Consider the following 56,717-nt stretch of genomic DNA (forward strand, 5'->3'; position numbering starts at 1 on the left):
GCTGACCGGTGACGCCGACATCTCCACGTACCAGGGCATCGCGGGGGTGAAGAACGGCAACACCACCAACGCGGGCGCCACCTTCACCGGTGTCGCCGAGCGGAACGGCAAGGTGCTGCTGGTCACCGTGATGAACCCGGAGAAGGACGAGCACAACGAGGTCTACAAGGAGGCCGCGCGGCTGCTCGACTGGGGCTTCAGCGCGGCCGGCAAGGTCACACCGGTGGGTGAGCTGGTGCCGCCGAAGGGCGTCGACACCGGCGCGCAGGCGGGCGCGACCGCGTCCGCCGGGCCCAACACGCCGGTGTCGTCCGGAGACCGGGGAACCAAGGCCTCGTCGTCGCCGGTGGCCGCCTCCGCGGCGGCGAAGGACGGCACCAGCGGGATCGGGACCGCCCTGGCCATCACGGGTGGCCTGCTCGCCCTGGTCGCCGGCGCCGTCTTCCTCGTCAACCGCCGCTGGCCCCTCCCCGACCTGATGCGCCGCCGCCACTGACCTCCCCGAAGTCCCCGGGCTCCGCCGGCTCGTCGGCGTCGTCGGGGTCGTAGGGGGCGTCGTCGCGTTGCTTCGGGCCGGTGTCGGCATGTCCCGTGGCCGTCCAGGCGGCGCAGAACAGGACCAGTTTCGAGGTGAAGTTGATCCACAGCAGCAGCGCGACGGGCACGCCGAAGGCGCCGTACATGCTCTTCGACGCCACGCCCCGCATATAGCTGCTGAGCAGCAGCTTGAGCAGTTCGAAGCCGACGGCGCCCATCAGCGCGGCGACGACGAGCCGGTGGCGCGGCGGCTCGACGCCCGGCAGCAGGGTCAGGACGTACAGGAGCACCAGGAAGTCGGTGAGTACGGCGACGGCGAACGCGGCGGACTGCAGCAGCACGCTCCCCCAGTCGTGTTCGCCGATGCCGAGCTGCCGGGCCGTCAAGCCGACCAGCGAGGACGCGACGGTGGAGACGGCGATGGTGACGAGTACGGCACCGCCGAGTCCGACGAGGATCCCGGCGTCCAGGAGCTTGCGCAGGAGGGGGTTCTCCTCCCTGTCGGGCAGTTCCCAGACCGCGCGCAGACAGTCCCGCATGGAGCCGACCCAGCCGATGCCGGTGAACAGCAGGACGGTGCCCGCGATGAGCCCGATGGTGCCGGCGTTCTGCACCAGCGCGTTGATGTCGAGCTGGTCGGAGATGCCCGGCACCTGCTCGACGATCTTGTCCTGAAGCTCCTTCTGCCGCTGGCTGGTGAGGGTGGCGGCGGCGATCGCGGCACCGACGGTCAGCAGCGGGAAGAGCGCCACGAAGCTGATGAAGGTCATCGCGGCGGCGAGCCGCGTCCACTTCACCCGGTCCAGACGCTCGTACGACCGCCACCCGTGCGTGGCCATCAGGCGGGCGACCAACGGCCCCACGCCGGGGAGCTTTTTCAGCCAGTCCATGATCCGACTCTGCCCTCACCTCGGAAAACCCATGTCCGGGTACCCCAAAAACGCAGGACCGTGGCGAGTGCCATACCGATCCCCGCACCGGAGACCGTGTCGGCGCGTCGCGAGGTGAGCCCGAGGCCATAGTGGCTGACGGCGACGCACAGGAGCTGGACGAGGGCGCCCGCGAGGTTCACGGCGAGGAACACGAGGAAGTCGGGGCACCGCCGGGGCTCCCGCACGGGATGGTGCCGGTATGTGCCGAGCGCGTTGCCGGTGTACGCGACCGAGCAGCCCGCCACGAACGACAGCGCCTTGGCGGTGAGCGGGTCGAGGCCCAGCGGGCCGCGCAGCCACAGGAAGAGGGCGAGGTCGGCGGCGTAGGCGAGGACGCCGACGGTGGCGAAGCCCAGGAGCTCCCGGGTCAGGGGCCGCTGGGCGAGGCTCACCAGTTCACGACCGCGAGCCCGTACATCGCGAGCCACACCAGTCCGATCAGGGCGAGCGCGCGGTCGCGCAGGACGACGTCCTCGGGCTCGCCCGCCGCGCCCCGGTCGGCGAAGACGGCGTACCGCAGGACGGCCAGGATGAAGGCGACCATGGACAGCTGGCGCCAGGGCAGCACCCCGGCGCTGGGCACGCCGCCCTCCTCCAGGGCCCACAGGCAGTAGCCGAGCACGGCGACCCCGGCGGCCAGCTGCCAGACGAAACGCAGATAGCCGGTGGTGTACTCGGTGAGCAGCGCGCGGGTGGCACCGGCGTTCCCGGCCAGCTGGACGGCCTCGGAGTAGCGTTTCGCCGCCACCATGAAGAGCGCGCCGAAGCCCGTGGTGATCAGGAACCAGCGGGAGAGCGGGATACCGAGGGCGAGCCCGCCGATCATCGCCCGCATCAGGAACCCGGTCGTCACGACGGCGAGGTCGACGACCAGGACGTGCTTGAGGCTGACGCAGTACGCCAGTTGCATACCGAGGTAGGCGGTCAGCAGTGCCGCGGTGACCGGGGAGGACAGCAGGGCGGCGGCGGTCGGGGCGAGGACGGCGAGCACGCCTCCCGCCGCGTAGGCGAGGGGGACGGGGACCTGGCCCGTGGCGACCGGGCGGTGGCGCTTGACCGGGTGGGCGCGGTCGGCTTCGGCGTCCCGGGCGTCGTTGATCAGGTAGACGGCGGCGGCGCAGGCCGTGAACAGGACGAAGACGAGCGCGAGTTGGATCACCGCGTGCCGGGAGAAGAGCTGGCCCGCCGCCGCCGGGGCCGCCACGACCAGCAGGTTCTTCACCCACTGGCGGGGGCGGGTGGTCCTGAGGAGACCCCGGGCGAGGCCGGTGAGGGTCCGCACGGGAACCGGGGCGGTCGGCGTGGGGTCCAGGAGCACCGTGCGTTCAGCCATGGCCGGCCTCGATCCAGCGGGCGCCCAGACGGGCCGTCAGGGCGCCCAGGGCGGCGCCCGCGAGCACGTCCGAGGGGTAGTGGACGCCGGCCACCAGCCGGGAGAGGCACATCGCGGCGGCGAGCGGCAGCAGCGGGCGGCCTCCGAGCGCGCCGAAGGCGACCGCCGCGGCCGTCGCGGAGGCCGCGTGGGAGCTGGGGAACGAGTGACGTCCGGCCGTGCGCACCAGCGGAACGATGTGCGCGGGGCGTGGACGGCGCACGATCCGCTTCACGCCCATGCTGGCGAGGTGCGCGGTGGCGGTGAGCGCCGTGCCGCGCAGCCACGCGCCGTACCGCCCGCGGTCGACCACCGCGCCCGTGAGTCCGGCCGCGAGCCACAGCACGCCGTGCTCCCCGCTCCAGGACAGGGCGCGTGCGACGGCCGCCACGCGTGGATCCGTGCCGCGCTCGTGGAGGGCCGACAGCAGCCGACGGTCCAGGCCGTCCCACCGTCGGCGGTCCATGTCGTCAAGGTCGTCCATGTGATCTCACTCTTCTAGGGAGTGGCCGCAGAATTACGGAAATCTTGTACGACATCCCATTAATCACCCATTTCGGTGAGGAGCCGCGAAGACGGGAGAGGTGAGGGCTTTATGCACCTTTTTCGCCGATACGGTCACGGTCATGCCTGCCGACACCGCCTCCGACCCGGACGGATCCGCCTCCGACCCGGCCGAACCCGTCTCCGTCACGGGCTGGGGCCGCACCGCCCCGACCACCGCCCGTGTGGTCCGTCCGCGTACCTACGAGGAGGCGGCGGCGGCCGTCCGCGCCTGCGGGGTCCGCGGAGGCATCGCCCGGGGCCTGGGGCGGGCGTACGGGGACGCGGCGCAGAACGCGGGCGGGGCCGTGCTCGACATGACCGGCCTCGACCGTGTCCACGCGATCGACGTCGACGGCGGGACCGTGCTCTGCGACGCGGGCGTGAGCCTGCACCGGCTGATGGAGGTCCTGCTCCCGCTCGGCTGGTTCGTGCCGGTCACGCCCGGGACCCGCCAGGTGACCGTCGGCGGCGCGATCGGCGCGGACATCCACGGCAAGAACCACCATGTGTCCGGCTCGTTCGCCCGCCATGTCCTCTCCTTCGAGCTGCTGACCGCGGACGGCGCGATCCGCACGGTGGGCCGGGGCACCCCCCTCTTCGACGCCACCGCGGGCGGCATGGGCCTGACCGGGGTGATCCTCACGGCGACCGTCCGGCTCCAGCCCGTCGAGACCTCGCTGATGTCCGTCGACACCGAACGCACGGCGGACCTGGACGACCTGATGGCCCGTCTCACCGCCACGGACCACCGCTACCGCTACTCGGTCGCCTGGATCGACCTGCTCGCGCGCGGCCGCTCGACGGGACGCTCGGTGCTCACCCGCGGGGAACACGCCCCCCTGGACGCGCTCCCCCCACGCGCGCGCCGGCGCCCGCTGGCGTTCCGCCCACCGCGGTTCCCGTCCGCGCCCGCCTTCGTGCCGGAGGGGCTGCTCGGCCGCGGAACGGTGGGCCTCTTCAATGAGCTCTGGTACCGGAAGGCACCTCGCGCGCGTACCGGTGAGCTCCAGCGGATCCCGGCCTTCTTCCACCCGCTCGACGGGGTGCCGCACTGGAACCGGATCTACGGGCGCGGTGGGTTCGTGCAGTACCAGTTCGTCGTCGGGCACGGGCGGGAGGAGGCCCTGCGGCGCATCGTGCGGCGCATCGCCGAACGCCGGTGCCCGTCCTTCCTCGCCGTCCTGAAGCGTTTCGGCGAGGGCGATCCGGGCTGGCTCTCCTTCCCGATGCCGGGCTGGACCCTGGCCCTGGACATCCCCGCGAACCTGCCGCGCCTCGGCGCCTTCCTCGACGAGCTGGACGAGGAGGTGGCCGGGGCGGGCGGACGCGTGTACCTGGCGAAGGACGCGCGGCTGCGGCCGGAACTGCTGGCCGACATGTATCCACGGCTGACCGAATTCCGGGAACTGCGAGCCGAGTTGGACCCGCGCGGGGTGTTCACCTCCGACCTGTCCCGCCGCCTCGACCTCTAGAACCGGTCGACCGTCCCGCCGCCCCGGCCTCCAGAACCGGTCGACCGTCCCGCCTCCTCACCCCTCTAGGAGTTGTCATGAAGGACGCCTTCGGAGCCCCCCAGTCCCTGCTGATCCTGGGCGGCACGTCCGAGATCGCGCTGGCCACGGCGCGCCGTCTGATCGCCCGGCGCACCCGCACGGTGTGGCTCGCCGGACGGCCCTCGCCGGCCCTGGAGCGCGACGCCGAGCACCTGCGCGCACTGGGCGCGGACGTCCGTACCCTCGCCTTCGACGCGCTCGACCCCGAGTCCCACGAGACGGTCCTCGGCAAGGTCTTCACCGAGGGCGACCTCGACATGGTGCTGCTCGCCTTCGGGGTCCTCGGCGACCAGGCCCGGGACGAGCGGGAGCCGGTGGCCGCCGCCCGGATCGCGCAGACCAACTACACGGGCGCGGTGTCGGCCCTGCTGGTGTGCGCGCGGGCCCTCCAGACACAGGGGCACGGCTCCCTGGTGGTGCTCTCCTCGGTCGCGGGCGAGCGCGCCCGCCGCTCCAACTTCATCTACGGGTCGAGCAAGGCGGGCCTGGACGCCTTCGCCCAGGGTCTGGGCGACGCGCTGCACGGCACCGGCGTCCACGTGATGGTCGTACGCCCGGGGTTCGTCCGTACGAAGATGACCGCGGGGCGCGCGGAGGGACCCCTGGCCACCACGCCGGAGGCGGTCGCGACGGCGGTCGAGGTGGGGCTGCGACGGCGCTCGGAGACGGTGTGGGTGCCGGGGGCGCTGCGGCTGGTGATGGCGGTGCTGCGGCACGTACCGCGAGCGGTGTTCCGCCGCCTGCCGATCTAGCTCGACGGCGGCTGTCCGGTCTCTACCGGGGCTGTCCGGCTCTACCGAGGAGGCTGTCCGGCTCGACCGCTGCTAGCGGCTGGCGATGGTGCCGCGCTCCACGTCCACATGGCCCGCCTGCGGTGGCACCACGGATCCGCCGAAGGCGAACTCCCGGAGCTTGCGCCACACACTGTCGGGGCCCTGTTCGTAGAGCGCGAACCCCGTGCAGGGCCACTCGGCGTCGTAGTCGGCGAGTTCATGGAACGCGCGGTCCATCGCCGCGTCGTCGATGCCGTGCGCCACCGTGACGTGCGGGTGGTACGGGAACTGCAGTTCACGCGCCACGGGACCGGAGGCGTCACGGACCCGCTGCTGGAGCCAGGCGCAGGCCTCGGCGCCCTGGACGACCTTCACGAACACCACCGGTGACAGGGGCCGGAAGGTGCCGGTGCCCGACAGCCGCATCGGGAAGGGCCGGCCGGCCACGGCGACCGCGGTCAGGTGCGCCTCGACGGCCGGCAGGTCGGCGGCGTGGACCTCCGTCGGCGGCAGCAGGGTGACGTGCGTGGGGATGCCACAAGCCGCGGGGTCGCCGAAGCCCGCGCGCCGCTCCTGGAGCAGGCTGCCGTAAGGCTCCGGGACCGCGATCGACACGCCGATCGTTACGGTCCCCACGTCGTCTCCTGTCGTCGTGTCCGGTGCGTCGTCGGTCGCGTCACCGGTTGCGTTGTCCTTCGCGTCGCCGGGCGCGTTGTCTGGGTTCGTACTCAGCCGTCCGGCTATCGACTGTAAGGCCACGGCTGCGTTGTGGGCAGGCGCAGCCGTAGTGATGTGCAGCGCTCTGCCCCGTGGTACGTGTGTGCGGTCGTACGCCTCAGTGCTTGGCGGGCAGGAAGCCCACCCGGTCGTACGCCTGCGCGAGCGTCTCCGCGGCGACGGCGCGCGCCTTCTCGGCTCCCTTGGCCAGGATCGAGTCGAGCGTCTCCGGGTCGTCCAGGTACTGCTGGGTGCGCTCCCGGAACGGGGTCACGAAGTCGACCATGACCTCGGCGAGGTCCGTCTTGAGCGCACCGTAGCCCTTGCCCGCGTAGTTCTCCTCCAGTTCCGCGATACCGGTACCGGTGAGGGTCGAGTAGATGGTCAGCAGATTGCTGATACCCGGTTTGTGCTCGCTGTCATACCTGATGACGGTGTCCGTGTCGGTGACCGCGCTCTTGACCTTCTTGGCGGTGGTCTTCGGCTCGTCGAGCAGGTTGATGAGGCCCTTCGGCGTGGACGCCGACTTGCTCATCTTGATCGACGGGTCCTGGAGGTCGTAGATCTTCGCCGTTTCCTTGAGGATGTACGGCTTCGGGATCGTGAAGGTCTCGCCGAAGCGGCCGTTGAAGCGCTCGGCGAGGTCGCGGGTGAGCTCGACGTGCTGGCGCTGGTCCTCGCCGACCGGGACCTCGTTCGCCTGGTACAGCAGGATGTCGGCGACCTGGAGGATCGGGTACGTGAACAGGCCGACGGACGCACGGTCCGAGCCCTGCTTGGCGGACTTGTCCTTGAACTGGGTCATGCGGGAGGCCTCGCCGAAGCCGGTGAGGCAGTTCATGATCCAGGCGAGCTGGGCGTGCTCCGGGACATGGCTCTGCACGAAGAGCGTGCAGCGGTCCGCGTCGAGACCGGCGGCGAGCAGCTGCGCGGTGGCGAGCCGGGTGTTCGCGCGCAGGTCCGCCGGGTCCTGCGGAACGGTGATCGCGTGCAGGTCGACAACCATGTAGAAGGCGTCGTGGGACTCCTGCAGGGCCACCCACTGGCGGACGGCGCCGAGGTAGTTGCCGAGGTGGAACGAGCCTGCTGTGGGCTGGATTCCGGAGAGCACGCGGGGACGTTCAGAGGCCATGTTCACCATTCTCTCAGGTGCGCCCGGGAGCTCGGGAACAGGTGGGAACAGAGCTCTCCCCGGAAGGAGGACCCGGGCGGATACTCGAGGCACGTGCTGGGGGCGGACGGGGGACACGCATGGCGGGCCGAGGCGGACGGGTGAGATCGGGGATCGCGGTGTTCTCGGGTGTGGTGCTCGCCGTGCTGGCGGCGCACCCGGCGGGGGCTTTCGCACCGGCCGCGGGGCACAGGGGGCCGGACATGGCCCTGGTCATCGAGGGCGGCACGGGGCGCACGACCACGCTGCACTCCGGGGAGCGGGACTTCACACGGCTGTGGGACCTGATGTCTCCCACCTACATGGGGACGGTACGGGTGCCGGACGCGTGGACGGCGGGCGACTTCCCGCCGGTACGGGCCACCGTGATGTGGGGGCTGAGCGGGGTCGGGGGCTGGCCGCAGACCGACAGCGCGCCGGGGGGCGATGTCGCCATGGGGCGCCAGGACCAGCTGTTCCTGGCCGCGGACGGCACGCCCTGGGTGCGCACGGACCCCTCGCCCGACGTGGTGGACGACGACATCCGCTGGCACCGCGCGTCGCGCTCGGTGTACGAGCGGCTGGTCGAGCGGGGGAGGCTGCTCCACGCCGCGGCAAGCGCACCGGGCTCGAAACGGGGTGCCGAGGAGCGTGCGCGATGGGTACTGCCCGGGCTGGGCGCGGGTCTGCTCCTCGGGGCGGGCGGCGCCTTCCTCGTACGCCGCGCGACGGCCCGGCGAGATGGCGCCGGACCGCCGCGGGAACCACGACAGGAGCTGATCGACCTCTGAACCGGGAGGTGGGTCAGCCGAGGTCGATCTCCGGGTAGAGCGGGAACGGGGCCAGCAGGTCGGTGGCGCGGTGGGAGATCTCGTCGGAGATCTTCGGGTCCAGGACGTGCTGGGCCTTGGACGGAGCGCCCTTGGCGGTGGTGCCGGGCTCGGCGGCGGTGAGGACGCGGTCGATGAGACCGGCGATCTCGTCCATCTCGGTGGCGCCCAGACCACGGGTGGTCAGCGCGGGCGTGCCGATGCGGATGCCGGAGGTGTACCAGGCGCCGTTCGGGTCGGCGGGGATGGCGTTGCGGTTGGTGACGATGCCCGAGTCGAGCAGCGCGGACTCGGCCTGGCGGCCGGTGAGGCCGTAGGAGGACGCGACGTCGATCAGGTTGAGGTGGTTGTCCGTGCCGCCGGTGACCAGGGTGGCGCCGCGCCGCATCAGGCCCTCGGCGAGGGCGCGGGCGTTGTCGACGACGGCCTGGGCGTAGTCGCGGAACTCGGGGCGGCGGGCCTCGGCGAGCGCGACGGCCTTGGCGGCCATGACGTGCGGCAGGGGGCCGCCGAGGACCATCGGGCAGCCGCGGTCGACCTGCTCGGCGAGGCTCTCGTCGCACAGGACCATGCCGCCGCGCGGGCCGCGCAGCGACTTGTGCGTGGTGGTGGTGACGATCTGGGCGTGCGGGACGGGGTCGAAGTCGCCGGTGAGGACCTTGCCCGCGACCAGACCGGCGAAGTGCGCCATGTCGACCATCAGGGTCGCGCCGACCTCGTCGGCGATCTCCCGCATGATCCGGAAGTTCACCAGGCGGGGGTAGGCGGAGTAGCCGGCGACGATGATCAGCGGCTTGAACTCACGGGCCGACGTCCGCAGCGCCTCGTAGTCGATGAGGCCGGTGGCCGGGTCGGTGCCGTACGACCGCTGGTCGAACATCTTGCCGGAGATGTTCGGGCGGAAGCCGTGGGTGAGGTGGCCGCCCGCGTCCAGGGACATGCCGAGCATGCGCTGGTTGCCGAAGGCCTGGCGCAGCTCGGCCCAGTCGGCGTCGGAGAGGTCGTTGACATTGCGGACGCCGGCCTTCGCGAGGGCCGGGGCCTCGACGCGGGCGGCGAGGACGGCCCAGAAGGCGACCAGGTTGGCGTCGATGCCGGAGTGCGGCTGGGCGTAGGCGTGCTCGGCGCCGAAGAGCTCGCGGGCGTGCTCGGCGGCGAGGGCCTCGACGGTGTCGACGTTGCGGCAGCCGGCGTAGAAGCGGCGGCCGACGGTGCCCTCGGCGTACTTGTCGCTGAACCAGTTGCCCATGGCCAGCAGGGTGGCCGGGGAGGCGTAGTTCTCCGACGCGATCAGCTTGAGCATGTCGCGCTGGTCGGCGATTTCCTGACCGATGGCGTCGGCGACGCGGGGCTCCACGGCCCGGATCACGTCGAGGGCGCTGCGGAAGGCGGTGGACTCGGTGGAAAGGGGCTCGGGCATTGACGGCCTCCGGACGTGGCGTTCAGCGTTCACGGGTCGGCCCAGGCGCACGGCACACAGTTCGTGGGCCGCTCCCCGATGGTCGATCCCATCCCAGCGCGCCAGTCACGGCCCGTCGCCAGCCTACCGGGCGCGCCGGATCGCCGGGTTCCGTCGTCCACCATGCGAGCGACGATAAGAAGGGAGCCACGAGCCAGACCCCCGTGCGGCAGCGATCCCTGGGCTGCAGGAAACGGAGATTCCGTGACCACCACCGAACGACTCATCGCCTCGGCCGACGCGCACAGCGCGCACAACTACCACCCGCTGCCGGTCGTCGTGGCGACGGCGGACGGGGCCTGGATGACGGACGTCGAGGGCCGCCGTTTCCTCGACCTGCTGGCCGGCTACTCGGCGCTGAACTTCGGCCACGGCAACCGGCGGCTGCTCGACGCGGCGAAGGCGCAGCTGGAGCGGGTGACGCTGACCTCGCGGGCCTTCCACCACGACCGGTTCGCCGACTTCTGCGCTCAGCTCGCACAGCTGTGCGGCATGGAGATGGTGCTGCCGATGAACACGGGTGCGGAGGCGGTGGAGACCGCCGTGAAGACGGCCAGGAAGTGGGGCTACCGCGTCAAGGGGGTCCCCGACGGCCGGGCGAGGATCGTCGTGGCGAGCGACAACTTCCACGGCCGTACGACGACGCTCATCAGCTTCTCCACGGACGCGGAGGCGCGGACGGACTTCGGGCCGTTCACGCCGGGCTTCGACATCGTGCCGTACGGGGATCTGGCCGCGCTGCGGGCGGCGGTCACCGAGGAGACGGTCGCGGTGCTGCTGGAGCCGATCCAGGGCGAGGCGGGCGTGCTGGTGCCGCCGCCCGGCTACCTCGCCGGGGTGCGGGACCTGACGCGGGAGCGGAACGTCCTCTTCGTCGCGGACGAGATCCAGTCCGGGCTGGGTCGCACGGGCCGCACCTTCGCGTGCGAGCACGAGGGCGTGGTGCCGGACATGTACGTACTGGGCAAGGCGCTCGGGGGCGGGGTCGTGCCGGTGTCGGCGGTGGTGTCGAGCAGAGAGGTGCTCGGGGTGTTCCGGCCCGGTGAGCACGGGTCGACGTTCGGCGGGAACCCGCTGGCCTGCGCGGTGGCGCTCGAGGTGATCGCGATGCTGCGCTCGGGCGAGTACCAGCGGCGCGCCGCGGAACTGGGTGACCACCTGCACCGGGAGCTGGGGCTGCTGACGGGCACGGGGCATGTCACGGCGGTGCGCGGGCGGGGGCTGTGGGCGGGCGTCGACATCGCCCCCGCGTACGGCACGGGACGCGAGATCTCCGAGCGGCTGATGGACCGGGGTGTCCTGGTCAAGGACACCCACGGGGTCACGGTCCGGATCGCCCCGCCGCTGGTCATCAGCAAGGAGGACCTGGACTGGGGGCTGGCTCAGCTGCGTGCGGTGCTGGGCGCCGACTGAGCGCGCAGGGCCTGTCCGGCCGGACAGGCCCTGGCTAGAGGATCACGTGGGGCAAAAAGCGGGCGTACTCGTCCGTGACCAGCCCGGACGACTCGCGGATGCCGAGCCCCGCCGACTCGCCGTCCACGACCCACGCACCGAGGACGACATGGTTGCCGTCGAAGGAGGGAAGGGGGGCCAGTTCCTGGTAGCAGCAGAGCTCGTCCTCGCGTACGACGGGGGCGGCGCCCGGCGCGTGCACCGTCACCCCGGCGCCCTCGCGGCCGAGGAGCGGCTTGGCGACGTACCCCTGGGTGGTGGCCAGCTCCCGGGGCCCGTCGAGGTGGGCGGGCAGGAGGTTGGGGTGGCCCGGGTACAGCTCCCAGAGCACGGCGAGGAGGGCCTTGTTGCTGAGGAGCATCTTCCAGGCGGGCTCGATCCACAGGGTCGTGCCCGTACCGCCGCCGTTGTCGAGGGTGTCCAGGACGTGGTCGGCGAAGCGGTCGGTGGTGAGCCACTCCCAGGGGTAGAGCTTGAAGCAGCTGCGGATGAAACGGAGCTGGTTGTCGACGAAGCGGCCGGAGAGGGGGTCCCAGCCGATCTCCTCCACCGAGATCCAGTCGGTGTCGAGGCCCGCCTGCTCCGCCGTCTCCTTCAGGTACGCGACGGTCATCAGGTCCTCGCCGAGTTCGTCGTCGGCGGAGTGCGCGAAGTAGAGGGGGCTGCCCGGCGGGAGGAGGGCGGCCTGCTTCTTCCAGGCGGCGACGAGGCGTTCGTGGAGGGAGTTCCACTGGTCGGCGCCGGGGAAACGGTCCTCCATCCAGAACCACTGTGGGCTCGCCGCCTCGACGAGGGAGGTCGGGGTGTCGGCGTTGTACTCCAGCATCTTGGCGGGGCCCGTGCCGTCGTAGCGCAGGTCGAAACGGCCGTAGACGGAGGGGAGTTCGCCGCGGCGCCGCCAGGCCTCGGCGACCGCCCGCACGACGCGCGGGTCGGTGATGCCGAGGTCGGCGAATCGGTTCTCCGTGACGATGTGCTCGGCCGCCGCCAGGCACATGCGGTGCAGTTCCTCGACGACCTCCTCCAGCGCCTCCACCTCCGGGAGCGAGAAGGCGTAGTACGCGCTCTCGTCCCAGTAGGGGCGCAGGGAGTCGTCCGGGTAGCGGGTCAGGGGGTAGATGAGGCCCTGTTGCTCGACGGTCTGCTGCCAGCCGGCGCGGGGCTCGATGGTGCGGCGTTCCATGGCGTACGGGTCCGATCGGTGCTGGGCGCGCGGCCTACGGCTACGGGTGCGGTGACGTGGTGTCGCGTCGCTCAGCCGCCGGAGCTGCCCTTGCCGCTGCCGAAGCCGCCGCGGTCGACGGAGTGGTGGCTGCCGCCGCTGGTGCTGCTGCCGGACCCCTTGCTCGCCTTGGTGAAGGAACCGCCGTCGACCCAGCCGCCCTTCTTCTTGCCGCCGTAGTACCAGCCGCTGCTGACCGAGGTCTTGGTGGTCTTGGTCTTGGTGGTCTTGACGGACTGGGTGGTCTTGCAGTTCTTGTCGGCGATGACCTTGTAGCCCTTGAGCGAGGTGTAGCTGTCGCGGTCGACGCAGCGCTTGTCCGGCTCCGAGGAGCAGGCGGTGAGGGCCGCCGCGAGGAGTCCCATGCCGCCGAGTACGACCGTGCCCGAGCGCAGTTGCCGTCGTGTGTCCGCCATCTTCGATCCCCCGTTTGTCGTGACCCCGTGCGCGCTTTGCTTGGCGCAGGCGATCAGATTAATGGTCCTTTGCGCAAGGCAGGCGGGGGACCCCTTCGATTCGGCGTCGCCTACAGTCGCTTCGTGCTCTTTGGAATGGTGTGCGCGCTTGGTGCGGCGGTCTGTTTCGGTACGGCGACGGTGTTGCAGGCGATCGCCGCGCGGGCGGCGGCCGACAGCGGCGGCTCGGGCGGGGACGCGGCGCTGCTGCTGCGCGCGCTGCGGCAGTGGCGGTATCTCGCGGGCCTCGCGCTGGACGGGCTCGGCTTCCTGCTCCAGATCGCGGCGCTTCGCTCCATCCCCATCTACGCGGTCGGGGCGGCGCTGGCGGCGAGCCTCGCGGTGACGGCGGTGGTCGCCGCGCGGCTGCTGCATGTGCGTCTGAGCGGGGTGGAGTGGGCCGCGGTGGGGGTGGTGTGCGCGGGGCTGGCGATGCTCGGGCTGGCGTCCGGGACGGAGGGCAGCGAAGCCGGGTCGATGACGCTGAAGTACTGGATGCTGGGGACCGCGGTGGTGGTGCTGCTGCTCGGCCTGGTGGGCGGGCGGATGTCAGGGCGGGGCCGGGCGTTGGTCCTCGGCCTCGGGGCCGGGTTCGGATTCGGGGTCGTAGAGGTCTCGGTACGGCTGATCGACGACCTCGCACCCGCCACTCTGCTGACCAACCCGGCGACGTACGCGCTGCTCATCGGCGGAGGCGCCGCGTTCATCCTGCTGACCTCGGCGCTGCAGCGCGGCTCGGTGACGACGGCCACGGCCGGTCTGATCATCGGCGAGACCGTCGGACCAGCCCTGGTGGGGGTGATCTGGCTGGGCGACCGCACCCGCGAAGGCCTGGCCTGGCTGGCGGTGCTGGGGTTCGCGGTGGCGGTGGCGGGCGCGCTGGCCCTGGCACGGTTCGGGGAGGCACCGGTGGAGGAGCCGGTGGCGGAGGGGTGACGGGGTGGGCCGGGGAGTTCCTCTTACTGCCAAGGTGACGTGGGACGACGCGGGTCTGTCCGATCTGCATGCGCAGCTGGCACAGGAAATGCTGGGCCGCGTCACGGCGTTCACGATCGAGCAGGAAGTTCGGCTTGTGCGTGGAGTCGTGAATGCCCCGGATCGACGCGGCGTCGGCCGGGTCGTTCTGTGGGACGGGCAGCAACTGGACACGTCCGTCGCCTTCGACCTGCCGCTCCGGACGCATACGGCGCGAACATCCCGCCAGGGGACCTCGCGGCCGCCTTGCGGAACGTACTGGCCGACCACCCCGAACGCGAGGCCGGGGAGGAGTCGCGCGACGCCTTCGGGATCCCCGTGATCGACGCCTCCGCCGCTGTCCACGACTTCGTCGGCCGGCCGCGGTTCCACCTCTCGGACGCACTGCAGGCCGCAGTGGCGGCCTTCGCCGTTCCAGCAGAGCCTGACGAGCCCGCGGAGCTGCGCCTGCGCGGCTTCCTGCTTCTCGACCAGGCAACGTGTCGCCTCTACCTGGACACCCCCACATCACGGGACACTCCGCCGATCGGTATCGACCTTCCCCTCCGAGACGATGAAGGCTCTGTTGTGGTCGGCGTGACAGGAACGCACGCCCTACTTCCGACCCTCCTGGAAACGGAGGAGTTGGAGCGCATGCGGAAGAACGCCCACGATCCCTACTGTCGTGCGGTCTACGACCTGGCGGACTGGCTTACGGGGCGCTGACCGAGCGCTTCAGCGAGTTCGGGTCCCGGCCTACCCCCCCCCGCTCCCGTCCTCACCACCTGCGCCCCCGCCCCCGGTCGGGGGCACAACCGTTGTCCGGGGCCTCAGGCCATCGCCTCCACGATCCCGTCCCACAACCGCACCCTCGCCTCGAGGGCCAGCGTCGCCGTTTCGACCGCCTCCTGCCAGCGTGTGTCGTCCGTGCCGCAGAGGTCGGCCACCATCTGCATGGCCATGGGGGTGTGTTCCTCGCCGTCGACCTCGATATGTCGGGCCAGGTAGTCGCGGAAGAGCGGGAAGCGGTCGGTGCCCTCCTTCTTGATGACCTGGTCGAACATGTCGGGGATGAGGTCCTCCCGGGAGAAGGCGAACGCGGCCGCCCGGCAGTGCAGCGGCCGGTCCGAGATGATCTCGAAGGTGGTGCGGACGAACTCGGCGGCGGGGGCCGGGACTTGGGCGACGCGGAGCGTCGAGGGCAGGTCGTGGCCCTCGGCGACCAGGGCGAGGAAGGTGTCGACCCTGGTCGCGTCGGCGTCCGCCTCGGTCATGCCCGCGCGGTACAGCTCGAAGTGGCTGGTGAAGCCGCCGTTCAGTTCGTCGCTCTCCTCGACCAGGACGATGTCGTTGATCAGGCGTCGGCTCACCTCCGTGCCGCGCGGCACCCAGGGGACGTCGACGCAGGTCAGTTCCCGTTGGAGGGACTTCAGGAGCGACATGAAGTCCCATACCGCGAACACATGGTGCGACATGAACGTCGCCATGTCCTCCCTGCTGTTTATCCGCTGGTAAATCGGGTGGGTGGTGACCTCCTTCCGAGCGGGTTCGATCACGGAACGCGCCCGCTCGATTCCCTCGTGGTTCATATTCCAGTCGTACCTGGACATGGGATCTCCTCTTGGGGGCGGATAGGGGCCACAGTGCGCGGTGGATGGCGATCGTGCAGCTTTATCGAAGGGTCTCGCAAGCACTTTCTGGAATTACCGGAGAGTTACCCGGAGTATCACTCGACAGAAGATGTCAAGATAACCAAAAGGTAAACAAACGGTCACGATTCAGACACTCAAGAAACTTCGTTGAAGATTTGAACGCGGTGTACGCGCTTTCCGTATTCGGTGGCGTGACCAGGAATCCCGTAACCGTCACCGTGGCGTATCACGTGATCCCGGGCCGCGAGACCGACTTCCACTCCTGGGGGTGGGCCGTGCTGCGGGCGAGCTCGCGCGAACCGGGCTTCCTGGGGGGTGGTGTACTTGCCGACGGAGAGGCGGAGTGGCATATGGTCTACCGCTTCGACAGCGAGGGGTCGGCCCTGGCCTGGGAAGACTCGGTCATCCGGGCACAGTGGGCCACCCGGGCGGACCCGTTCGCCCGGGAGACGGGCCGACGGAGCGCGCGGGGCTCCAAGAGCTGGTTCGACGCCCAGACCGGCGCACCGAAACCGCCGGCCGCACCGCTCCCGCCCGCGAAATGGAAGCTTTGGTTCGTGAATATGAGCGCGGTTTTCCCACCGGTGCTCTTATTCAATCTGCTCGTGATTCCTTATCTCGGTGGTCTCAATCCGCTCATCCGAACGCTGCTGCTGTGTCTGTGTGTGACGGCCCTCGTCACCTGGATTCTCATGCCGCGCCTTCAGCGATTCTTCAAGAAATGGCTGTACCCACCGCTCCAGGCGCTCCGCGGACGCCACAAAAGACGGACCGCGTAGGCCAGAGAACGATCAAAGGGAGGTGGGCGGGTGAAGACCCTGCTCATCGACAATTACGACTCGTACACGTACAACCTGTTCCAGCTGATCGCCGAGGTCAACGGCGAGGAGCCGGTGGTGATCCTCAACGACGCCGCCCCCGACGGAACAGGCGGAAGAACTCCGGATCTCTCGGAATTCGACAATGTGGTGGTGTCGCCGGGCCCGGGACACCCGGCCGAATCCCGTGACTTCGGGATCAGCGCCAGAGTGCTCGCGGAGTCCACGATCCCGGTGCTCGGTGTCTGCCTGGGCCACCAGGGCATCGCACTCGGGGAGCATGGCCGGGTGCTGCCCGCCCCGGAGCCCCGGCACGGGCATCTGTCGAGAATCCGGCACGACGAGCGGGACCTGTTCCAGGGGCTGCCGCAGCACTTCACCGCGGTCCGCTACCACTCGCTGTCCGTGCGCGAGCCGCTGCCCGAGACGCTGGAGGCCACGGCCTGGTCCGAGGACGGCGTCCTGATGGGACTGCGGCACCGCACCCGGCCGCTGTGGGGGGTGCAGTTCCACCCGGAGTCCGTCCTGACCGACTACGGCCACCGGATGCTCGTGAACTTCCGCAACCTGACGGCGCAACGCGCCCGCAAGACCCCTACGAAGAACACCGCGGTCACCCCGTCCGCGGCGGCCATGCCCGCCCCGGCCGCGCCCTCCCGCCCCGCGCGGACCGTCCGCCCCGCCCACCGGCTGCACACCCGCCGCATCGCCACCGCCGTCGACGCGGAGGCCGCCTTCACCCGCATGTACGCCGCCTCCCCGCGGGCGTTCTGGCTGGACAGCGCACGGGTCGACGAGGGGCGGTCACGGTTCTCGTTCTTCGGTGACGGCTCCGGGCCGCTGTCGGAGTTCGTCCGGTACGACGTCACGAGCGGCCGCTGCGAGATCGAGCGGGCCGGCCGGCCGCCGCGCAAGGTCCGGGCGAGCGTCTTCGACTACCTCAAGCGGCAGTTGGCGAACCGCCACGTGGACGCCACCGGGCTGCCCTTCGACTTCACCGGCGGATACGTCGGCTACTTCGGGTACGAGACCAAGGCCGACTGCGGCTCCCCCAACCGCCACCGGTCCGAAACCCCCGACGCCTGCTGGCTGTTCGCCGACCGACTGATCGCGGTGGACCACCAGGAGGGCTTCACCTACGCCGTCTGTGTGGCCGAGGACACCCCCCAGGCCACCCGGGACGCCACCGACTGGCTCGACGGCGCACTCGCCCAGCTCACCTTCGTCGGCCCCGACCCGCAGCCGTTACCGCCCGCTCCCGTGTCGGCCGAGCCGGACCTCGACGCCGCCGAACCGTGGCTCGTCCGCGACCGGGCCACCTACCTCGCGGACATCGAGGCCTGCGCGCGCGAACTCCGCGCGGGCACCAGCTACGAGATCTGTCTGACCAACGCCGCCCGGCTGCCCGCGCCGCCCGACGCGTACGACTTCTACCGGGTGCTGCGCCGCGTCAACCCGGCGCCGTACGCGGCCTTCCTGCGGTTCGGCGACCTCGACGTGGCGGGCGCCTCCCCCGAGCGCTTCCTGCGGATCACCCGCGGCGGCGTCGCCGAGGCCCGGCCCATCAAGGGCACCGCGCCCCGTGGCGGCAATCCGGAGGAGGACACACGCCTGCGGGACGCGCTCGCCGCCGACGCCAAGACCCGCGCCGAGAACCTGATGATCGTCGACCTGCTCCGCAACGACCTGGGCCGGGTCTGCCGGACCGGGACGGTACGCGTCTCCCGGCTCATGGCCACCGAGACCTACGCCACCGTGCACCAGCTCGTCTCCACCGTCGAGGGCCGGCTGCGCCCGGACACGGACGCGGTGGACTGCGTCCGCGCCTGCTTCCCCGGCGGCTCGATGACCGGCGCGCCGAAGCTGCGCACCATGGAGATCATCGACACGCTGGAGACCGAGGCGCGCGGGGTGTACTCCGGGGCCCTCGGCTACCTGGGGTGCAGCGGCGGCGCCGACCTCAGCGTCGTCATCCGTACCGCCGTACTCGCGGACGGGCTGACGCACCTGGGCGCGGGCGGCGCGATCGTCCTCGACTCCGATCCGGCCGCGGAGTACGACGAGATGCTGCTGAAGACGGCGGCACAGATGCGGGCCCTGCGGGAGCACCAGGAAGCCACCCCGGCAGGGGTGAGCGCCCGTCGGGCGGACACCCCCCGCCGAACCGCCGTAGAGGAGCCCGCCCGGTGACGATCCCCACGTCCACGCCGACTCCGCGGTCGCCGACCGGCACCCACGCCGACGCCGACGCCCCCGGCAACCTCGCCACCCATCTCGCCGCGCTCGCCGAGCGGCGCGGCTGGGGCGACCGGATCGCCTTCCACCAGGGCCACCGGGCCTGGACGCACGCCGAGGTGCACGAGCTCGCGGGCCGCGCGGCCGGTGTGCTCCGCGGGCACGGCGTGGGCGCGGGCGACCGGGTGCTGCTCGCGCTGCCCGACGGCATCACCTGGGTGGCGGCCTTCCTCGCCACCGCCCGGCTCGGCGCTGTCGCGGTCCTGGTCAACCCCGAACTGCCCCCGGCCGACCACGCGTTCATGGCCGAGGACACCAGGCCCGTGCTCTGCGTGACCGGACCGGGCCTGGAGGACCGCTTCACCGACCGTGTGCGCCTCGGCGCCGATCAGCTGATGGCGCTCACCGCCGACGCCGAGCCGGCCGCCGCGCACCCGGTCGACGCGCACACCCCGCTCTACGTCCAGTACACCTCCGGCACCACGGGCCGGCCCAAGGGTGTCGTGCACTGTCACGGCGACCCGAAGACGTACTACGACCTCATCGGCCGGCGGCTGCTGCGGATCACCCCGGACGACGTCACCCTGTCGGTGTCGAAGCTGTACTTCGCGTACGGCTTCGGCAACGCCTTCGTCTTCCCGCTCTTCTCCGGCTCCTCCGCCGTCCTGGTGGACCGGCGTCCGAACCCGGCCGCCGTGGACGAGCTCGTCGCCCGGCACCGGGTCACCCTGCTCTACTCCGTGCCCTCCGCGTACGCCGCCCTCGTCGCCGACCGGGGCAGCGGCCACGCGACCTGCTTCGCCTCCGTACGCGCCGCCGTGTCGGCCGGGGAGGGCCTGCCCGAGGGACTCGAGAAGCAGGTCGCCGATCTGCTGGCCGCGCCGGTCCTGGAGCAGATCGGCTCCACCGAGGCCGGTCACGCGTTCTGCGCCAACAGCTTCGAGCACAACCACCCGGGCACGGTCGGGCGCCCGGTCCCCGGCTTCGAGGTGGAGCTGCGCGACGGCGCCGGTATGCCGGTGGAGGACGGCGCGGAGGGCGAACTCTGGGTGCGCGGGCCGACGCTGACGCCCGGCTATCTGAACCGGCCCGAGGAGACGGAACGCACCCTGGTCGGCGGCTGGCTGGCCACCCACGACCGGGCGCGCCGGGAGCCGGACGGCAGCTACCGGCACCTGGGACGCACCGACGACCTGGAGATGGTCGGCGGGATCACCATCTCCCCGCTGGAGGTGGAGGCCGTGCTGCGGGCCCACCCGGCGGTGAAGGAGGTCGCGGTCGCGGCCATGACCGACTGGCGCGGCTTCAGCCGGCTGCGGGCCTTCGTCGTCCCCGTCTCGCCCCTGCCGCCCGGCCTGTCCGCACTGTCCGGGCCGTCGGGTCTCGAGACCGAACTCGTGGGCCTGGCGCGCGAGCACCTCGCCGCGTTCAAGGTCCCCCGAGCCATCAGTTTCGTCCCGTCGCTGCCCCGCACCTCGACCGGAAAACTCCGCCGCCACCTCGTCCGCCAGGGCGCCTGGTGACCACAGGCACAGCCACTGCCACTGCCACAGGACAGAAGGGAACGGGCACATGCGACAGCAGCAGCCCCTGCTCGCCGACCGCGGTTTCTACCTGGGTCCGATGTTCCGGCACGCGGCGGACCGCCACGGAGCCGTGTTCGTCACCCTGGACCGGCCGCTCGACGTCCGTCCCGGCCTCGGGGTCGACCTCAGCTATCCGGTGCTGGCCGAGGTGGTCGAGGAGCTCTCCGGACGACTGTGGGAGGCCGGGGTCCGGCCCTCGGAGGAGGTGGTCGTCCACAAGACGGACAACGTCGACATCGTCCTGCTGACCTGCGCCGTCTCCCGTATCGGGGCCGTTCCCGTCCTCCTGTCGCCCGCGCTCGCGGGCCCGGTGGTGGGCCGGCTCCTCGAACGGCTCCACCGACCCTGGCTGATCACCGACAGAGCCAAGCTGGAAGGCCCGCTGGCGGACGTCGACCTCTCCACCCTCGTACGACGGACGCTCTCCGTGGACGACGCGCCCGGGGCCGAACCCCTGGAGAAGTACGCCGGGGCGCAGACGCCTTCACCCGTCCGGCTGCATCCGCGCGAGCCCGCCCTGATCACCCACAGCTCGGGCACCACCGGCCTGCCCAAGCTCGCCGTGCACTGCGCGAACACCATGTGGAACCGGCTGGTCCCGCAGAAGGCGATGGGCTGGCCCACCCGCGGCGAGACCGCCGCGCTGCACATGTCGTTCGTGCACTCGCGCTTCTGCCATCTGCTCGGCGTCCTGCTGCACTTCGGCAGCCCGCTCGTGCTCATCACCGACCCGGACCCGGCCAGGGTGGGACCGCTGCTGACCCGGCACCGCCCCGGCATCGTCGAGACCCACCCCAACACCTTCGTGCTGTGGGAGGAGCTGGCCGACGCGCCCGGAGCACCGCTGTCCCGGGTCCGCTCGTACGGCTCCACGTTCGACGCGATCCATCCGCGCACCGTACGGCGGCTGCTGGACGCCTCGAAGCGGCGCACGCCCTGGCTGATCCAGCTGTACGGGCAGAGCGAGACGGGTCCGGTGGCCTTCCAGTGCTTCACCCGGCGCAGCGCCGCCCGCGCGGACGGGCGCCGGGTCGGGATCGGGATCCCCGGCTTCACCCGGGTCCGGGTCACGGACGACTCCGGCGGGCGGGCCAGGCCCGGCACGCCCGGCCGCATCGAGGCCCGCACCCGGGGGCGGATCCTCACCTATCTCGGCGCCCGGGAGCAGTACCTGCGCCAGCTGGACGGCGGCGGCTGGTGGCAGATGGGCGACATGGGGTACCAGGGCCGGCTGGGCGGGCTGTATCTGATCGACCGTGAGATCGATCGGATCGACTCGGTGCACAGCAGTCTGGAGGTCGAGGACGCCCTGATGGACCGGCTGGAGGAGCTGCGTGAGGTGGTCATCGTGCCCGGCGCGGACCGGGAACCGGTGCCGGTGGTGTGCGTACGGGGCGAACAGCCGCTGGACCCGGCGCGCTGGCGGGAGGCCACGGCCGATCTGCCGCCCCTGGCCGAGCCCCGGCAGTGGCGCTTCGAGGAGCTGCCGATGACCGCGACCTGGAAGGTGAAGCGGGTGGAGATCACCCGCATGCTGGCCGAGGGCGCGCGCACATGAGCGGCGCCCCCGGCCGACCGGCCCTCGTGGTGGGTGCCGGGCCCGTCGGGCTGTCGGCGGCGCTCGCGCTGCGGGCGCACGGGCTGCCGGTCGTGCTCCTGGAGGCGGACCCCGAGGAGCGCGAACGCCCGGGCAGCCGGGCTCTGTTCGTGCACCGGGAGACCCTGCGGCTGCTCGACGGGATGCGCCCGGGGCTGGCCGCCGAGATCACGGCGTACGGGCGCACCTGGCACACCCGACGGACCCTGTACCGGGGCCGCGAGGTGTACGCCCGCACCTTCCCGCCACCGTCCACGCCCGGCCTGCCGCCCTTCACCAGCCTGCGTCAGGTGGACACCGAGCGTTTCCTGCGCACCGCGTGCGAGGCGGCCGGAGTGGAGTTCGCGTGGGGGGCGCGGGTGACGGGGGTGCGCGTCGCACCGACGGAGGTCGTGCTCACGGGCGAGGACGGCCGCGTCTGGACCGGCACGCACGCCGTCGCCGCCGACGGGGCGCGCTCGGCGGTCCGGGGCGAGCTGGGCATCCCGATGGAGGGGACGCGCGCGGACGGCTTCCACGTCGTCGTGGACGTCGCCGACCTGCCGGGCGCCGAGCTGCCGTTGGAACGGGTCTTCCACTACGAGCACCCGGGGGTGGGCGGCCGCAGTGTGATGCGGGTGCCGTTCACCGGGGGCTTCCAGGTCGACCTGCAGTGCCGGGACGACGACACGCAGGAGACGTACGGGACCGAGGAGGCCGTACGGGAATGGCTGCCCGCGGTGGTGGGCGACGGGTACGCCGAGCGGATCCTGTGGGTGTCGACGTACCGTTTCCTGCGCAAGGTCGCCGCCTCGTTCAGCGACCCGCGCCGGCGGGTGCTGCTCGTCGGCGAGGCCGCTCACCTCTTCCCGCCGTTCGGCGCGCGCGGGATGAACAGCGGGATCGCGGACGCGGCGGCCGCCGCGCGGGCGATCGCCGACGGGACGGCCGCCGCTGTCGCCGGGTTCGCCGAGGTCCGGCGGGCCGCGGCCCTGTTCAACAGCGCCGCCGCCGGCAGCGCGCTGGACCATCTGCGACCGCACCGCCGGATCGTCCGCGTCAAACAGCGGGCGGCGGCGGCGCTCGCGCCCGTGCTGCCGTGGTGCGGTTCCTGGCTGGAGCACGCGCCGTACGGGCCACGGAACGGTTCGCCCGCTGTCGCGGGCCGCAAGTACTGACACCGAGAGGGGTACGCAGTGACACAACCGGCCATCGCGGAGGAGCTGTTGGCGTGGTCGCCCGACCGTGGGCTGACCTCCGGTCCGGCCCCCGGTACGTTGCCGGGCGGGCGGCTGCTCGTCGCGGACTCGTGGCTGCTGCGCGAGGGCCGGATGCGCGGCTTCGACCGGCACCGGGAACGCTTCCTGCGGGCCTGCGGCGACTGCGGCGGCCCACCGCTGGACCGGCTCGTCGCGTTCTGGCGGGACATGACCGCCGCGCTGCCGCGCACCGGGGAGTGGTTCCCCCGGGTCGAACTCGCGTCGGGCTCCATGGAGTTGCGACTGCTGCTGCGGCACGCGCCGCCGCTCGGCACGGGCGTACGGGTCTGGGCGGCGGGGCAGAGCGATCCACGGACCGTCCCCCGCCGCAAGGGGCCCGACCTTGACACCCTGGCCCGGGTGAGGCGGCGGGCGTCCGGGGAGGGCGCGGAAGAAGCGGTGCTGATCGCCTCCTCCGGTGTGGTGCTCGAGGCGGCCACGGCCAGCGTGCTGTGGTGGGAGGACGACACCCTGTGCCTGCCCTCGCCGCAGCTGCCCGTCCTGGCCGGAGTGACGGCCGGCCTCATCCAGGAGCGGGCCCACCGGTCCGGGATCCGTGTCGCCCACCGCGAACGGACCGTGGCCGAGCTCGACGGCCGTGAGGTGTGGCTCGTGAACGCGCTGCACGGGATCCGGCCGGTGACCGCCTGGACGGCGCGCCCGATGAGCCCGGCGCCGGCGGTACGCGCCCCGGAATGGCGGAATTGGCTGGACGACATCATGGAGCCGCTGCCGGTCGACTGAATTCCGGAGTCGACTGGATTTCGTACGGAATCACCGGAAAAAAAGCGCCGGGCCGAATAGAATTCGACCCGGCGCTGCTTCTCGTACCCTAATTCAGCTTTTCCTCTGGACGGGCTGATAGGCGCCCGGAACCATACGGGTCGCGATCGCGATCCGGTTGTACGCGTTGATGACGGTGGCCGCCCAGATCAGCGCCGCGAGCTGGGCCTCGTCGAAGACCTCCGCCGCCTCGGCATAGACCTCGTCCGGCACATGTCCGTCGTGGACCAGCGTCACGGCCTCGGTCAACGCCAGTGCGGCACGCTCCCGTTCGGTGAAGAACGGGGTCTCCCGCCAGGCGTTCAGGGCGTAGATCCGCTGCTCGGTCTCGCCCCCGGCGCGGGCGTCCTTGGTGTGCATGTCGAGGCAGAACGCGCAGCCGTTGAGCTGCGAGGCGCGAATCCTGATCAGCTCCAGGAGTTCCGGTTCGACCTTGGCGTCCTGGGCCGCGGAAACGGCGGCGCCGTGCAGGGCGCCCATGGCGCCGGACACCTCGGGGGTAATTTTCTTCAGGGCCACACGGGACAGGGATTCACTATTACTCATGACGCGACTCTATTCCACGAAAAAGACCGCCGCCTCCCTCATCGTGGAAAGCACCGTTGAAAGGCAGTGCCGCGCACAATGCGTCCAGCGCCCCCGACCACCCGTGGTCCGGCGGTGTCCCGTACCCCACCACCAGCGCGTCGGTCCGCTCGGCGGGCGACTCCGGGTGGCGGTAGCGGTCGAGCCCGTGCACCGCGAGCCCCTGCCAGGCCGCCGCCCGCAGCGTCTCCTGCTCGGTGCCGGGCGGCAGGCGCAGCACCACGTGCAGGCCCGCCGCGATGCCCGTGGCCCGGACCCCGGGGGCCTGTCCGGCGAGCCGCGCCACCAGGGCGTCCCGGCGACGCCGGTAACGCAGCCGGGACGCGCGGATGTGGCGGTCGTAGGCGCCCGACGTGATGAACTCCGCCAGGGTGAGCTGGTCCAGCACCCCGCACGACCAGTCCACCCCGCCCTTCGCCGCGATCACCTCCGGGGCGAGCGACGGCGGCAGCACCAGCCAGCCCAGCCGCAGCCCGGGGGCCAGGGACTTGCTGGCCGTGCCCAGATGGACCACGTGGTCGGGGTCGAGGCCCTGGAGGGCGCCGACCGGCTGGCGGTCGTAGCGGAACTCCCCGTCGTAGTCGTCCTCCAGGATCAGACCATCGCCGCGCCGCGCCCAGTCCACCACCTGCGCCCGCCGGTCGGGGTGCAGTGGTACGCCCATCGGGAACTGGTGGGCGGGGGTCATCAGCACCGCCCGTACGCCTCCCGGCGCGCCCCCGCCCCGCGGGCCGGCCGTCAACTCCTCCGTACGCGTGCCGAGTTCGTCGAATCCGAGCGGCACCGTCCGCAGCCCGGCCCGCTCCAGCAGCCGCCAGTGGACGTCGAGCCCGTAGGACTCCACGGCCACCGAGTTCAGTCCCCGCCCGCGCAGCACCTGGCCGAGCAGCATCAGGCCGTGCACGAAGCCGGAGCAGATGACGATGTGCTCCGGGTCCGTGCGGACGCCCCGGGCGCGGGCCAGATAGCCGGCCAGGGCGGTGCGCAGTTCCACCCGGCCGCGCGGGTCGCCGTAGTCGAGGGCCTCGTGCGGGGCGACGGTCAGGGCGCGGCGGGAGGCCTTCAGCCAGGCCGCGCGGGGGAAGGAGGACAGGTCGGGGGTGCCGGGGACCAGGTCGTACGCCGGGCGGGCGTGGGTCCGGCGGCCGGGTGCGGAGGTGGTGGAGGGGGCCTGCACCGGGCGGCGTGCGACGCTCGTGCCCGAACCCTGGCGGGCGGTGAGCCAGCCCTCCGCCACCAGGTCCGCGTACGCCTCCGCGACCGTGTTGCGGGCGATGCCCAGGTCGGCGGCGAGGGAGCGGGAGGAGGGCAGCCGGGTGCCGGGCGCGAGGCGGCCGCTGCGGACCGCCTCGCGGAGGGCTTCCGTCAGACCTCTGCGGACACCGGGTCCGGTCGGCTCGACGTGGAGGTCGACCCCGAAAGTGGCCCAAGATTTCGCCATGTAAATGGACCATACTCCTGGGCTGCTTCGCTCGTAGGGTCGAGAACATGACGACGAACGACGCCACCACCGAGACGACCGCCACGACCGACACCACGGCCGCCACCGAGTACGTCCCCGAGCACAGCCCCCGCCTGCACTGGGCCAAACACGCCCCCGAGGTCTACAAGGCCATGCTGCGGCTGGAGACGGCCGCGCAGCAGGGGCTGGAGCCGAAGCTGCGCGAGCTGGTGAAGATCCGTGCCTCGCAGCTCAACCACTGCGCGTTCTGCCTCGACATGCACACCAAGGACGCGCTGGCCGCCGGGGAGAGCGTGCAGCGGATCATCCAGCTCAGCGCCTGGGAGGAGTCGAAGCACTTCTACACGGAGAAGGAACTCGCGGCGATCGAGCTGACCGAGGCCGTCACCGTCCTCACCGACGGATTCGTACCGGACGAGGTGTACGAGAAGGCGGCTCAGCACTTCGAGGAGGCCGAGCTGGCGCAGCTGATCGCCGCGATCACGGTGATCAACGCGTGGAACCGCTTCGGCGTGAGCACGCGGATGGTCCCGGGCCACTACGAGGCGGGCCGGCACCAGTGACGGAGGGCTTCGCGCCGGGCGGGGTGTACGCGCGGTAGCCGGGGTCACGACAGCCACGCGCGCCATGTCGACGCGTGGCTGTCGACCCACTTCTTCGCCGCGTCCTGCGCCGACAGCTTGTCGTTCGCGATCATCAGGGAGACCTCGTTCTGGTCCTCGGTGGTCCACTTGAACTTCTTCAGGAAGGCGGCCGCCTTGCCGCCGCTCTTCGCGAAGTCGGCGTTCAGGTACTTCTGGAGCGGTGTGTGCGGGTAGGCGCAGGCGACCTTGGCCGCGTCGGCGTCGCAGCCCTCCTTGTACGGCGGCAGCTTCACCTCCGTCATCGGGACCTTCTTGAAGAGCCACTGGGGCGAGTACCAGTAGGTGAGGAAGGGCTTCTTCTCCTTGGCGAACTGCTTCATCTGGGTGATCTGCGCGGCCTCCGAACCGGCGAACACCACCTGGTAGTTCAGCTTCAGGTTCGCCACCAGGGCCTTGTCGTTGGTGACGTAGGAGGGCGAGCCGTCCATGAGCTGGCCCTTGCCGCCGCTCTCCGCGGTACGCATTTGGCCGGCGTACTTGTCGAGGTTCCTCCAGTCGGTCACGTCGGGGTGCTGCTTGGCGAAGTACGTCGGGACGTACCAGCCGATGTGCCCGGTGACGCCCAGGTCCCCGCCGGGGGCGATCGTCTTCTTGTCCTCGACGTACCGCTTCTCCTGGTCGGGGTGGCCCCAGTCCTCCAGGATGGCGTCGACCCGGCCCTGGCTGAGCGCGTCCCACGCGGGGACCTCGTCGACCTGGACGGTGTCGACGCGGTAGCCGAGCTCGTGCTCCAGCAGGTACTGCGCGACGGCCACGTTGGCCTGCGCGCCCACCCAGGACTGGACGGAGAGGGTCAGGCTCTTGGCGCCCCGCGCGTTCGCGAAGGGCGAGGCCTGCTTGGTCATGTCGACGGCGCCGCAACCGGTCAGCGTCAGCAGCGCGGCCGCGCCGGCCATCACCGAAGTCGTACGTAGGCGCATGTCACGCTCCCTTCTTCGTGGTCCGCGCGGTCGGCTGGGTCACCCGGTCGAGCATCAGGCCGAGGCAGACGATCGCCGCGCCGGCGACGAGGCCGGTCGCCAGGTCGCCCTGCGCGAGGCCGAACACGACGTCGTAGCCGAGCGCGCCACCGCCGACCAGACCGCCGATGATGACGACGGCGAGGACGAGCACGACGCCCTGGTTGACGGCGAGCAGCAGCGACTGGCGGGCCAGCGGCAGCTGGACCTGGCGCAGCTGCTGGGCGCCGGTGGCGCCGAGCGAGCGGGCCGACTCCAGCGCGGCCGGGTCGACGGCGCGCAGGCCCTGGGTGGTGATGCGGACGACGGCGGGCAGCGCGTAGACGACCGCGGCGGCGACGGCGGGCGCGCGGCCCACGCCGAACAGCGCCACCACCGGGATCAGGTAGACGAACTGCGGCATCGTCTGGAAGACGTCCAGGACCGGCCGCAGCAGCCGCTCGACGCGCTCGCTGCGCGCCGCCGCGATACCGGTCGCGAAGCCGAGCACGAGGGTCACGGCGACCGCGGCGAGGACCTGCGACAGCGTGTCCAGGGACGGCTTCCACACGCCGAGCACCCCGATCGCGGCCATCGCGAGGACCGCGGTGAGGGCGGTGCGCCAGGTGCCGATCAGCCAGGCGAGGGCGGCGACGATCAGCAGGACCGACCACCAGGGCAGCCATTGGAGGCCGTCCCGGACGGGGTCCAGGACCCAGGTGGTGAAGTGGCCCGCCCAGTCGGCGGTGCCGCCGATGTAGGGGACGCCTGAGTAGAGGTGGTTGGTCATCCAGTCGACGACGCGGTTCACGGGCTCGGCGATGGAGAGGGTCCAGGAGGCGGGCCAGTCGAGACGCCCGGTGAGGTGTCCGGCCAGCGCCACGGCGAGGGCCGACACGGCCGCGTACACCCAGCGGGCGGCCGTCGCACCGGAGTCCGAGCCCAGGCGCTCCCCGGCCGCTCCCGTCACCCGGTCCAGGACGACCGCGAGCAGCACGATCGGGATGCCGGCGGCGAGGGCTGCGCCCACGTCGACGGAGGCCAGGGCCTGGTAGACGCGGTCGCCGAGGCCGCCCGCGCCGATCACGGAGGCGATGACCGCCATGGACAGGGCCATCATGATCGTCTGGTTGAGGCCGAGGAGGAGTTCCTTGCGGGCCAGCGGGAGGCGGGCGGTCAGCAGGCGCTGGCGGGCGGTGGCGCCGAGCGAGGTGACGGCCTCCATCACCCCGGCGTCGGCGTCACGCAGGCCGAGCGCGGTGAGGCGGGCCATGGGCGGGGCGGCGTACACGACGGTGGCGAGGACGGCGGCGGGGACGCCGATGCCGAAGACGAGGACGACGGGCAGGAGGTACGCGAACGCCGGGAGCACCTGCATGGTGTCGAGGACGGGGCGCAGCGCGCGGTAGGTGCGGTCGGAGAGCCCGGCGGCGAGGCCGAGCAGCGCGCCCAGCAGGACGGACGCGAGGACGGCGACCACCATGAGGGCGAGGGTCTGCATGGTCGGCACCCACATGCCGAGCAGTCCGCAGGCGAGGAACGCGGCGGCCGTGCCGAGCGCGAGCCGTACGCCCGCGGTGCGCCAGGCGACGAGTGCCGCGACGGCTGTCACACCGGCCCAGCCCGCCGCGAGCAGCACCACGTAGACGGCGCGCACGGAGAGGACGACGGCGCTGCTGACGTACCCGAAGAAGTACAGGAACAGGGGGTGGCTGTCCCGGTTGTCGATGATCCACTCGCTGGCCCGGCCGAGGGGTGCGGAGAGATCGACGGTGAGGGCGCCCGGCCAGCTGCCGCTCGCCCAGTGGGAGTCGAGGACCGGGACGATCACGGCCGCCACGACGGCGAGCAGCAGCAGTTTGCCGACGGCCCGGTGCCCGCGGAGGTTCTTGAGCAGCGCGGAGACGCCGGAGTGACCGACGGTCGCGGTGACGGTGGCCATCAGGCGGCCTCCCCACGGGGGCCGTCCGGCGCCCCGGCGGCGGGCGTGTCCGCTCCGGCCACCACGCCGAGCAGCGCCGCCGAGTCCACGACGCCGACGCAGCGTCCCTGGTCCATCACGCGGGCGGGGTCGCCCGAGCGGGCCACCACCTCGATGGCCTCGGAGACGGTCGCGTCGGGTGCGAGCGCCGGACCCCGGGCGGCCTCCGCGGCGGACGCGGCCCGCATGGCCGTACGGACGGTCATGACCTGTTCGCGCGGTACGTCCCGGACGAACTCGCGGACGTAGTCGTCGGCGGGCGAGCCGACGATCTCCTCGGGGGTGCCGAGCTGGACGACACGGCCGTCGCGCATGAGCGCGATGCGGTCGCCTAGGCGCAACGCCTCGTTGAGGTCGTGGGTGATGAAGACCATCGTGCGGCCCTCGTCGTGATGCAGCCGGATGACCTCCTCCTGCATGTCGCGCCGGATCAGCGGGTCGAGCGCGCTGAACGGCTCGTCGAAGAGGAGGACTTCGGGGTCGACGGCGAGCGCGCGGGCGAGCCCGACGCGCTGCTGCTGGCCGCCGGACAGCTGGCCGGGCCTGCGCTGCTCCATGCCCTCCAGGCCGACCTTGGCGACGACCTCGGCGGCCTTCTCGCGGCGCTCCGCCTTGCCGACACCCTGGATCTCCAGGCCGTACGCCACGTTGTCGAGCACCGAGCGGTGCGGGAGCAGGCCGAAGTGCTGGAAGACCATCGCGGCGCGGTGGCGGCGCAGTTCCCGCAGCCGGTTCTTGTCCATGGCGCGTACGTCCTCGCCGTCGATGACGATCGCGCCCGCGGTCGGCTCGATCAGCCGGGTGAGGCAGCGGACCAGCGTGGACTTGCCGGAGCCGGACAGCCCCATGACGACGAAGACCTCGCCCTTGCGGACGTCGAAGCTCACGTCACGGACGGCGGCCGTGCAGCCGGTGCGGGAGCGGAGTTCGGCGGGGTCGAGGGCGGCGAGTTCGGGGTCGGCGGGGACGCGTTCGGCCTTCGGCCCGAACACCTTCCACAGGCCGTCGACGGAGAAGACGGCGTCGGCGGAGCCGGGGGGACCGGCGGGCGTACGGGCAGGGGTACTCGCGGGGGTGCCGGTGGTCGTACTCATCACGCACCGCCCCCGATCAGCTCGGCGCATTTCTCCCCGACCATGAGCACTCCGATCATCGGGTTCACGGCGGGCATCGTCGGGAAGACGGACGCGTCGGCGATCCGCAGACCGTCGAGGCCACGCACCCTCAACTCGGGGTCGACCACGGCGAGCGGGTCATCCGTGGCGCCCATCCGGCAGGTGCCCGCCGGGTGGTAGACGGTGTGCGCGACCTGACGGGCGTACGCGCTCAGCTCCTCGTCGTCGGTGACCTCGGGCCCGGGGCACACCTCGCGCTTGAGCCAGCCGGCGAGCGGCTCGGTGCGGGCGATCCGGCGGGCGATGCGGATGCCGTCGACGAGGGTGCGGCCGTCGTAGTCGTCCTCGTCCGTGAAGTAGCGGAAGTCGAGGGCGGGCTTGACCGATGGATCGGCGCTGGTCAGGTAGAGGCGGCCGCGGCTGCGCGGTTTGGGGATGTTGGGGGTCATGGAGACGCCGTGCGCCGGGCGTTCGTAGCCCAGCCGCTCCGGGTTGTCCGTGAAGGGGATCTGGTAGAAGTGGAACATCAGGTCGGGGCCCGCCTGTTCGGGGTCGCGGCGCACGAACAGGCCCGCGTCGGAGTCCATCGCCGAGTTCTCCGGGATCGGCCCGTTGGTCTCCCAGACGATGACCGACTCGGGGTGGTCGAGCAGGTTCTCGCCGACGCCGGGCAGGTCGTGGGCGACGGGTATGCCGAGCTCCGCCAGGTCGTGGGCGGGACCGATCCCGGAGTGCAGCAGCAGCCGCGGCGAGTCGACCGCGCCCGCGCACAGCAGGACCTCGCGCCGGGCCCGTACGAGGGTCTCGGTGCCGTCCTTGGCGCGTACGTGCACGCCCGTGGCGCGCGTCCCCTCCAGCTCCAGCCGGTACGCCCAGGTCTCCAGCAGCAGCGTCAGGTTGGGCCGTTCGTCCATCACCGGGTGGAGATAGGCGACCGACGCGCTGGAGCGCTTGTTGTTCTCGGGGTGGTAGGCGAGGTCGAAGAAGCCGGTGCCCTCGGTGAACGGCTTCTTGTTGAAGCCCTCGACGCGGGGCACGCCCAGCGCGCCCTGGGCGGCGTCGACGAAGTCGCGGGCGATGGCGTTGCGGTCCTTCTCGTCGACCGGGACGATGTTGTTGAGGAGTCGCGCGAAGTACGCCTCCATGGGCACCGCGCCCCAGCCCTTGGCGCCCGCCTCCTCCCACTCGTCCCAGTCGGACGGCAGCGGCTTGAACGCGATCAGCGTGTTGTGGGACGAACAGCCGCCGAGGACGCGGGCCCGGCTGTGCCGGATGTGCGAGTTGCCGCGCGGCTGCACGGTGGTCGGGTAGTCGTAGTCCAGTTCGCCGCCGAGCAGGCCCATCCAGCGGCGCAGGGTGAGGACGTCCTCACGGCCGACGTCGCTGGGACCGCCCTCGATGACGGCGACCGTCACGTCGGCGTTCTCGGTGAGACGGGAGGCGATGACGGAGCCTGCCGTGCCGCCGCCGATGACGACGTAGTCGTACGTGTTCTCGGACGCGTTCTCGTGCGTGCTTTCGTGCATGGGGGTGCTCCAGGGTGCAAGGGGCAGGTGCGCTGTGGGGTGGTGGGGTTACGTCACTGGGGTCGGCCCGCGAACCAGCGGACCGGCTTGGGCGCCAGGTTCTGGTAGACGTGCTTGGTCTCGCGGTACTCGGCGAGGCCCGCCGGGCCCAGTTCGCGCCCCACGCCGCTCTTCCCGAAGCCGCCCCACTCCGCCTGCGGGAGGTAGGGGTGGAAGTCGTTGATCCAGACGGTGCCGTGCCGCAGGCGTCCGGCGACGCGGCGGGCGCGGCCCGCGTCGGTGGTCCAGACGGCGCCCGCGAGCCCGTACTCGGTGTCGTTGGCGAGCGCGACGGCCTCGTCCTCGGTGCGGAAGGTCTCGACGGTCAGGACGGGCCCGAAGACCTCCTCGCGGACCACCTTCATCTCCCGGTGGCACTGGTCGAGGACGGTCGGCTCGTAGAAGTACCCGGTGGCGGGTCGTTCGGCGGACGGCTCGGGGCGCCGGCCGCCCGCCCGCAGCACCGCGCCCTCCGCGAGCGCGGAGGCGACGTACGCCTCGGTCTTCTCGCGCTGTCCCTCCGACACGAGGGGGCCGCACTCGACGCCGTCCTCGGTGCCGCGGCCGAGCCTGATCCTGCCGGCCCTGCGGGCGAGTTCGGCGACGAAGCGCTCGCGCACGGACTCCTCGACGATGAGCCGGGATCCGGCCGAGCAGACCTGGCCGCTGTGGATGAAGGCGGCGTTGAGCGCCTGGTCGACGGCGGTGTCGAAGTCCTCGTCCGTGGCGCAGGCGTCGGCGAAGACGACGTTGGGGTTCTTGCCGCCGAGCTCCAGGGCGACCTTCTTGACGCTCTCCGCGGCGGCCCGCGCCACCTTCGTGCCGCTGACCAGGCCGCCGGTGAAGGAGACGAGGTCGACATCGGGGTGCTCGGCGAGGCGGGCGCCCACCGTGTGCCCCGGGCCGGTCACCAGGTTGGCCACCCCGGCGGGAAGTCCGGCCTCGGCGAGCAGTCGCATCAGCGCGATCGTGGTCAGCGGGGTGATCTCGCTCGGCTTGACCACGAAGGTGTTGCCGGCGGCGAGGGCGGGCGCGATCTTCCAACTGGCCTGCAGGAGCGGATAGTTCCAGGGGGTGATCAGCGCGCAGACGCCGACGGGCTCGTGCACGACGACGCTGTGGACGTCGGCGGAACCGGCGTCGACGACCCGCCCGCCGCCCTCCCCCACGACGAGGTCGGCGAAGTACCGGAAGGCGTCCGCGACACAGTCGATGTCGATGCGCCCCTCCTCCAGGGTCTTGCCCGCGTCGCGGCTCTCCAGGAGTCCCAGCTCCTCGCGGTCGCGGACGAGGAGGTCGGCGACGCGGCGCAGCAGCGCGGCCCGCTCGGCGACCGGGGTACGGGGCCACTCCCCCGTGTCGAAGGCGTGGCGGGCGGCGGCGACGGCAGCGTCCGCGTCGCGCTCGTCACCCTCCGCGACCACGGCGAACGGCTTGGCATCCGCGGGATCGAGGATCTCGCGGGTGGCACGGGAGACGGCCTCCCGCCACTCCCCACCCACGTGAAGGGTCTGTTGTGCCTGCTGAGCCTGGTGCGCTTGGTGTCCGGCCATGGTCGGTGTTGCCTTCCGTTCCTGTTCCGTGCCCCTGCGTGCCCGTGTGTCACACGCGTGTCACTCTCGGGGACCGGGAGCGCCTGCCCCTCGACCCGGAATGCATGCACAACCAGTGACCAGAAGTGCCCGGCGTCACTGAAAAATGAGCGGAAATGCGACCAGAAACCACCAAACCCAGGCTGAGAGTGATCGGCACCCCGGAGGTGGCTTTCTTTGACTAGAGTCAAAGAATGACTCAGTCGGTGTCAGCGCAGGACGTGCGGGCGCTGCGGCGCTTCAACCGGTACTTCACCCGGCGCATCGGAGCCCTCGACGACCACTACCTCGGACAGGACCGGCCGCTCGGCGAGGCCCGCCTGCTGTTCGAGATCGGGGACGGGGCCTCGCTGCGGGAGCTGCGCGGCCGGCTCCGCCTGGACGCGGGGTACTTGAGCCGGATGGTCCGGGCGCTGCAGGCGCAGGGGCTGGTGCGGGTGAGCGTGCCGGCCGAGGACAGCCGGCTGCGGGTCGCGGAGCTCACGCCGGCCGGGCGGGTCGAGGTCGAGGAGCAGAACCGGCGGGCCGACGCGCTGGCCGAGGGGCTGCTCGGCTCCCTCGACGAGCGCCGGCGCGGCGAGCTCACCGCCGCCATCGCCGCCGCCGAGCGGCTGCTGCGGCTGGCCGCGATCACCGTCGAGTCCGTCGACGCTGCCGCGCGCGACGCGCGCGACTGTCTCGCCGGGTACGCCGCCGACATCGACGCACGGTTCCCGGAGGGCTTCGACCCCGCCGCCCTCGTACGGCCCGACGAGGTGTCGGGGGACTCGGGTGCCTTCCTGGTCGCGTACGAGGAAGGGCGTCCCGTGGGGTGCGGGGCGCTGCGACGGCTCGCACCGGACACCGGCGAGATCCGGCATGTGTGGGTGCGGCCCGAGGCCCGGCGGCTCGGCCTCGCCCGCCGGATCCTCGACGGACTGGAGCGGGCGGCGGTCGCGCGCGGGTACGGCGTCGTGCGCCTCGACACCCACGCGGTGCTCACCGAGGCGCAGGCGATGTACCGGGCGTGCGGCTACACCGAGATCCCGCGCTACGACCACAACGTCTACGCCGCCCACTGGTTCGAGAAGCGGCTGCCCCGCCCGTCGGGGGACTGACGGAGGACTCGCGGGGGGGGCTGGCGGAGGACTAGGTACCGCTCGCGCAGCTCGTGTCGGTGGGGCAGAAGGAGTTCAGGGCCGTGCTGAGCGGGCCGGTCATGTCCACGCCCTCGGGGCCGCTCGCGTTGATCGCGTAGAGCGTGCCGTCGGCGGCCCGGAAGCGGTGGTCGACCACGTGCGTGGCGCCCTTCTGCGGACTGTCGTAGCGGTAGGTGACCTCCGTCCAGCCGGTGCCGTTCTGCCGCTCGATGAGCCGGTACCCCGGGAGCTTCTCCGAGATCGCCTCCGCCTGGGACGACGACTCGGCCAGGGAGCTCTCCTTGACCTCGAACAGCATGAGCCTGCTGCTGCCGCCGGGGGCCGTGTAGGTGACGACCGGCGCCAGCTTGCCCTGGACCTCCTCGCGCACCCAGCCGTCCGGCACGTCCACCGTGTAGCCCACCGCGTCCACCGACCTGCTGTAGCCGGGCAACGGATCCGGGGTCGTGGGCTGCGTCGCCGGGTCACTGGACCCGCCCGGGTCGGCGTAGGTGTCCGGACTCCCGGAGGTGTACCCGGTGTCCGGGGAAGGAACGCTCTGGGTCGCCGTGACGGTCACCGCCGGGCGCGACGGGTCGGCGCCGGTGTGCCCGGACGAGTCGCTCCTGGTCAGCGCCCACACCGCGCCTCCGACACCGCCCGCGAGGACGGCGACGGCCACGATCACCACCAGCAGCCGGCGTGAGTCCGTGGGGGCCGGTCCCCGGCCGCCACCGGAACTCCCGCCGGGCCCGGACCACGACGGTGGCGGCAGGGGCGTCTCGGGCGGGCGCGGTGGGCCCGCCTGGGTCGGCGCCGACGCCCACCACTGCTGCGCCGCGTCCGGCGGCACCCCGCCACCGCCTGCTCCGCCCCTGCCCTGGCCGCCCGCGCCGTCGTCGTCGACCCACCGCTGGCGGTCCTCGTCCCACCGTTGCGCCACCTCGTCACCCCGTTCCCACTAGACCGATCCCGTACCGACCGCTAACCGGCCAGCTGCGCGATCACCTGCACCACGGCCGCCGTCGACGCCAGCCCCGCCACGGCCGCGGCGGCGGTCTCCAGGCGCATCCGCAGCCGGCCAAGCCGCGCCGGGTCCGCCTGGCCCGTTCTCTCGATCTCCCCCTGCACCACGGCGAGTTCGCCGTCGAGCCCCGTCGTGTCGTCGGTCTCCGTCAGCAGCCGCAGATGATCGCGCAACGTGCGGACGGCCTCCAGGAGCGCCTCGGTCGTCTCGTCGGCACCGGCCGCGGGCGGCGCCTCGTGATAGTTCGCGGTGCCGTGGTCGCCGAAGTTCACCGCACTGCGCGTGATCCGGTCGACCCGCCCTCCCGAGCCCTCAGTCATCCCTGTTCCCCTCGTTGTACGACGCGCCCCCACTGCCCATGGAGACGGCACTCTTGCTGATCCGGCCCACCGCGGTGCCGCCGCTCATCTGCCCGATGAACTGGCCGCCCGCGGCCACGTTGAAGATGTTCTGCTCGAAGCTGCCCGTCTCACAGCCGCTGCGCCGCAGCGCCTCGCGCACCCCGCTCGCGATCCGGTCCTCGACGGTCTTGATGTAACGGCTGACGTCCATCTCCTGGAACAGCGACAGCCGGTCGGTGCTGCCCATCTCCCGCACGGACACCAACGGGGCGTCCGGCAGGGCCTGTTCGGGCCGGGCCAGCCAGGTGCGCAGGCACTGGACGAGGGTGCGCAGCATGGAGAACCCGGCCACCACGCCCGTCGCCGGGGCGGACAGCACCGTCCGCAGCACCTCACGCCCCGTCGTGCCCTGCCCGGAGGCCGCGATGAAGTCGACGCGCCGGTACTCCTCGAAAATCGGCCCCAGGACGTGCGGTACGACTTCCAGGACCAGCATCCCGCCCTGCGTGTGGACGCGGACCAGCACCGAGACCACCACCTGCTCGTCCCAGGCGCCGACCCTGACGCGCAGGAAGTGCCGGCGCGCCTCGCCGCCCTCGTCCACCGCCCCGTCCAGGTGCACCCGGGCCGACGACGGCTCGTACACGCCCTGGTTGCGGCCCACGCCGTACGGCAGGTAGACGAACTCCTCGACCTCCAGGTCCTTGAGCCGGTCCCGGCTGGTGCGCGCGGCGGACTCCCGCAGCGCCTCCAGCTTCGGTACGACCAGGTCGAGGATCTGCCGGTTGGTCAACTGCACCGGCAGGCGGTGCCCGTTCGCCGAACCGTCGCCGGTCTGCTCGGGCAGCTTGCCGTTCAGGCCGTCGAACGGCTTCTTGGCCGGGGTGATCTCCATCGCGAACGACCAGGGCTCGTACGGCTTTCCCGCGCCGACGAACGGCCGGTGGGCGTCGTAGAGCGCCACGGACGCGTGCTGCTCCCAGGTGACGGCCCGCGCGACCCGGAGCTGACGCTCGCTGCCCATGGGCAGTGCCACGGACGTACGGGCGAAGGCGTCCCGGGAGAGTTCGACGCTCATGACCGCGGCCACCTGGGAGCGGTGGGCACCGATCACGAAGGTGAGCAGGAGCGGGAAGATCACCAGAAAGGGGTCGTGGAGCAACTGGGTGAACGCGTACACCCAGTAGGCGATCTCCGCGGCCCGCGCCATGAAGGTGAGCCCCCAGGCGGTCGCCCTGCGCGGCAGACGCAGCCGGGCGGACTCGTCCCGGCTCGCGGCGTACATGCTCATGCCCCACCCGGACGCGGCCCGCGCGGACCACAGCAGAAAGCAGACGGCGGCGTAGAAGAACACCGCGACGGCGCCGAACGCCTCCGCGAAGCCCCGGGGCCCCGCGTCCGCGACGCCGGTGGCCGCCCGGACCATCTCCACCAGGAAGAACACGACCCAGATGGCCAGCAGCCCGAGCCCGGTCAGCGCCTCCCTGCGGCGCGCGCGCAGCGCGTGCGCGAGCACGGCGACGACGTCGACACCGAGGGACGGTGCCGCGGGCCGCTCCTCGTGCCCTATGAGTTCGTCGATGACCCGTGCCCGGAACACGGTGTCCAGATGCACTCCGGCACACAACAGCCGTGTCGCCTCGCTGTGTGCGTACCGTCTCTCCGATTCCGTCACTGGGACCACCCCCGTGTGTCTCCCCCGGCCGCGCCCCAGCTCTCTTGAGCAGCCCTGCGCTCCCCTACCGGACCGTACGTCACGACGATAGCGAGAGTTACTCCCCGTGTACCCCCGCATACAGCGAGAAAGCACGTACGTTCGATGCGTACTTTCTGTACGCATGCGTCGGCCCCGCCCGGGACACTTCCCGGACGGGGCCGATGAGTTGCGAGTGACTCAGGTGAGTCGGGTACGTCAGATCAGACCGAGACCGCGGACCGCGTCGCGCTCCTCCTCGAGCTCCTTGACGGAGGCGTCGATACGGGCGCGGGAGAACTCGTTGATGTCCAGGCCCTGGACGATCTCGTACTGCCCGTCCTTGGTGGTGACGGGGAAGGAGGAGATGATCCCCTCGGGCACGCCGTAGGAACCGTCCGACGGGATACCCATGGAGGTCCAGTCACCGTCGGCGGTGCCGTTGACCCAGGTGTACACGTGGTCGATGGCGGCGTTGGCGGCGGAGGCGGCGGAGGACGCGCCACGGGCCTCGATGATCGCGGCACCGCGCTTGGCGACGGTCGGGATGAAGTCCTCGGCGAGCCACTTCTCGTCGCCCACGACCTCGGCGGCGTTCTTGCCGGCGACCGTGGCGTGGAAGATGTCCGGGTACTGGGTGGCGGAGTGGTTGCCCCAGATGGTGAGCCGCTTGATGTCGGCGACCGTCGAGCCCGTCTTCTTCGCGAGCTGGGTCAGCGCGCGGTTGTGGTCGAGGCGGGTCATCGCGGTGAAGCGCTCGGCCGGTACGTCCGGGGCGGCGGCCTGGGCGATGAGGGCGTTGGTGTTGGCCGGGTTGCCCACGACGAGGACCTTGATGTCGTCCGCGGCGTTGTCGTTGATGGCCTTGCCCTGCGGCTTGAAGATGCCACCGTTGGCGGAGAGCAGGTCACCGCGCTCCATGCCCTTGGTACGGGGGCGGGCGCCGACGAGCAGCGCGACGTTCGTGCCGTCGAAGGCGACGTTCGGGTCGTCCGTGATGTCGATGCCCGCGAGGAGCGGGAAGGCGCAGTCGTCGAGCTCCATCGCGGTGCCCTCGGCGGCCTTCAGCGCCGGCGTGATCTCCAGGAGGCGCAGCTTGACCGGCACGTCCGCGCCGAGCAACTGGCCTGAGGCGATGCGGAAGAGCAGGGCGTAACCGATCTGGCCGGCCGCGCCGGTGACGGTGACGTTCACGGGAGTGCGGGTCATGGCGTTCTCCGTATGACAGCAGGCGGTGGGGCGTCCCTGCCCCGGGGTGCAGGATCGTCCCCTGCGTCCACCGCAATGATCGATCAAAGGAACCGATGATCGATCTCTCGGCGTCAAGAGAGATCCGCCGTCAGGCTATCGCGCATCCAGGATCCCGGATGGCCGGGTCCCGTGTGGCCCACCCCACAACCCCCCGACGGGGCGGCCGCCGGCCCGGGAGAGGGTGACACGACGACCGCCGTCGGGGTGACCGGCCGGGGCCGGATCCCGTGGGGGTACGGAGCGCCTGCCCCAACGGCGCCGGAACATTCCTGGGCCTCGGTTTTCGGGGGTGGGCTTCTTCTTCGGGTGCGGGTGCGGGTGCGGGTGGGCGGGGGTTGCTCACGCAGTTCCGCGCGCCCCTGGGGCCGGGGCTGCGCCCCGAAACCCCGGCCGCACGAAGCGCCTCGGCTGGCGGCCGGTGGGGGTTGCTCGCGCAGTTCCCCGCGCCCCCAAGGCGGGGCTGCGCCCCGAAATTCCGGCCGCCTGTTGCCTTTTGGCCGACGGCGGGTGGGGGCTGGGCGCGCAGTTCCCCGCGCCCCTAAGAGCCTCGGCCCTACCGGCGTTTGAGGACGAGACCGGTGGCCGATACCCCACCCACCCCCAGTCCACCCACCCCGCTCCGCGCCCCATAGCCCATCCGGCACTTGAGGACGAGGCCGGAGGCCGATGCACCACCCACCCCGGCCCCCATCACTCAGCCCGTCCGGCGTTTGAGGACGAGCCCTTCGGGCGAGGCGGGGGTCCAGGGGGCGCAGCGCCCCTGGCGGGGTCGAAGGGGCGGAGCCCCTGGAGGTGGGACGGGTAGGGGCGGCGGGGGCGAGTAACCCATGCCGCGCGTGCCCACCCGCCCCAGCCAAGCCCCCCCCCCGGCTACTTCACTTGGTGCAGCCCTTCTGACCCGACTTCAGCGTGACGCACGCCTTCGCCTCGGCGGCGTCCTTGACGGCGATCATCGGGGTGTACGCATCGGTGGCGTTGTCGACGGTCCCGGTCTGCTTGGCGGCGGTCCCGGCCGTCACCTGGACCGAGTCACCGATCACGGCCTGGGTGATGCGGGCCCAGGCCGCGGCGCAGGTCTTGCTGTAGCGCACCTCGACGAGCGTGGTACCCACGGTGATGCTGGTGCTGGTCGTCGCCAGTTGCCCACCGCACCCCATGTTCTCCGGGTCCTTGCCCGTGCAGTCGGCGCCACTGCACTTCACCCCGGCCGGCAGATCGGGATTGACGGCGGCGGACGTCGAGGGCGTCTTCGGCGCGCTCGCCGCCTTCTTGCCGTCACCGCCCCCGGTGAAGTACACGACCGCGGCTATCACCACGAGCGCACCCACAACCCCCGCGAGGAACATCGTCAGCCGCCGCTTACGCCGCGCCGCCGCGTCCACGGATCCCCCCGCGGGCGCCCCCGGCCCACCGGCACCGACAGACCCGGCCGGACCCACGGAACCACCCGGCCCCGACGAGCCCACAGAACCCGCGGAACCCGCGGAACCCATCGGACCCGCAGAACCCCCCGGCCCCACAGACCCCGCCGGAGTCGACGGACCGTACCGCCCCCCGTCACCGGACGGCGTGGCGACGACCCCCCAGCCCCCGCCACGCGAGCCCCCACCGGAGGAAGGCCCACCCGAAGACGCACCCGAAGGCCCGCCCGAAGAGGACCCGCCGTACCCGGCACCCCCACGCGCCCCACCCCCGAGCGACGACGAAGAGCCGTACGACGAGTCCTCCACCTCCGTGGCGGACGGCTGCGGCGGCACCGTCGGCGACACCCCCGCGGGCCCTGCGATCCCCGGCGTGATGCCGGGCGTCGCGGTCGCGCTGCCGCCCTTGCGGGCCTGCTTGCCGTTGCTCCCCTTCGCCGGGGGCGCCCCGAACTCCCCGAGCGCGGCGCGCGCCTGGGAGATCCGGATCGCTTCCATGGTCATGTCGTGGCGCATCTCCGAGCGGCTCCACGCACGCTCGGCCAGCTCCCACATGGTCGTCAGATGGATGGGATTGGTCCCGGTCACCTCGGCCAGGGCGACGATCGCGCCCTTGGGCGCGAGAAGCCGGCCGTTGAGGTACCGCTCCCAGGACGTCTTGCTGTAGCCCGTGCGGTCGGCCACCGCGGCGATGCCCAGCCCGCTCCGGTCGACCAGCCGGCGCAACTGGCTGGCGAACTCCCTGACCTGCGGATCGAGTTCATCCGGCAAGTCCCTCCAACGAGGCATTACTGCTCCCCCCTACTTCTTTCCCCCCGTACGTGCCTGACTGTTCCCCCGCGTGTTTCGGCACCCCTCCGTCGAGTCCCCCCGGCCCCGCCGGTCCCCGTTCTGGCTACCCACAGGGATGCGATCGGTCAGGATCTCAGTTCCCGGGATGGGGGCGCACGGGAGCATTCGGGCCCGGGCATGCACCGTTGCACGCCCCGCGGGCTGCGGCCCATTGTCCCATCGACGTCATGCCCGCCAATCGGACCCTCGTCCTCCGCAGCAGGACGTCCGATACCGTCCCGATTGGCCACGCTAACCGGGTTGTCGGGACAGATCAGGGTAAATCCTTGAACTTGTCAAGACATCGACACAACGGGAACACAGGTGCGACCTCACCTGTCACGAGAATGCTCAGCTCACCCGAGGGTGACGGCACCCACGACGGCGGCGAGAAGGAGAACGACGGCGAGAAGGGCCGCGTAGAGGAGGAGGCGGGGCGCACGGGGCCCGGCGGGCCGCCGGGACGCCTCCTCGTCGAGCAGATCCCACCACGGGAGCGTGGGGTCCTCCTCGTAGCCGTCACGGCCGCGCGCGGCGGGGAGGGCGGCTGCGGCACCGGGAGCGGGTTCGCCGCCGGGGCCGGGGACGGGACCGGGACCAGGGCCGGGGACGGGACCGCCCGCCGGTACCCGTACGGGCGGCACGGGCGGCACCGGCGGCACGGGCTCGCGCGGCCAGGCCCGCACCGCCAGTTCCCAGCGCACCCCGAAGCGTTCGGTCTCCTCGCCCGCGACACCCGCGACCCGGCACAGGGCGACGACCGCCTGCCGGGGCGGCGGCTGGCTCGCGTTGAGGTAGCGCTGCCAGGAGGACTTGCTGTACGCGGTGCGCGTGCCCAGCGCGACCAGGCTCATCCCGGTGCGGTCCTTGAGCAGCCGCAACTGCTCGACGAAGTGCCGTACCTCCGCCGGCAGCTCCTCCGGCAGCGGCTGCCAGGCACCCATCGCTTCACCCACCTCCCGTGGCGCTCACCAGGCGCCCCGTGTCGTTCCCCGTGAGCGATTGACGACGCCGGGCGGTGGACGGTTCCCGTCACGCGGCGCGGACACCGTGGCGGAATGGTCACTTCCGTGCCACAGGGAACTGACAGCTGTTGTACGGGCGGTGCCTGTACAGAAGGGTTGACCCGGGCGGTCCGACCGCCCGGCCGCGGCCCGTCCTTACTCGGGGGAGGGGACGGGCCGCGCACCGCTTCAGGGCATGCGCGGGGGTCTCAGCGGACCGTGAAGTGCAGCGTGTCGTCCAGGAACGGGATGACCAGCCACGGGTTGGGCTGCGCCATCAGCGAGAGCAGCACGATGGCGACGCCCAGCACGCCGTACGTGAGCATGTCCGTGAAGCGGGAGCGGACCGCGAGCATGCCCACGTCGGGCAGCATCCAGCGCATCACGGCGCCGGCCAGCAGCGCGGCGCCGATCAGGATCGTGCCGAGCCGGAACACGTCGAGGGCGGTCAGCAGCAGGCCGAGCCCGACGGCCGACAGCACGGCCAGGATCGGCCACTGGCGGGCCGGGGCCGGGGCGTCGCCGCCCGCCGCCCGGCCGCCGCCCTCGGGCCGCGCGGTGTCCCTCGTGAACAGGGGGAAGCGCCGTGTGGTGCGGCGCGGCTTCCCCTCGGCGTCGGGCGCGCTCACGGCGTCGAGCGCACCCGGCTCGCCCTCGGCGCCGTCCGCCTCCCGCACACTCGCCACACCGTTCACGGCCCCCGCCTTCCCCGAACCGGCCTCACCGTTCACGGACCCCGCCTCCCGCACGACGGACTCACCCTTCGCCGCCCTCGCCCTCCGCACGGCCGACCCGCCGTTCGCGGACGCGGTCTCCCGTACGGCCGACTCGGCGTCGGAGCCGGCATCGGTGTCGGTGTCGGTGTCGCGGGCCGCGGCGTCCTCGGGTCCGCCGTCAGCCGACACTGCGCTCCGCCGCTTCCACCACGTTGACGAGCAGCTGGGCGCGGGTCATCGGGCCCACGCCGCCGGGGTTCGGGGAGATCCACGCGGCGACCTCGGCGACGTCCGGGTGGACGTCTCCGACGATCTTGCCCTCGGCGCTGCGCGAGACACCGACGTCGAGGACGGCGGCGCCCGGCTTCACGTCCTCGGCGCGGATGAGGTGGGCGGATCCCGCCGCGGCGACGATGATGTCGGCGCGCTTCAGGTGCGCGGAGAGATCACGGGTGCCGGTGTGACACTGGGTGACCGTTGCGTTCTCGCTGCGCCGCGTCAGCAGCAGCGGCATCGGACGCCCGATGGTCACCCCGCGGCCGACGACCACGACCTCGGCGCCCTTGATCTCCACGCCGTAGCGGCGCAGCAGGGTGAGTACGCCGTTGGGAGTGCACGGCAGTGGGGCCGGCTCGTTGAGGACCAGCCGCCCGAGGTTCATCGGGTGCAGGCCGTCGGCGTCCTTGTCCGGGTCCATCAGTTCCAGGATGCGGTTCTCGTCGATGCCCTTGGGGAGCGGGAGCTGGACGATGTAGCCGGTGCACGTGGGGTCTTCGTTGAGTTCGCGCACCACCGCCTCGATCTCCTCCTGCGTGGCGGTCGCGGGCAGTTCACGCTGGATGGAGGCGATACCGACCTGGGCGCAGTCGCGGTGCTTGCCCGCGACGTACTTCTGGCTGCCGGGGTCGTCGCCTACCAGGACGGTCCCCAGGCCGGGCGTGACGCCCTTCTCCTTGAGGGCCGCCACGCGGGCGGTCAGATCGGACTTGATCGCGGCTGCGGTGGCCTTGCCATCGAGAATCTGGGCGGTCATGCCCCCATCCTCGCGGATGACCCGCTCCCTGTTCCAATCCGGGCGCCCCTTCCCCCCTGTGACCAGCCGCGATCAGCCGTGATCAGCGATGTTGCACTTGCACAACACCTGCACAACACAATCGGAATGGCTCTGGACAAATAAGTAAGGCATTTAGAACGATGAACACCACAGTGCCGCGGACAGTACCGGGGGGACGGACCGCTCTGTAGAACTCTCCTCCGCACCTTGCCGCGCGTCCCCGCACCAGGCAACGGAGGAACACCCGCCATGAGTTTCGGCGACCCGAACAACCCCTACGGTCCCCCGCAGGGCCAGCCGGCCGGCTACCCGCCCCAGGGCCAGCCCGGCTACGGCTACCCCCAGGGCGCCCCGCAGCAGCCCGGTTACGGCTACCCGCAGGCCCCGCCGATCGGCCAGCAGCCGTACGGCGGCTACCCCGGCGGCCCGATGGAGATGCCCGGCGGGGTGAAGGCCGCGCGCGTGATGCTGTTCGTCATCGCCGGTCTGCAGGTGATCGGCGCGGTCCTGATCGCGATCTCGGCGCTCGCCGTCTCCGCCGCGAAGAACAACGCGGACCTCAAGGACGACGTCCAGTTCCAGCAGCTCGCGGACTACTCGGCCGGCGTCCTGTGGGGCGTCGCGGTCGCGGTCCTGGCGTGGGGCGTCTTCGCGATCTGGCTCGGCGTCAAGTGCGCGAACGGCGGCAGCGGCGTCCGCATCGCCGCGATGGTGTTCGGCATCCTCACCGCGGTCCTCGGTATCTACCCGTTCGTCGTCATCGGTCTGGTGCACACCGTGCTCGCCATCCTCATCGCGGTGTTCGTCGGCAAGGCGGACGGCGCCGCCTGGTTCGACCGCCCGAAGTACTCGGTCTGAGACCACCGGCGGCACGGCCGCCACGAGGCCGATTTCGAAGCTGACTCCGAGGCCGACTCCGAGGCCGACTTCGAGGCCGACTTCGAGGCCGCGAAGGCGACTTCCCGCCATTCACTCCGAGGGCCGTGTCCCCCCCTGCCAGGGGGGACACGGCCCCAGTGCGTCTGCCTACCGTCAACTACCCGCCACTGAAACGGCGGAGGATGCGGCGGTGGTCTCCGGCCCTCCCCCATGGAGGCCGGAGACCACCGCCGCGCACGTGCGCGAGCCGCCCGCTGGCTCAGCCGCAGTTACCGGTGATCCACTGGTGGGACCGCACCTTGTACGTACCGGCGAGGTTGCCGCCCTGCTGCTGCCGGGTGCAGCCGATCCGGCTGTTGTAGTTGGTGTTCGCGTAGAAGGCGACACCGCTGTACGACCCGGTGCCGGCGTTCCACACCGACTTCACGTTCGTCGTGGCGGCCCAGGAACACTTGATGGCGCCGCTCTGCCAGTCGGGGTCGGCGACACTCCACGAGCACTTGCTGCCGGTGAAGTTGAAGCCGGTCCAGAAGCAGACGTCACCCGACGCGCAGTCCACGGCGGCGGCCGAGGCGGGTGCCGCCGACGCGGAGGCGGGCAGGGCCAGCGTGGTGGCGGCCGCCGCGCTGACGGCGAGGGTCGCGAGCAGCGGGGAGAGTCGGCGCGGACGACGTACTACGGAGAGGTTCATGGGTCTGTTTCTCCTTGCGATGCGGCTGCTGGTGGTCGGACAGCCAGAAGGTGGCAACGCGTGTCCCGGCCGGGCAAGGAGACCGGCCGGGCTGGGACGCCGGGACGGCCGCACGCCCGCTACTTGGCGCGTTATCTAACCCCTGGGACGGCCGTGGGACGGCTACTGTGTCGAGCCACTGCAACGTCTGACCAGCGTGCCGTAAGTGCCAGGGGGGAACCGCGATGCCCGCGTGCCCGGAGACCGAACGGTTCGGCGCGCTGTTGCGTTCGCTGAAGAACCGGTCCGGTCTGAGTTACGAGGCCCTCGCCAAGAAGACCGGCACGGCCGGGTCCACACTGCACCGCTACTGCCGCGGCACTTCGGTGCCCCAGGACTACGGAAGCGTGCACCGGTTCGCCACCGCCTGCGGCGCGACCCCGGACGAACTGCGGACGCTGCACCGGCAGTGGGCCCTGGCCGACGCCGCCCGGACGGAGCCGGGGACGGCGACGGGGACGGAGGCCGACGCAGTCGTTGTTGAGGTCGTCGATCTCGTGGACAGCGACGGCGCCGAGGAGCCGGAGACCGCGGAGCCGGGAGCGGTGGAACCGGGGGTCGTGCAACCGGAAGCGGTGGATCCGGAAGCGGTCGAGGTCGGGTCGATTCGGCCGGTCCGTCAGGGCCGGTTCCGTCTCGACCAGTTCCGGCAGGGCCGGTTCCGTGTCGTGGTGATCGGCGCCGTGGTCCTGACGCTCGGCGTCTCCGCCTGGGCCCTGACGACCGATCACCCGTCATCCGGCGTGGGCAGCGGCGGCGGCTCCACGGCGGACGGCCGTCTGCTCTTCTCGGCCGCCTGTCAGCCCGTGGTGGCCATGGGCCAGCACGACGCGTGCGTGGGCGAGGTACAACGGCTGCTGCACGCCAAGGGCGCGGACATCGACGTCGACTCGGACTTCGGCCCGCAGACGCTGCGCCGGGTCACCGCCTTCCAGGTGTTCACCGGTCTCCAGCCCAACGGAGTCGTCGGGGAAGCCACCAAGAAGGCGCTCTACACCTCGAACGTGCGCATGACCGTCTGGCCGCCGGCGAAGGTACGGCAGCACATCCGCGCGGTCTTCACCGACGCGCCCGACGCGGCGGTCGCCATCGCGGACTGCCAGTCGTTCCTCGACCCGCTGCACATCCTGCCCAACACCAACGGCACCCGTAACTGGGGTCTGTTCCAGATCTCCGACCTGCGCCTGCGCGAGCTGGGCGGGACCCCGCGTCAGGCGCTGGACCCGGAGTGGAACATCAGGGCGGCCGAGCGCCTCTGGAGCAAGAAGCGCGACTTCCACGACTGGCCGAACTGCGAGCGCGCGGTCAAGGGCGCCGCCACCACCGCGCCCGCAGGGTAGCGGCGGCCCACCGGAATCCCGGTGGACCGCCGCGCACGCACCGACCTGCCGTGGATCAGTGGAAGAAGTGCCGCGTCCCCGTGAAGTACATGGTGATGCCCGCCTTCTTCGCGGCCTCGACCACCAGCTCGTCACGGACCGAACCGCCGGGCTGGACCACGGCCCTGACACCCGCCTCGGCGAGGATCTCCAGACCGTCGGGGAACGGGAAGAACGCGTCCGAGGCCGCGTACGACCCGCGGGCCCGCTCGGCGCCCGCCCGCTCGACCGCGAGCTTCGCGGAGTCCACGCGGTTGACCTGGCCCATGCCGACGCCGACCGAGGCGCCGTCCTTGGCGAGCAGGATCGCGTTGGACTTCACCGCGCGGCAGGCCCGCCAGGCGAAGGCCAGCTCGTCGAGCTCACCCTCGTTCAGGGCGTCACCGGTCGCCAGGGTCCAGCTCGCCGGGTTGTCGCCGTCGGCCTGGAGGCGGTCGGTGACCTGGAGCAGCGCGCCGCCGTCGATCGGCTTGAGCTCGGTCGGGTTCGCGGGCGCACGGTGGGCGCGCAGCACGCGGATGTTCTTCTTCTTGGTGAGGGCTTCGAGGGCGCCGTCCTCGTACTCGGGCGCCACGATGACCTCGGTGAAGATCTCGGCGACCTGCTCCGCCATCTCCTTCGTCACCGGCCGGTTGACCGCGATCACACCGCCGAACGCGGACAGCGGGTCACAGGCGTGCGCCTTGCGGTGCGCCTCGGCGACGTTCGAGGCGATCGCGATGCCGCACGGGTTGGCGTGCTTGATGATCGCGACGCAGGGGTCCTCGTGGTCGTACGCGGCACGGCGCGCGGCGTCCGTGTCCGTGTAGTTGTTGTACGACATCTCCTTGCCGTGCAGCTGCTCGGCCTCCGCGAGACCGCCGGCGCCCGAGGTGTAGAGGGCGGCGGGCTGGTGCGGGTTCTCGCCGTAGCGGAGGGTGTGCGCGCGCTCCCAGGTGGCACCGAGGAAGTCGGGGAACCGGGAGGCGTCGACGGGGGCGTACTCGGAGGCGAACCAGGAGGCGACGGCGACGTCGTACGCGGCCGTGTGCTGGAAGGCCTCGGCCGCGAGCCGCTTACGGGTGGTGAGGTCGAAGCCGCCGGTCTTCACGGCGGAGAGGACGTCGCCGTAACGGTCGGGGCTGGTGACGACGGCCACGGACGGGTGGTTCTTGGCGGCGGCACGGACCATCGAGGGCCCGCCGATGTCGATCTGCTCGACGCACTCGTCGGGCGTCGCGCCCGAGGCGACGGTCTCACGGAAGGGGTAGAGGTTGACGACGACGAGGTCGAACGGCTTGACGCCCAGCTCTTCCAGCTGCCGCTGGTGGTCGGGCAGACGCAGGTCGGCGAGGATGCCGGCGTGGACCTTGGGGTGCAGGGTCTTGACGCGGCCGTCCAGGCACTCGGGGAAGCCGGTCAGGTCCTCGACCTTGACGACGGGGACCCCGGCCGCGGCGATCTTGGCGGCGGTGGAGCCGGTGGAGACGAGCTCGACACCGGCCTCGTGGAGCCCGCGGGCAAGCTCTTCGAGCCCGGTCTTGTCGTAGACGCTGACGAGCGCGCGCCGGATGACCCGCTTGGTGCCCTCGGTGCTCTCGGCCGTGACTGTGCTGTCGGCGGTCACTGGATAACTACCTTTCGTCCCTCAATGCGATAGCCGTTGCGGGCGAGCCGCCCCACGACATCGACGAGCAGTCTTCGCTCGACTTCCTTGATGCGCTCGTGCAGAGCGCTCTCGTCGTCCTCGTCCCGGACCTCCACCACGCCCTGAGCGATGATCGGTCCGGTGTCGACGCCGTCGTCGACGAAGTGGACGGTGCAGCCGGTGACCTTCGCGCCGTACGCGAGCGCGTCGCGTACGCCGTGGGCCCCCGGGAAACTGGGCAGCAGGGCGGGATGCGTGTTGACGAACCGCCCACCGAACCGGGCGAGGAATTCCTTCCCCACGATCTTCATGAATCCCGCGGAGACCACCAGGTCGGGCTCGTGGTCGGACACGGCCTCGGCGAGCGCGCTGTCCCACTCGTCCCGGGTGTCGTAGTCCTTGACGCGGCGGACGAAGGCGGGGATCCCGGCCCGCTCGGCCCGGGCGAGCCCTTCGATGCCGTCGCGGTCGGCGCCCACGGCCACGATCTCGGCCCCGTAGGCCTCCGGGCCGGCCGCGGCGATGCCGTCGAGCAGTGCCTGCAGATTCGTGCCTGATCCGGAGACCAGCACGACGAGGCGCTTGGTCTTGGCCACGACGGGGCCCTTTCTCGGGGGAGCGTTTGTACGGTCGTACGAATGCTTCGCGCCCCTGGATACAGGGAAGTCTACAAACCGGCCGACCGTCAGCAACGATACCGGCACACCGGGCGGCCCCCACGGGACGGGGGCGTGGCCGGAAGGTAGCGTCTGCGGTGGATCCTCCCGGGAACACCGTTCAGCACGGGGAACGCCCTGTGCGCTTGGGACGTTGACCTGGGACGGGTAGAACGTTCGGGGTACGAGCCCCAGGGGCGAACGTCCGGGGCGCGGGCCTCGGACGGAAGACCCGGGGCAGGGACTCCATGGAGCGGTGCCCGGGGTGCGAATCCCGGGTCCTGATCCTGAAAACGAACGCCCGGGGTGCGAGCCCCGGGCAGGACGCTCGGGGTGCGCGTCGCGAGCACGATGCCGTGTGGACACGCCGCCCGCCAGAACCACCAAGGGGAAGACGCACACCTGATGCCGGACCGCAGTCTCCGACTCCCTCCGCTCCTGCTGCGCGAGCGGCGCCCTTCGCCTACCCCGCCGCGGGAGAGCGGGGACACGCCCTCGGGTGGGAACGGTTCCGCGGGCGGACGCGGCCCGGACACAGACTCCGGCACGGGCTCCGGCTCCGGCTCCGGCTCCGGCTCCGGCTCCGGCTCCGGCTCCGACGACAATCCCTTCGCTCCGCCGCCGGAGGGCACGCCCGACCGCCCCTGGCAGCCTCGGCGTCCCGCGTCCGGCCAGAGCCCGAACGAGGACGACGGTTCCGGCCCCGGGTCCGACCCCGGACAGTCCCCCTGGGGCAGTCAGTGGAGCGACCGGCAGCCGGGGCGTTCGTCCGGCGGCGGTTTCGGCGACCGTCCCGGGGCTCCGCACGGTCAGGGCGGCCCGGAAGGTTCCGGCGGCGGCCCGGGCTCCGGAATGCGCTGGGACCCGACGGACCCCGCCCAGCGCCGCGCGCGCTACGCGCTGCTCTCCGGAATGTGGGCGTTCTTCTTCGCCCTGTTCAGCTGGCCGTACGTGGCGCTGCTGCTCGGTGCGCTCGCCCTCTACTGGGGCGGCAGCGCACTGCGTGCCAAGCCCCGCGCGCAGGACCCGGACACCCCGGCCCCCGACGCGAACACGCGCCCCCAGACGACCGCCGCGGTGAGCGGCCTCGTCACCGCGTCCCTGGCCATCATCATGGTCGCCGCGACCTTCACCGCGCAGCTCGTGTACAGCGACTACTACTCCTGCACGAACGACGCCCTCACCAACGCCGCCAAACAGTCCTGCAACGACCTCCTCCCGAAGGACCTGAGGGGCGTCTTGGGAACGCGCGGCTAGCGCCCCGTCAGGGGCGCGAGGAACTGCGCGCCCAGCCCCCACGCACCCGCAGCAAATTAACCGCCCGCCCGGGGGCTGGGGCGCAGCCCCTGGGGGGTCTGGGGCGCAGCCTCAGGGGATGGGAATGGGTAGGGGCGGCGGGGGCGAGGAACCGAGGGGGCCTCACTCACGCCGTCACTCCGTGTCATCGGAGGGCAAGAGGTCGTACGGCGCCAGGCTCGGATCCCGAGCCGGGCCCGACCCCGAAGCCGAACCCACCCCCACCTTCGAATTCGCCCCCACCGTAGAAGTCGCCTCCCCCTTCGCAACCGGCTCCACCGGACCCCCCTCACCACGCGACCGCCACGCCCCCCACGAGAACCACGAGGGCCGAGAGAGCCACGCAGGCCGAGAAACCCCCCGTCGCCGCCGAAGCTCCCACCCCCACAACCCCACCCCCACAGGAACCCCCACCCCCACCGTCCAAACCACCACCGCTCCGCCCACCTGCCACCACACCGGCCCGAAGTGAGCCAGCGCCGCCACCCCCAACGGCCCACCCGCCACCCCGGCAAGCACCGCCATCACCAACCCGCACAACACGGCCGCGACCCCCACCCCCACCGCGACCCGCCCCCACGACCAGGCCTCACGCCCCTCCCCCGGCGCCCCCGCGGTCACCAGGAACCACGCCACCGTCACCCCCGCCACCACCGGCACCCCCATCCCCACCTCAGTCCACACCGTCCCGGGCACAGGCACCGCCGCCAGCAGCGGAAACGCCGGCAACAACGGCCCCGGCCCCGACGCGGACAACGGCCCCGCGACATGCCCGGCCCCCAGCACGACCCCGGGCCCGAGCCCGTACGCGGCCCCCCACACCGCCGCGTTCGGCACGAGCGCCAGACAGAGCAGCAGTACCGCGAACCGCCCCGACCACACCTCGGTGAGCTGCGCGAACGAGGCCCGGGCGACATCGCCGTGCCACACCAGCGACACCGCCACCAACAGCGAGCCACCCCAGACGAGCACCGCCGCCCCGGCCCCGGCCGCCCGCGCCGAGGCCCCGAAGAACTCGGGCGAGCAACGGCGTACACCGGCGGGCATCACGGCGAGCAACCGCCGGACCCGCGCGGGCACAGGGAAGCCGGCGCGTCCGTACGTCGCCCACACCCCCATCCCCGCCGCACTCCCGGCGAGCAGCGGCAGGCATCCGGCGGTCCACACCCACGAAGGCCGCAACTCCCCGCCCGAGCAGTACAGCGCGGCCACCAGTCCGACCGTCAGATAGCCCCCGACGACCCCCGTCCACACCGTGCCCGGCTCCGCCTCGGCCTCGGCGTCCGCCACACCGCGCGCCGCCCGGTACAGCAGCCACACGGGCAGGACGACCAGCAGCAGCGGTGTCACACCCACCGGCATGGGCAGGCCCGACAGGGTCTCGGTGCGGATCAGCTCCACGCCGTGTGCGAGCAGCCACAACGCGGCGGCCACGTGCAGCGATCCACTCGGTCCGCTGTCCGGATAGGGCGAGCTGATCCACAGCATCATGACGAGGACGGCGAACGAGCCGAGCCCGAGCCCCGCCGCGAGGGCGCCACCCAGGAGGCTGGCGCCCAGTCCGGGTGAACGGTGGCGCATCCGGGTGAGCAGGGGCGACAACGACAGCCTGCGGTCGGTCATTTGGGTCACGCCCGCCATGCTCCCAACGACACGCGCTTTCTCGTCGTAACAGGCGAACCTCGGATGTGTCGCTCAATATGCAGCTATGTACTTTTTCGTACTAAGGGGAGCCCTATGGGGTCCGACATGACGCGCACCCCTGAGACCCCGCTGCCCTCCCCCAAGGAGCGCCGCCGCCTGCGCGAGGCCCAGTCGCTGAGCCAGGCCGACGTCGCGGCCGCGGTGGGCGTCACCCGTGCGACGGTGCGCTCGTGGGAGAACGGCCGTACGACGCCACGCGGCACCAAACGGGACGCGTACGCACGACTTCTGACGGGCGCCAAGGAGGTGACCCCCCATCAGGAGAACCCGGCTCCCGCCCTGGTCGGCGCCGCCACCGGCTCCGTACAGGCGTCCCCCGACCGCGCCGAACCCACCCCCGAGCCGCCCTCCGAAACCCCACCCGCCGCCGAGCTCGCCCCCAAACCCGATCCCGAATCCGATCCCGAACTCGGCCCTGCCCCCGCGCTCGACCCCGAACCCGAACTCGGCCCCAGACCCGAACCCGGCCCCAGACCCGAAGCCGAACTCGAACCCCTTTCGACCTCCCTGACGCCCGATCAGGCCTTCGACGCCCTCTACGCGTTCTGCGCCCCCGCCCTCGTACGGCAGACCTACCTGCTCACCGGGCGGCGCGAACTGGCGCGCGAGTCGGTGGAGCGCGCCTTCCAGCTGGCCTGGCACCGCTGGCCCGAGGTGGCCATGGACCGCGATCCGGCGGGGTGGGTGCGGGCGACGGCGCACGAGTTCGCGCTCTCGCCCTGGCACAGGCTGCGCCCCCGGCACCGCAACCCGGAGCCGCCGCCCACCGCCCCCGCGGACCGCGCGCTGCTCGACGTACTCCTGCAACTGCCGCCCGTGTACCGGCGGACCCTACTGCTCTACGACGGGGTCGGGCTCGATCTGCCGGAGACCGCGGCCGAGACGGAGGCGAGCACGCCCGCGGCGGCCAACCGGCTGCTGCACGCGCGCGAGGCCGTGGCCAGGCGGCTGCCTGAGCTGGCGGAGCCGAAGGAGTTGCACCGGCGACTCGCCGAGGTCGCCTCCGCCGAGCGGCTGCGCGCCGCGAAGCCCACCACGGTCCGCTGGGGCGGAGAGCAGCGCGCCCGGCACTGGACCCGCGCCGCCATCGCCTTCACGGTCGTCCTCATCGGCGCCACGACACTGACACTCCGTACGGCCCCGGACCACTACGAGCCGCCGCTCGCGCCCGGCGCCACGGTGCACGGGGTGCCGCCCCGGGTCGCGCCCGGACCGCTGTCCGCGGAGGAGCTGGCCCTGCGCGCCAAGCTCAAGGGGGAGACGGTCAGCGGGCCGGAGCGGCTGGTTCCGAAGGCAGGCTGAGCCGGGTACGACGACGGGCTCGCACCCCCCGTGGGGACGCGAGCCCGTTCAGTCTGGAGAAGGTCCAGCCTGGAGAAGGTCAGCCGGCGAGGATCTCGCGGGCCAGCTTCGCCGTCTCGGTCGGCGTCTTGCCGACCTTGACGCCGGCGGCCTCGAGGGCCTCCTTCTTCGCGGCGGCCGTGCCGGAGGAGCCGGAGACGATGGCGCCGGCGTGGCCCATGGTCTTGCCCTCGGGCGCGGTGAAGCCGGCGACGTAGCCGACGACCGGCTTCGTCACGTTCTTGGCGATGAAGTCCGCCGCACGCTCCTCGGCGTCGCCGCCGATCTCACCGATCATGACGATCAGGTCGGTGTCGGGGTCGGCCTCGAACGCGGCGAGCGCGTCGATGTGCGTCGTACCGATGACCGGGTCGCCACCGATGCCGACGGCGGACGAGAAGCCGATGTCACGGAGCTCGTACATCATCTGGTATGTCAGCGTGCCGGACTTCGAGACCAGGCCGATGCGGCCCGGCTTCGTGATGTCGCCCGGGATGATGCCGGCGTTCGACTGGCCCGGGGTGATGAGACCGGGGCAGTTCGGGCCGATGATGCGGGTCTTGTTGCCCTTCGACTTCGCGTACGCCCAGAAGGCGGCGGAGTCGTGGACGGCGATGCCCTCGGTGATGACGACCGCGAGGGGGATCTCCGCGTCGATCGCCTCGACGACGGCGGCCTTGGCGAAGGCCGGCGGCACGAAGAGGACGGACACGTTGGCGCCCGTCTTCTCCATGGCCTCGGCGACCGTGCCGAAGACCGGGATCTCGGTGCCGTCGATGTCGACGGACGTGCCCGCCTTGCGCGGGTTCACGCCACCGACGATGTTCGTGCCGTCGGCCAGCATGAGCTTGGTGTGCTTCATGCCCGTGGCACCGGTCATGCCCTGGACGATGACCTTGCTGTCCTTGTTGAGGAAGATAGCCATGGCGGTTGTTTCCCTCGTCCCTTACTTCGCAGCCGCGAGCTCGGCGGCCTTGTCGGCCGCGCCGTCCATGGTGTCCACGCGCTGGACCAGCGGGTGGTTGGCGTCCGACAGGATCTTGCGGCCCAGCTCGGCGTTGTTGCCGTCCAGACGCACGACCAGCGGCTTGGTGACTTCCTCGCCCTTGTCCTTGAGGAGCTGCAGCGCCTGGACGATGCCGTTGGCGACCTCGTCACAGGCGGTGATGCCGCCGAAGACGTTGACGAAGACGGACTTAACGTCCGGGTCGCCGAGGATGATCTCCAGGCCGTTCGCCATCACCGCGGCGGAGGCGCCGCCACCGATGTCGAGGAAGTTGGCGGGCTTGACGCCGCCGTGGTTCTCACCGGCGTACGCGACGACGTCGAGGGTGCTCATGACGAGACCCGCGCCGTTGCCGATGATGCCGACCTCGCCGTCGAGCTTGACGTAGTTGAGGTTCTTGGCCTTGGCCGCCGCCTCGAGCGGGTTGGCGGCGGCGTGGTCGACCAGCGCCTCGTGCTCCGGCTGGCGGAACTCGGCGTTCTCGTCCAGCGACACCTTGCCGTCGAGCGCGATGACGCGGCCGTCGGCGACCTTGGCGAGCGGGTTGACCTCGACGAGGAGGGCGTCCTCCTTGATGAAGGTGTCCCACAGCGTCACCAGGATCTCGGCGACCTGCTCGGCGACCTCGGCCGGGAACTTCGCCTGGGCGACGATCTCGCGGGCCTTCTCGATCGAGACGCCCTCATTGGCGTCGACCGGGACCTTCGCGAGGGCCTCGGGGTTCTCCTCCGCGACGACCTCGATCTCCACGCCGCCCTGTACGGACGCCATGGCGAGGAAGGTGCGGTTGGTGCGGTCGAGGAGGTACGAGACGTAGTACTCCTCGGCGATCTCGGGCGCGGTCTCGGCGATCATCACCTTGTGGACCGTGTGGCCCTTGATGTCCATGCCGAGGATGTCCGTCGCCCGGGCGACGGCCTCGTCCGGGGTGGCGGCGAGCTTGACGCCGCCGGCCTTGCCTCGGCCACCGACCTTCACCTGAGCCTTGACGACGGACTTGCCGCCAAGACGCTCGGTCGCCTCGCGGGCTGCCTCAGGCGTGTCAATGACTTCACCGGCCAGCACCGGTACACCGTGCTTGGCGAAGAGGTCCCTCGCCTGGTACTCGAACAGGTCCACGCGCGTCCGTCCCTATCAGTGATCTCGCGGTTCGTTGGATGCGTGGGCGTGCCGCGAAGGGCAACGTGACGTCCGCTGTCACAAGGGTGGCGCACACGGTGTCCGAGCGCGCGGCATGTCCGTCTCGCAGGTTATCGCCGCAGGACGTGGGTCCCTAAATCGCAGGTCACACCTGAGCGGTGATACCTGTCACAGATCTGGCCGGGACGGGGCCTCACCAGGCTGGGGTTTGCCTGGTGAGGCCCCTCGAAGAGCCCCTGAGGGGCCCGGGGAGGGTGGTCCCCACCCCAATGGGGACCACCCTCCCCATCCGCGGGGTTTCGGTCGGACAAGGCCGACGGCTTTCGGCCGTCCGGGGCCGTGGCCCCGCGAAGTCGGTCGGTGGATACAGCGCTACGGCGGGAGCGACGGTCAGACGCCGCGAAGCCGCCGACATTCATCTCGCCGCCGTAGGCCAGACCGGTGGCGCGGGCGGATGTTCAGGCCGCCAGCGGGGGAAGGACCGCCCTAGCCGGGGAAGAGCGGAATGTCCCGGTACCTGTCCCGGGTCCCGGCCGCGGTCACCGCCGCGGGAACACCAGGCACGAGCCGCAGCGGCGTCCGGTGACTCGGAGTGACGACGGCATGCGGATCGCCGTGGCGCGGCGTGCCGCTGTCGACGGCAGACTGACCGCCCAGCGCGCCCGTGGGGTCGCCGGGGGGTGCCTGCCGGTCGGGACCCGGCCCCGGTCCCGGCGCCGCGCCGCGGTGCTCGCCGCGCACGGCGACACCGTCCGTGTCC

At 71.8% G+C, this 56,717-nt stretch carries 51 protein-coding genes and 1 riboswitch (2 of these 52 running past the window's edge); of the genes, 19 read left to right on the forward strand and 32 right to left on the reverse strand.

Going from position 1 to position 56,717, the window contains the following annotated elements:
• A protein-coding gene (locus AQJ27_RS12960; protein ID WP_341866072.1) for a D-alanyl-D-alanine carboxypeptidase family protein crosses the window boundary here: on the forward strand, positions 1-496 show its 3' end. It extends 815 nt beyond the left edge of the window; 496 of the gene's 1,311 nt are visible here — the last part of the coding sequence; the start codon falls outside the window, past its left edge; it ends in the stop codon at positions 494-496.
• Here AQJ27_RS12960 and AQJ27_RS12965 read toward each other — a convergent pair.
• From AQJ27_RS12965 to AQJ27_RS12980, 4 genes are read right to left on the reverse strand one after another with little or no spacing between them, the layout of a single operon-like run.
• Positions 450-1,427 carry a YihY/virulence factor BrkB family protein gene (locus AQJ27_RS12965; protein WP_067366722.1) on the reverse strand — a complete coding sequence of 326 codons (978 nt, stop codon included), beginning with the start codon at positions 1,425-1,427 and terminating at the stop codon, positions 450-452. The two genes, AQJ27_RS12960 and AQJ27_RS12965, sit on opposite strands and share 47 nt — an antisense overlap.
• On the reverse strand, positions 1,415-1,864 hold the full coding sequence (locus AQJ27_RS12970; RefSeq protein ID WP_425275207.1) for a GtrA family protein: 450 nt from the start codon (positions 1,862-1,864) through the stop codon (positions 1,415-1,417). The genes AQJ27_RS12965 and AQJ27_RS12970 overlap by 13 nt, the downstream gene beginning before the upstream one ends.
• A complete protein-coding gene (locus tag AQJ27_RS12975) occupies positions 1,858-2,802 on the reverse strand; it encodes a decaprenyl-phosphate phosphoribosyltransferase (RefSeq protein ID WP_067366728.1) in 945 nt (314 codons plus the stop codon). The genes AQJ27_RS12970 and AQJ27_RS12975 overlap by 7 nt, the downstream gene beginning before the upstream one ends.
• A complete protein-coding gene (locus AQJ27_RS12980; RefSeq protein ID WP_067366731.1) occupies positions 2,795-3,325 on the reverse strand; it encodes a phosphatase PAP2 family protein in 531 nt (176 codons plus the stop codon). Before AQJ27_RS12980 ends, AQJ27_RS12975 begins: the two co-directional genes overlap by 8 nt.
• 142 nt (positions 3,326-3,467) lie before the next feature.
• Between AQJ27_RS12980 and dprE1 the strand changes: the two genes are divergently transcribed.
• Together dprE1 and dprE2 are read left to right on the forward strand one after the other, a co-directional pair.
• A complete protein-coding gene (gene dprE1 / locus AQJ27_RS12985; RefSeq protein ID WP_067366734.1) occupies positions 3,468-4,859 on the forward strand; it encodes a decaprenylphosphoryl-beta-D-ribose oxidase in 1,392 nt (463 codons plus the stop codon).
• Between the two features lie 77 nt (positions 4,860-4,936).
• Positions 4,937-5,692 carry a decaprenylphospho-beta-D-erythro-pentofuranosid-2-ulose 2-reductase gene (gene dprE2, locus AQJ27_RS12990; protein ID WP_067366737.1) on the forward strand — a complete coding sequence of 252 codons (756 nt, stop codon included), beginning with the start codon at positions 4,937-4,939 and terminating at the stop codon, positions 5,690-5,692.
• 72 nt (positions 5,693-5,764) lie between these two features.
• On the opposite strand, the gene AQJ27_RS12995 is transcribed toward dprE2, so the two are convergent.
• Together AQJ27_RS12995 and trpS are read right to left on the reverse strand one after the other, a co-directional pair.
• Positions 5,765-6,349: a 2'-5' RNA ligase family protein gene (locus tag AQJ27_RS12995; RefSeq protein WP_067366740.1), complete on the reverse strand. Its 585-nt coding sequence runs from the start codon at positions 6,347-6,349 to the stop codon at positions 5,765-5,767.
• Positions 6,350-6,548: 199 nt separating this feature from the next.
• Entirely contained in the window at positions 6,549-7,562 is a 1,014-nt protein-coding gene (gene trpS / locus AQJ27_RS13000; protein WP_067367829.1) for a tryptophan--tRNA ligase, read from the reverse strand.
• 140 nt (positions 7,563-7,702) lie between these two features.
• Between trpS and AQJ27_RS13005 the strand changes: the two genes are divergently transcribed.
• Positions 7,703-8,371, forward strand: a complete 669-nt coding sequence (locus AQJ27_RS13005; RefSeq protein WP_235613767.1) for a hypothetical protein — start codon at positions 7,703-7,705, stop codon at positions 8,369-8,371.
• Between the two features lie 13 nt (positions 8,372-8,384).
• On the opposite strand, the gene AQJ27_RS13010 is transcribed toward AQJ27_RS13005, so the two are convergent.
• Positions 8,385-9,881 (reverse strand): glycine hydroxymethyltransferase, encoded by a 1,497-nt coding sequence (locus AQJ27_RS13010; RefSeq protein WP_079064946.1) that lies wholly within the window; start codon positions 9,879-9,881, stop codon positions 8,385-8,387.
• A riboswitch (ZMP/ZTP riboswitch) is annotated at positions 9,863-9,949 on the reverse strand. Its footprint overlaps the gene before it by 19 nt.
• Before the next feature lie 124 nt (positions 9,950-10,073).
• On the opposite strand from AQJ27_RS13010, the gene rocD reads away from it, so the two are divergent.
• Entirely contained in the window at positions 10,074-11,282 is a 1,209-nt protein-coding gene (gene rocD / locus AQJ27_RS13015; RefSeq protein ID WP_067366750.1) for an ornithine--oxo-acid transaminase, read from the forward strand.
• A gap of 34 nt (positions 11,283-11,316) precedes the next feature.
• Here the strand turns inward: rocD and AQJ27_RS13020 are convergent, their stop codons facing one another.
• Positions 11,317-12,504: a glutathionylspermidine synthase family protein gene (locus AQJ27_RS13020; RefSeq protein ID WP_067366753.1), complete on the reverse strand. Its 1,188-nt coding sequence runs from the start codon at positions 12,502-12,504 to the stop codon at positions 11,317-11,319.
• Positions 12,505-12,575: 71 nt separating this feature from the next.
• Positions 12,576-12,959, reverse strand: coding sequence for a hypothetical protein (locus AQJ27_RS13025; RefSeq protein WP_067366756.1), 384 nt, complete (start codon positions 12,957-12,959; stop codon positions 12,576-12,578).
• A 135-nt stretch (positions 12,960-13,094) separates the two neighbouring features.
• On the opposite strand from AQJ27_RS13025, the gene AQJ27_RS13030 reads away from it, so the two are divergent.
• Together AQJ27_RS13030 and AQJ27_RS13035 are read left to right on the forward strand one after the other, a co-directional pair.
• Positions 13,095-13,934 carry a DMT family transporter gene (locus tag AQJ27_RS13030; RefSeq protein WP_067366760.1) on the forward strand — a complete coding sequence of 280 codons (840 nt, stop codon included), beginning with the start codon at positions 13,095-13,097 and terminating at the stop codon, positions 13,932-13,934.
• A 285-nt stretch (positions 13,935-14,219) separates the two neighbouring features.
• The gene (locus AQJ27_RS13035) at positions 14,220-14,678 is read left to right on the forward strand and encodes a hypothetical protein (protein ID WP_067366763.1); all 459 of its coding nucleotides are present in this window, start codon (positions 14,220-14,222) and stop codon (positions 14,676-14,678) included.
• Positions 14,679-14,782: 104 nt separating this feature from the next.
• Here AQJ27_RS13035 and AQJ27_RS13040 read toward each other — a convergent pair whose 3' ends face one another.
• Positions 14,783-15,562 carry a DUF3050 domain-containing protein gene (locus AQJ27_RS13040; RefSeq protein WP_067366766.1) on the reverse strand — a complete coding sequence of 260 codons (780 nt, stop codon included), beginning with the start codon at positions 15,560-15,562 and terminating at the stop codon, positions 14,783-14,785.
• A gap of 233 nt (positions 15,563-15,795) precedes the next feature.
• Here AQJ27_RS13040 and AQJ27_RS13045 point away from each other — a divergent pair, with 233 nt between their 5' ends.
• The 6 genes from AQJ27_RS13045 to AQJ27_RS13070 are packed head-to-tail and all read left to right on the forward strand — an operon-like array spanning position 15,796 to position 23,822.
• A complete protein-coding gene (locus AQJ27_RS13045; protein WP_096240288.1) occupies positions 15,796-16,383 on the forward strand; it encodes a putative antibiotic biosynthesis monooxygenase in 588 nt (195 codons plus the stop codon).
• A gap of 30 nt (positions 16,384-16,413) precedes the next feature.
• Positions 16,414-18,612: an aminodeoxychorismate synthase component I gene (gene pabB / locus AQJ27_RS13050; protein WP_067366773.1), complete on the forward strand. Its 2,199-nt coding sequence runs from the start codon at positions 16,414-16,416 to the stop codon at positions 18,610-18,612.
• Between the two features lie 2 nt (positions 18,613-18,614).
• Positions 18,615-20,180, forward strand: coding sequence for an AMP-binding protein (locus AQJ27_RS13055; RefSeq protein ID WP_067367835.1), 1,566 nt, complete (start codon positions 18,615-18,617; stop codon positions 20,178-20,180).
• Positions 20,181-20,229: 49 nt separating this feature from the next.
• The gene (locus AQJ27_RS13060) at positions 20,230-21,801 is read left to right on the forward strand and encodes a class I adenylate-forming enzyme family protein (protein WP_067366777.1); all 1,572 of its coding nucleotides are present in this window, start codon (positions 20,230-20,232) and stop codon (positions 21,799-21,801) included.
• On the forward strand, positions 21,798-22,997 hold the full coding sequence (locus AQJ27_RS13065) for an FAD-dependent monooxygenase (RefSeq protein WP_067366780.1): 1,200 nt from the start codon (positions 21,798-21,800) through the stop codon (positions 22,995-22,997). Before AQJ27_RS13060 ends, AQJ27_RS13065 begins: the two co-directional genes overlap by 4 nt.
• Before the next feature lie 18 nt (positions 22,998-23,015).
• A complete protein-coding gene (locus tag AQJ27_RS13070; protein WP_067366783.1) occupies positions 23,016-23,822 on the forward strand; it encodes an aminotransferase class IV in 807 nt (268 codons plus the stop codon).
• Between the two features lie 93 nt (positions 23,823-23,915).
• Here the strand turns inward: AQJ27_RS13070 and AQJ27_RS13075 are convergent, their stop codons facing one another.
• Complete coding sequence (locus AQJ27_RS13075; protein WP_067366785.1) at positions 23,916-24,407, reverse strand: carboxymuconolactone decarboxylase family protein; 492 nt, start codon at positions 24,405-24,407, stop codon at positions 23,916-23,918.
• A complete protein-coding gene (pdxR, locus tag AQJ27_RS13080) occupies positions 24,400-25,887 on the reverse strand; it encodes a MocR-like pyridoxine biosynthesis transcription factor PdxR (protein WP_235613769.1) in 1,488 nt (495 codons plus the stop codon). Before pdxR ends, AQJ27_RS13075 begins: the two co-directional genes overlap by 8 nt.
• A 47-nt stretch (positions 25,888-25,934) precedes the next feature.
• Here pdxR and AQJ27_RS13085 point away from each other — a divergent pair, with 47 nt between their 5' ends.
• Positions 25,935-26,471: a carboxymuconolactone decarboxylase family protein gene (locus AQJ27_RS13085; RefSeq protein WP_079064948.1), complete on the forward strand. Its 537-nt coding sequence runs from the start codon at positions 25,935-25,937 to the stop codon at positions 26,469-26,471.
• A 44-nt stretch (positions 26,472-26,515) separates the two neighbouring features.
• Here the strand turns inward: AQJ27_RS13085 and AQJ27_RS13090 are convergent, their stop codons facing one another.
• Genes AQJ27_RS13090 through AQJ27_RS13110 form a run of 5 tightly spaced genes read right to left on the reverse strand, consistent with a single transcriptional unit; the run spans position 26,516 to position 33,704 of the window.
• Positions 26,516-27,472, reverse strand: coding sequence for an ABC transporter substrate-binding protein (locus AQJ27_RS13090; protein WP_067366788.1), 957 nt, complete (start codon positions 27,470-27,472; stop codon positions 26,516-26,518).
• Position 27,473: 1 nt separating this feature from the next.
• On the reverse strand, positions 27,474-29,432 hold the full coding sequence (locus tag AQJ27_RS13095) for an ABC transporter permease (protein WP_067366791.1): 1,959 nt from the start codon (positions 29,430-29,432) through the stop codon (positions 27,474-27,476).
• Positions 29,432-30,565, reverse strand: coding sequence for a quaternary amine ABC transporter ATP-binding protein (locus tag AQJ27_RS13100; protein ID WP_067366794.1), 1,134 nt, complete (start codon positions 30,563-30,565; stop codon positions 29,432-29,434). The genes AQJ27_RS13095 and AQJ27_RS13100 overlap by 1 nt, the downstream gene beginning before the upstream one ends.
• On the reverse strand, positions 30,565-32,112 hold the full coding sequence (locus AQJ27_RS13105) for a GMC family oxidoreductase (RefSeq protein ID WP_067366795.1): 1,548 nt from the start codon (positions 32,110-32,112) through the stop codon (positions 30,565-30,567). The genes AQJ27_RS13100 and AQJ27_RS13105 overlap by 1 nt, the downstream gene beginning before the upstream one ends.
• A 53-nt stretch (positions 32,113-32,165) precedes the next feature.
• On the reverse strand, positions 32,166-33,704 hold the full coding sequence (locus tag AQJ27_RS13110; protein ID WP_067366798.1) for an aldehyde dehydrogenase family protein: 1,539 nt from the start codon (positions 33,702-33,704) through the stop codon (positions 32,166-32,168).
• Between the two features lie 233 nt (positions 33,705-33,937).
• Between AQJ27_RS13110 and AQJ27_RS13115 the strand changes: the two genes are divergently transcribed.
• Complete coding sequence (locus tag AQJ27_RS13115) at positions 33,938-34,840, forward strand: helix-turn-helix domain-containing GNAT family N-acetyltransferase (RefSeq protein ID WP_067366801.1); 903 nt, start codon at positions 33,938-33,940, stop codon at positions 34,838-34,840.
• Between the two features lie 31 nt (positions 34,841-34,871).
• Here AQJ27_RS13115 and AQJ27_RS13120 read toward each other — a convergent pair whose 3' ends face one another.
• The 8 genes from AQJ27_RS13120 to AQJ27_RS13155 form a co-directional block, all read right to left on the reverse strand.
• Positions 34,872-35,804, reverse strand: coding sequence for a hypothetical protein (locus tag AQJ27_RS13120; RefSeq protein WP_096240280.1), 933 nt, complete (start codon positions 35,802-35,804; stop codon positions 34,872-34,874).
• 41 nt (positions 35,805-35,845) lie between these two features.
• Positions 35,846-36,208: a hypothetical protein gene (locus AQJ27_RS13125; protein WP_067366808.1), complete on the reverse strand. Its 363-nt coding sequence runs from the start codon at positions 36,206-36,208 to the stop codon at positions 35,846-35,848.
• Positions 36,201-37,844, reverse strand: a complete 1,644-nt coding sequence (locus AQJ27_RS13130) for a hypothetical protein (protein ID WP_067366811.1) — start codon at positions 37,842-37,844, stop codon at positions 36,201-36,203. The genes AQJ27_RS13125 and AQJ27_RS13130 overlap by 8 nt, the downstream gene beginning before the upstream one ends.
• A 297-nt stretch (positions 37,845-38,141) precedes the next feature.
• Complete coding sequence (locus tag AQJ27_RS13135; RefSeq protein WP_067366814.1) at positions 38,142-39,131, reverse strand: malate dehydrogenase; 990 nt, start codon at positions 39,129-39,131, stop codon at positions 38,142-38,144.
• Positions 39,132-40,048: 917 nt separating this feature from the next.
• Positions 40,049-41,383, reverse strand: a complete 1,335-nt coding sequence (locus AQJ27_RS13140) for an XRE family transcriptional regulator (RefSeq protein ID WP_079064950.1) — start codon at positions 41,381-41,383, stop codon at positions 40,049-40,051.
• Between the two features lie 398 nt (positions 41,384-41,781).
• Positions 41,782-42,369, reverse strand: a complete 588-nt coding sequence (locus AQJ27_RS13145) for a helix-turn-helix domain-containing protein (RefSeq protein WP_067366820.1) — start codon at positions 42,367-42,369, stop codon at positions 41,782-41,784.
• Between the two features lie 269 nt (positions 42,370-42,638).
• Complete coding sequence (locus AQJ27_RS13150; RefSeq protein WP_067367842.1) at positions 42,639-43,106, reverse strand: DUF3017 domain-containing protein; 468 nt, start codon at positions 43,104-43,106, stop codon at positions 42,639-42,641.
• 217 nt (positions 43,107-43,323) lie between these two features.
• Entirely contained in the window at positions 43,324-44,178 is an 855-nt protein-coding gene (locus AQJ27_RS13155) for a bifunctional methylenetetrahydrofolate dehydrogenase/methenyltetrahydrofolate cyclohydrolase (RefSeq protein WP_054233749.1), read from the reverse strand.
• Between the two features lie 270 nt (positions 44,179-44,448).
• Here AQJ27_RS13155 and AQJ27_RS13160 point away from each other — a divergent pair, with 270 nt between their 5' ends.
• Entirely contained in the window at positions 44,449-45,057 is a 609-nt protein-coding gene (locus AQJ27_RS13160) for a proline-rich domain-containing protein (protein ID WP_067366823.1), read from the forward strand.
• A gap of 280 nt (positions 45,058-45,337) precedes the next feature.
• On the opposite strand, the gene AQJ27_RS13165 is transcribed toward AQJ27_RS13160, so the two are convergent.
• The gene (locus AQJ27_RS13165; protein ID WP_067366826.1) at positions 45,338-45,769 is read right to left on the reverse strand and encodes a peptidase inhibitor family I36 protein; all 432 of its coding nucleotides are present in this window, start codon (positions 45,767-45,769) and stop codon (positions 45,338-45,340) included.
• Positions 45,770-45,993: 224 nt separating this feature from the next.
• Between AQJ27_RS13165 and AQJ27_RS13170 the strand changes: the two genes are divergently transcribed.
• Positions 45,994-47,148, forward strand: coding sequence for a helix-turn-helix domain-containing protein (locus AQJ27_RS13170; RefSeq protein WP_067366829.1), 1,155 nt, complete (start codon positions 45,994-45,996; stop codon positions 47,146-47,148).
• Between the two features lie 55 nt (positions 47,149-47,203).
• Here the strand turns inward: AQJ27_RS13170 and purH are convergent, their stop codons facing one another.
• On the reverse strand, positions 47,204-48,793 hold the full coding sequence (gene purH / locus AQJ27_RS13175; protein ID WP_067366834.1) for a bifunctional phosphoribosylaminoimidazolecarboxamide formyltransferase/IMP cyclohydrolase: 1,590 nt from the start codon (positions 48,791-48,793) through the stop codon (positions 47,204-47,206).
• Positions 48,790-49,410 (reverse strand): phosphoribosylglycinamide formyltransferase, encoded by a 621-nt coding sequence (purN, locus tag AQJ27_RS13180; protein WP_067366836.1) that lies wholly within the window; start codon positions 49,408-49,410, stop codon positions 48,790-48,792. Before purN ends, purH begins: the two co-directional genes overlap by 4 nt.
• A gap of 465 nt (positions 49,411-49,875) precedes the next feature.
• Between purN and AQJ27_RS13185 the strand changes: the two genes are divergently transcribed.
• Positions 49,876-50,727, forward strand: a complete 852-nt coding sequence (locus tag AQJ27_RS13185; protein WP_067367845.1) for a hypothetical protein — start codon at positions 49,876-49,878, stop codon at positions 50,725-50,727.
• A gap of 174 nt (positions 50,728-50,901) precedes the next feature.
• Here the strand turns inward: AQJ27_RS13185 and AQJ27_RS13190 are convergent, their stop codons facing one another.
• Positions 50,902-52,407: a cell division protein PerM gene (locus AQJ27_RS13190; RefSeq protein WP_067366838.1), complete on the reverse strand. Its 1,506-nt coding sequence runs from the start codon at positions 52,405-52,407 to the stop codon at positions 50,902-50,904.
• A 108-nt stretch (positions 52,408-52,515) separates the two neighbouring features.
• Here AQJ27_RS13190 and AQJ27_RS13195 point away from each other — a divergent pair, with 108 nt between their 5' ends.
• On the forward strand, positions 52,516-53,772 hold the full coding sequence (locus AQJ27_RS13195; protein ID WP_067367847.1) for a helix-turn-helix domain-containing protein: 1,257 nt from the start codon (positions 52,516-52,518) through the stop codon (positions 53,770-53,772).
• A 79-nt stretch (positions 53,773-53,851) separates the two neighbouring features.
• Here AQJ27_RS13195 and sucD read toward each other — a convergent pair whose 3' ends face one another.
• The 3 genes from sucD to AQJ27_RS13210 form a co-directional block, all read right to left on the reverse strand.
• Positions 53,852-54,736, reverse strand: a complete 885-nt coding sequence (gene sucD, locus AQJ27_RS13200) for a succinate--CoA ligase subunit alpha (RefSeq protein WP_060901445.1) — start codon at positions 54,734-54,736, stop codon at positions 53,852-53,854.
• A gap of 21 nt (positions 54,737-54,757) precedes the next feature.
• A complete protein-coding gene (sucC, locus tag AQJ27_RS13205) occupies positions 54,758-55,936 on the reverse strand; it encodes an ADP-forming succinate--CoA ligase subunit beta (protein WP_060901446.1) in 1,179 nt (392 codons plus the stop codon).
• Positions 55,937-56,443: 507 nt separating this feature from the next.
• Positions 56,444-56,717 carry the 3' end of a hypothetical protein gene (locus AQJ27_RS13210; RefSeq protein WP_067366840.1) on the reverse strand. Its footprint extends 722 nt past the window's final position, so the window shows 274 of its 996 coding nt (coding positions 723-996); the start codon falls outside the window, past its right edge; its stop codon occupies positions 56,444-56,446.

Source organism: Streptomyces olivochromogenes (assembly GCF_001514115.1).
In the GTDB taxonomy this organism is placed as follows: domain Bacteria; phylum Actinomycetota; class Actinomycetes; order Streptomycetales; family Streptomycetaceae; genus Streptomyces; species Streptomyces olivochromogenes.

Bases quoted from the DNA above. Each gene is read 5' to 3' on its own strand.
- AQJ27_RS13160 (WP_067366823.1), top strand. From the start codon at position 44,449: ATGAGTTTCGGCGACCCGAACAACCCCTACGGTCCCCCGCAGGGCCAG.
- AQJ27_RS13155 (WP_054233749.1), bottom strand. From the start codon at position 44,178: ATGACCGCCCAGATTCTCGATGGCAAGGCCACCGCAGCCGCGATCAAG.
- AQJ27_RS13075 (WP_067366785.1), bottom strand. From the start codon at position 24,407: ATGAGTAATAGTGAATCCCTGTCCCGTGTGGCCCTGAAGAAAATTACC.
- AQJ27_RS13125 (WP_067366808.1), bottom strand. From the start codon at position 36,208: ATGACTGAGGGCTCGGGAGGGCGGGTCGACCGGATCACGCGCAGTGCG.
- AQJ27_RS13185 (WP_067367845.1), top strand. From the start codon at position 49,876: ATGCCGGACCGCAGTCTCCGACTCCCTCCGCTCCTGCTGCGCGAGCGG.
- AQJ27_RS13195 (WP_067367847.1), top strand. From the start codon at position 52,516: ATGACGCGCACCCCTGAGACCCCGCTGCCCTCCCCCAAGGAGCGCCGC.
- AQJ27_RS13060 (WP_067366777.1), top strand. From the start codon at position 20,230: ATGCGACAGCAGCAGCCCCTGCTCGCCGACCGCGGTTTCTACCTGGGT.
- AQJ27_RS13145 (WP_067366820.1), bottom strand. From the start codon at position 42,369: ATGGGTGCCTGGCAGCCGCTGCCGGAGGAGCTGCCGGCGGAGGTACGG.
- AQJ27_RS13085 (WP_079064948.1), top strand. From the start codon at position 25,935: ATGACGACGAACGACGCCACCACCGAGACGACCGCCACGACCGACACC.
- AQJ27_RS13030 (WP_067366760.1), top strand. From the start codon at position 13,095: ATGGTGTGCGCGCTTGGTGCGGCGGTCTGTTTCGGTACGGCGACGGTG.
- AQJ27_RS13110 (WP_067366798.1), bottom strand. From the start codon at position 33,704: ATGGCCGGACACCAAGCGCACCAGGCTCAGCAGGCACAACAGACCCTT.
- AQJ27_RS13020 (WP_067366753.1), bottom strand. From the start codon at position 12,504: ATGGAACGCCGCACCATCGAGCCCCGCGCCGGCTGGCAGCAGACCGTC.
- AQJ27_RS13170 (WP_067366829.1), top strand. From the start codon at position 45,994: ATGCCCGCGTGCCCGGAGACCGAACGGTTCGGCGCGCTGTTGCGTTCG.
- AQJ27_RS13090 (WP_067366788.1), bottom strand. From the start codon at position 27,472: ATGCGCCTACGTACGACTTCGGTGATGGCCGGCGCGGCCGCGCTGCTG.
- trpS (WP_067367829.1), bottom strand. From the start codon at position 7,562: ATGGCCTCTGAACGTCCCCGCGTGCTCTCCGGAATCCAGCCCACAGCA.
- pdxR (WP_235613769.1), bottom strand. From the start codon at position 25,887: ATGGCGAAATCTTGGGCCACTTTCGGGGTCGACCTCCACGTCGAGCCG.
- sucD (WP_060901445.1), bottom strand. From the start codon at position 54,736: ATGGCTATCTTCCTCAACAAGGACAGCAAGGTCATCGTCCAGGGCATG.
- AQJ27_RS13140 (WP_079064950.1), bottom strand. From the start codon at position 41,383: ATGCCTCGTTGGAGGGACTTGCCGGATGAACTCGATCCGCAGGTCAGG.
- dprE1 (WP_067366734.1), top strand. From the start codon at position 3,468: ATGCCTGCCGACACCGCCTCCGACCCGGACGGATCCGCCTCCGACCCG.
- AQJ27_RS13065 (WP_067366780.1), top strand. From the start codon at position 21,798: ATGAGCGGCGCCCCCGGCCGACCGGCCCTCGTGGTGGGTGCCGGGCCC.
- AQJ27_RS12965 (WP_067366722.1), bottom strand. From the start codon at position 1,427: ATGGACTGGCTGAAAAAGCTCCCCGGCGTGGGGCCGTTGGTCGCCCGC.
- AQJ27_RS13165 (WP_067366826.1), bottom strand. From the start codon at position 45,769: ATGAACCTCTCCGTAGTACGTCGTCCGCGCCGACTCTCCCCGCTGCTC.
- AQJ27_RS13105 (WP_067366795.1), bottom strand. From the start codon at position 32,112: ATGCACGAAAGCACGCACGAGAACGCGTCCGAGAACACGTACGACTAC.
- AQJ27_RS13040 (WP_067366766.1), bottom strand. From the start codon at position 15,562: ATGTCCAGGTACGACTGGAATATGAACCACGAGGGAATCGAGCGGGCG.
- AQJ27_RS13095 (WP_067366791.1), bottom strand. From the start codon at position 29,432: ATGGCCACCGTCACCGCGACCGTCGGTCACTCCGGCGTCTCCGCGCTG.
- AQJ27_RS12975 (WP_067366728.1), bottom strand. From the start codon at position 2,802: ATGGCTGAACGCACGGTGCTCCTGGACCCCACGCCGACCGCCCCGGTT.
- AQJ27_RS13115 (WP_067366801.1), top strand. From the start codon at position 33,938: ATGACTCAGTCGGTGTCAGCGCAGGACGTGCGGGCGCTGCGGCGCTTC.
- dprE2 (WP_067366737.1), top strand. From the start codon at position 4,937: ATGAAGGACGCCTTCGGAGCCCCCCAGTCCCTGCTGATCCTGGGCGGC.
- AQJ27_RS13190 (WP_067366838.1), bottom strand. From the start codon at position 52,407: ATGGCGGGCGTGACCCAAATGACCGACCGCAGGCTGTCGTTGTCGCCC.
- AQJ27_RS12980 (WP_067366731.1), bottom strand. From the start codon at position 3,325: ATGGACGACCTTGACGACATGGACCGCCGACGGTGGGACGGCCTGGAC.
- AQJ27_RS13025 (WP_067366756.1), bottom strand. From the start codon at position 12,959: ATGGCGGACACACGACGGCAACTGCGCTCGGGCACGGTCGTACTCGGC.
- AQJ27_RS13135 (WP_067366814.1), bottom strand. From the start codon at position 39,131: ATGACCCGCACTCCCGTGAACGTCACCGTCACCGGCGCGGCCGGCCAG.
- AQJ27_RS13100 (WP_067366794.1), bottom strand. From the start codon at position 30,565: ATGAGTACGACCACCGGCACCCCCGCGAGTACCCCTGCCCGTACGCCC.